This is a genomic window from Streptomyces sp. 71268 (assembly GCF_029392895.1).
GTDB lineage: Bacteria > Actinomycetota > Actinomycetes > Streptomycetales > Streptomycetaceae > Streptomyces.
The window spans coordinates 4,771,844-4,827,398 of sequence record NZ_CP114200.1 but is presented as its reverse complement, the minus strand read 5'-3'; the positions used below and the strand labels follow the sequence as shown (position 1 = coordinate 4,827,398).

The 55,555-nt window shown below is 73.4% G+C and carries 55 protein-coding genes, 1 pseudogene and 1 riboswitch (2 of these 57 cut by a window edge); of the genes and pseudogenes, 31 read left to right on the top strand and 25 right to left on the bottom strand.

The annotated features are described in order from the left end of the window. Positions 1-278, bottom strand: the 5' portion of a protein-coding gene (locus OYE22_RS18965; RefSeq protein WP_277321512.1) for an ATP-binding protein. Its footprint begins 169 nt before the window's first position; only the first 278 of its 447 coding nucleotides appear in the window; it begins with the start codon at positions 276-278; its stop codon lies off the left edge, out of view. A 191-nt stretch (positions 279-469) separates the two neighbouring features. On the opposite strand from OYE22_RS18965, the gene OYE22_RS18960 reads away from it, so the two are divergent. From OYE22_RS18960 to OYE22_RS18950, 3 genes are all read left to right on the top strand, one after another. Then, positions 470-1,357 (top strand): helix-turn-helix transcriptional regulator, encoded by an 888-nt coding sequence (locus OYE22_RS18960; RefSeq protein ID WP_277321511.1) that lies wholly within the window; start codon positions 470-472, stop codon positions 1,355-1,357. A gap of 11 nt (positions 1,358-1,368) precedes the next feature. Then, complete coding sequence (locus OYE22_RS18955; protein WP_277321510.1) at positions 1,369-1,563, top strand: DUF397 domain-containing protein; 195 nt, start codon at positions 1,369-1,371, stop codon at positions 1,561-1,563. Between the two features lie 353 nt (positions 1,564-1,916). Then, on the top strand, positions 1,917-3,089 hold the full coding sequence (locus tag OYE22_RS18950) for a methyltransferase domain-containing protein (RefSeq protein WP_277321508.1): 1,173 nt from the start codon (positions 1,917-1,919) through the stop codon (positions 3,087-3,089). A 107-nt stretch (positions 3,090-3,196) separates the two neighbouring features. Here the strand turns inward: OYE22_RS18950 and OYE22_RS18945 are convergent, their stop codons facing one another. From OYE22_RS18945 to OYE22_RS18920, 6 genes are all read right to left on the bottom strand, one after another. After that, positions 3,197-4,219: a LacI family DNA-binding transcriptional regulator gene (locus OYE22_RS18945; protein WP_277321507.1), complete on the bottom strand. Its 1,023-nt coding sequence runs from the start codon at positions 4,217-4,219 to the stop codon at positions 3,197-3,199. Between the two features lie 24 nt (positions 4,220-4,243). Then, positions 4,244-5,119, bottom strand: a complete 876-nt coding sequence (locus tag OYE22_RS18940; protein WP_277321506.1) for a response regulator transcription factor — start codon at positions 5,117-5,119, stop codon at positions 4,244-4,246. Between the two features lie 650 nt (positions 5,120-5,769). Beyond that, the gene (locus tag OYE22_RS18935; RefSeq protein WP_277321505.1) at positions 5,770-6,138 is read right to left on the bottom strand and encodes a thioredoxin domain-containing protein; all 369 of its coding nucleotides are present in this window, start codon (positions 6,136-6,138) and stop codon (positions 5,770-5,772) included. 80 nt (positions 6,139-6,218) lie between these two features. Then, positions 6,219-6,611, bottom strand: coding sequence for a MerR family transcriptional regulator (locus tag OYE22_RS18930; RefSeq protein WP_277321504.1), 393 nt, complete (start codon positions 6,609-6,611; stop codon positions 6,219-6,221). A 99-nt stretch (positions 6,612-6,710) separates the two neighbouring features. Continuing rightward, positions 6,711-8,855 (bottom strand): ABC transporter transmembrane domain-containing protein, encoded by a 2,145-nt coding sequence (locus OYE22_RS18925; RefSeq protein ID WP_277324203.1) that lies wholly within the window; start codon positions 8,853-8,855, stop codon positions 6,711-6,713. A 155-nt stretch (positions 8,856-9,010) separates the two neighbouring features. Further along, positions 9,011-10,753 carry an ABC transporter ATP-binding protein gene (locus OYE22_RS18920; RefSeq protein ID WP_277321503.1) on the bottom strand — a complete coding sequence of 581 codons (1,743 nt, stop codon included), beginning with the start codon at positions 10,751-10,753 and terminating at the stop codon, positions 9,011-9,013. Between the two features lie 283 nt (positions 10,754-11,036). Between OYE22_RS18920 and OYE22_RS18915 the strand changes: the two genes are divergently transcribed. The 6 genes from OYE22_RS18915 to OYE22_RS18890 all read left to right on the top strand — a co-directional run bounded on the left by OYE22_RS18915 (position 11,037) and on the right by OYE22_RS18890 (position 16,688). Further along, a complete protein-coding gene (locus OYE22_RS18915) occupies positions 11,037-11,321 on the top strand; it encodes a MoaD/ThiS family protein (protein WP_176162374.1) in 285 nt (94 codons plus the stop codon). Positions 11,322-11,331: 10 nt separating this feature from the next. Then, positions 11,332-13,125, top strand: a complete 1,794-nt coding sequence (locus OYE22_RS18910) for a hypothetical protein (protein WP_277321502.1) — start codon at positions 11,332-11,334, stop codon at positions 13,123-13,125. 217 nt (positions 13,126-13,342) lie between these two features. After that, entirely contained in the window at positions 13,343-14,224 is an 882-nt protein-coding gene (locus tag OYE22_RS18905; protein WP_348652224.1) for a DUF2993 domain-containing protein, read from the top strand. 564 nt (positions 14,225-14,788) lie between these two features. After that, entirely contained in the window at positions 14,789-15,628 is an 840-nt protein-coding gene (locus OYE22_RS18900) for a sulfurtransferase (protein ID WP_187064271.1), read from the top strand. A gap of 92 nt (positions 15,629-15,720) precedes the next feature. Next, complete coding sequence (locus tag OYE22_RS18895; protein WP_277321501.1) at positions 15,721-16,008, top strand: DUF1416 domain-containing protein; 288 nt, start codon at positions 15,721-15,723, stop codon at positions 16,006-16,008. Positions 16,009-16,277: 269 nt separating this feature from the next. Continuing rightward, positions 16,278-16,688 (top strand): DUF3099 domain-containing protein, encoded by a 411-nt coding sequence (locus tag OYE22_RS18890; RefSeq protein WP_277321500.1) that lies wholly within the window; start codon positions 16,278-16,280, stop codon positions 16,686-16,688. A 78-nt stretch (positions 16,689-16,766) separates the two neighbouring features. On the opposite strand, the gene OYE22_RS18885 is transcribed toward OYE22_RS18890, so the two are convergent. Next, the gene (locus OYE22_RS18885) at positions 16,767-17,132 is read right to left on the bottom strand and encodes a DsrE family protein (RefSeq protein ID WP_176162380.1); all 366 of its coding nucleotides are present in this window, start codon (positions 17,130-17,132) and stop codon (positions 16,767-16,769) included. Positions 17,133-17,489: 357 nt separating this feature from the next. On the opposite strand from OYE22_RS18885, the gene OYE22_RS18880 reads away from it, so the two are divergent. The 6 genes from OYE22_RS18880 to OYE22_RS18855 all read left to right on the top strand — a co-directional run bounded on the left by OYE22_RS18880 (position 17,490) and on the right by OYE22_RS18855 (position 23,031). Beyond that, complete coding sequence (locus OYE22_RS18880; protein WP_176162381.1) at positions 17,490-18,053, top strand: FABP family protein; 564 nt, start codon at positions 17,490-17,492, stop codon at positions 18,051-18,053. A gap of 104 nt (positions 18,054-18,157) precedes the next feature. Next, a riboswitch (cobalamin riboswitch) is annotated at positions 18,158-18,249 on the top strand. A 202-nt stretch (positions 18,250-18,451) separates the two neighbouring features. Beyond that, the gene (locus OYE22_RS18875; RefSeq protein WP_277324201.1) at positions 18,452-19,480 is read left to right on the top strand and encodes an iron ABC transporter permease; all 1,029 of its coding nucleotides are present in this window, start codon (positions 18,452-18,454) and stop codon (positions 19,478-19,480) included. A 109-nt stretch (positions 19,481-19,589) separates the two neighbouring features. After that, positions 19,590-20,489: an ABC transporter ATP-binding protein gene (locus OYE22_RS18870; protein ID WP_277321499.1), complete on the top strand. Its 900-nt coding sequence runs from the start codon at positions 19,590-19,592 to the stop codon at positions 20,487-20,489. A 17-nt stretch (positions 20,490-20,506) separates the two neighbouring features. After that, positions 20,507-21,559: an ABC transporter substrate-binding protein gene (locus OYE22_RS18865; protein WP_277324200.1), complete on the top strand. Its 1,053-nt coding sequence runs from the start codon at positions 20,507-20,509 to the stop codon at positions 21,557-21,559. 29 nt (positions 21,560-21,588) lie between these two features. After that, entirely contained in the window at positions 21,589-22,041 is a 453-nt protein-coding gene (locus OYE22_RS18860; protein ID WP_277321498.1) for a Fur family transcriptional regulator, read from the top strand. Between the two features lie 9 nt (positions 22,042-22,050). Beyond that, complete coding sequence (locus tag OYE22_RS18855; RefSeq protein WP_176162385.1) at positions 22,051-23,031, top strand: folate-binding protein YgfZ; 981 nt, start codon at positions 22,051-22,053, stop codon at positions 23,029-23,031. 43 nt (positions 23,032-23,074) lie between these two features. On the opposite strand, the gene dtd is transcribed toward OYE22_RS18855, so the two are convergent. Beyond that, on the bottom strand, positions 23,075-23,500 hold the full coding sequence (gene dtd, locus OYE22_RS18850) for a D-aminoacyl-tRNA deacylase (RefSeq protein WP_187064263.1): 426 nt from the start codon (positions 23,498-23,500) through the stop codon (positions 23,075-23,077). A 146-nt stretch (positions 23,501-23,646) separates the two neighbouring features. On the opposite strand from dtd, the gene OYE22_RS18845 reads away from it, so the two are divergent. From OYE22_RS18845 to OYE22_RS18835, 3 genes are read left to right on the top strand one after another with little or no spacing between them, the layout of a single operon-like run. Continuing rightward, positions 23,647-24,363, top strand: coding sequence for an ABC transporter substrate-binding protein (locus tag OYE22_RS18845; RefSeq protein WP_277321497.1), 717 nt, complete (start codon positions 23,647-23,649; stop codon positions 24,361-24,363). 60 nt (positions 24,364-24,423) lie between these two features. Then, positions 24,424-25,419, top strand: coding sequence for an asparaginase (locus tag OYE22_RS18840; RefSeq protein WP_277321496.1), 996 nt, complete (start codon positions 24,424-24,426; stop codon positions 25,417-25,419). Between the two features lie 53 nt (positions 25,420-25,472). After that, positions 25,473-26,762, top strand: coding sequence for a GNAT family N-acetyltransferase (locus OYE22_RS18835; protein WP_277321495.1), 1,290 nt, complete (start codon positions 25,473-25,475; stop codon positions 26,760-26,762). Between the two features lie 330 nt (positions 26,763-27,092). Here the strand turns inward: OYE22_RS18835 and soxR are convergent. Then, a pseudogene (gene soxR / locus OYE22_RS18830) lies at positions 27,093-27,536 on the bottom strand (redox-sensitive transcriptional activator SoxR); the annotation flags it as partial. A 199-nt stretch (positions 27,537-27,735) separates the two neighbouring features. Here soxR and OYE22_RS18825 point away from each other — a divergent pair. Further along, positions 27,736-28,329 carry an NAD(P)H-dependent oxidoreductase gene (locus tag OYE22_RS18825; protein ID WP_277321493.1) on the top strand — a complete coding sequence of 198 codons (594 nt, stop codon included), beginning with the start codon at positions 27,736-27,738 and terminating at the stop codon, positions 28,327-28,329. A gap of 205 nt (positions 28,330-28,534) precedes the next feature. Here the strand turns inward: OYE22_RS18825 and OYE22_RS18820 are convergent, their stop codons facing one another. Continuing rightward, positions 28,535-29,470 carry an NAD(P)-binding domain-containing protein gene (locus OYE22_RS18820; protein ID WP_277321492.1) on the bottom strand — a complete coding sequence of 312 codons (936 nt, stop codon included), beginning with the start codon at positions 29,468-29,470 and terminating at the stop codon, positions 28,535-28,537. 149 nt (positions 29,471-29,619) lie between these two features. On the opposite strand from OYE22_RS18820, the gene OYE22_RS18815 reads away from it, so the two are divergent. After that, positions 29,620-29,997, top strand: coding sequence for a winged helix-turn-helix transcriptional regulator (locus OYE22_RS18815; protein WP_277321491.1), 378 nt, complete (start codon positions 29,620-29,622; stop codon positions 29,995-29,997). Positions 29,998-30,198: 201 nt separating this feature from the next. Here the strand turns inward: OYE22_RS18815 and OYE22_RS18810 are convergent, their stop codons facing one another. Continuing rightward, positions 30,199-31,428, bottom strand: a complete 1,230-nt coding sequence (locus OYE22_RS18810; RefSeq protein WP_277321490.1) for a WYL domain-containing protein — start codon at positions 31,426-31,428, stop codon at positions 30,199-30,201. 190 nt (positions 31,429-31,618) lie between these two features. On the opposite strand from OYE22_RS18810, the gene OYE22_RS18805 reads away from it, so the two are divergent. Beyond that, the gene (locus OYE22_RS18805; RefSeq protein WP_277321489.1) at positions 31,619-33,736 is read left to right on the top strand and encodes a TIGR03086 family metal-binding protein; all 2,118 of its coding nucleotides are present in this window, start codon (positions 31,619-31,621) and stop codon (positions 33,734-33,736) included. 68 nt (positions 33,737-33,804) lie between these two features. Here the strand turns inward: OYE22_RS18805 and ctaD are convergent, their stop codons facing one another. Further along, the gene (gene ctaD, locus OYE22_RS18800) at positions 33,805-35,523 is read right to left on the bottom strand and encodes a cytochrome c oxidase subunit I (RefSeq protein WP_277321488.1); all 1,719 of its coding nucleotides are present in this window, start codon (positions 35,521-35,523) and stop codon (positions 33,805-33,807) included. Positions 35,524-35,857: 334 nt separating this feature from the next. On the opposite strand from ctaD, the gene OYE22_RS18795 reads away from it, so the two are divergent. Beyond that, positions 35,858-36,370, top strand: coding sequence for a GNAT family N-acetyltransferase (locus tag OYE22_RS18795; protein ID WP_277321487.1), 513 nt, complete (start codon positions 35,858-35,860; stop codon positions 36,368-36,370). 181 nt (positions 36,371-36,551) lie between these two features. On the opposite strand, the gene OYE22_RS18790 is transcribed toward OYE22_RS18795, so the two are convergent. Beyond that, positions 36,552-38,048: a pyridoxal-phosphate dependent enzyme gene (locus OYE22_RS18790; protein WP_277321486.1), complete on the bottom strand. Its 1,497-nt coding sequence runs from the start codon at positions 38,046-38,048 to the stop codon at positions 36,552-36,554. Positions 38,049-38,217: 169 nt separating this feature from the next. Between OYE22_RS18790 and OYE22_RS18785 the strand changes: the two genes are divergently transcribed. Continuing rightward, positions 38,218-39,180, top strand: coding sequence for a LysR family transcriptional regulator (locus OYE22_RS18785; RefSeq protein WP_277321485.1), 963 nt, complete (start codon positions 38,218-38,220; stop codon positions 39,178-39,180). 42 nt (positions 39,181-39,222) lie between these two features. Here OYE22_RS18785 and OYE22_RS18780 read toward each other — a convergent pair whose 3' ends face one another. The 3 genes from OYE22_RS18780 to OYE22_RS18770 form a co-directional block, all read right to left on the bottom strand. Beyond that, the gene (locus tag OYE22_RS18780; RefSeq protein WP_277324199.1) at positions 39,223-39,915 is read right to left on the bottom strand and encodes an RraA family protein; all 693 of its coding nucleotides are present in this window, start codon (positions 39,913-39,915) and stop codon (positions 39,223-39,225) included. Positions 39,916-40,165: 250 nt separating this feature from the next. Continuing rightward, the gene (locus tag OYE22_RS18775; RefSeq protein ID WP_277324198.1) at positions 40,166-40,702 is read right to left on the bottom strand and encodes a GNAT family N-acetyltransferase; all 537 of its coding nucleotides are present in this window, start codon (positions 40,700-40,702) and stop codon (positions 40,166-40,168) included. A gap of 174 nt (positions 40,703-40,876) precedes the next feature. Further along, entirely contained in the window at positions 40,877-42,040 is a 1,164-nt protein-coding gene (locus OYE22_RS18770; protein ID WP_277321484.1) for an alkene reductase, read from the bottom strand. A 116-nt stretch (positions 42,041-42,156) separates the two neighbouring features. Here OYE22_RS18770 and OYE22_RS18765 point away from each other — a divergent pair, with 116 nt between their 5' ends. After that, positions 42,157-43,116 (top strand): sigma-70 family RNA polymerase sigma factor, encoded by a 960-nt coding sequence (locus OYE22_RS18765; RefSeq protein WP_277321483.1) that lies wholly within the window; start codon positions 42,157-42,159, stop codon positions 43,114-43,116. Positions 43,117-43,230: 114 nt separating this feature from the next. On the opposite strand, the gene OYE22_RS18760 is transcribed toward OYE22_RS18765, so the two are convergent. The 4 genes from OYE22_RS18760 to OYE22_RS18745 form a co-directional block, all read right to left on the bottom strand. After that, complete coding sequence (locus OYE22_RS18760) at positions 43,231-44,034, bottom strand: aminotransferase class IV family protein (protein WP_277321482.1); 804 nt, start codon at positions 44,032-44,034, stop codon at positions 43,231-43,233. Between the two features lie 168 nt (positions 44,035-44,202). Beyond that, complete coding sequence (locus tag OYE22_RS18755; protein ID WP_277321481.1) at positions 44,203-44,721, bottom strand: diadenosine tetraphosphate hydrolase; 519 nt, start codon at positions 44,719-44,721, stop codon at positions 44,203-44,205. A gap of 46 nt (positions 44,722-44,767) precedes the next feature. Beyond that, the gene (locus OYE22_RS18750; RefSeq protein WP_277321480.1) at positions 44,768-45,238 is read right to left on the bottom strand and encodes a VOC family protein; all 471 of its coding nucleotides are present in this window, start codon (positions 45,236-45,238) and stop codon (positions 44,768-44,770) included. A 374-nt stretch (positions 45,239-45,612) separates the two neighbouring features. After that, positions 45,613-46,563, bottom strand: coding sequence for a helix-turn-helix domain-containing protein (locus OYE22_RS18745; protein WP_277321479.1), 951 nt, complete (start codon positions 46,561-46,563; stop codon positions 45,613-45,615). Positions 46,564-46,634: 71 nt separating this feature from the next. On the opposite strand from OYE22_RS18745, the gene OYE22_RS18740 reads away from it, so the two are divergent. Continuing rightward, positions 46,635-46,982 carry a cupin domain-containing protein gene (locus OYE22_RS18740; protein WP_277321478.1) on the top strand — a complete coding sequence of 116 codons (348 nt, stop codon included), beginning with the start codon at positions 46,635-46,637 and terminating at the stop codon, positions 46,980-46,982. A gap of 80 nt (positions 46,983-47,062) precedes the next feature. Here the strand turns inward: OYE22_RS18740 and OYE22_RS18735 are convergent, their stop codons facing one another. Further along, positions 47,063-47,467 carry a hypothetical protein gene (locus tag OYE22_RS18735; RefSeq protein WP_277321477.1) on the bottom strand — a complete coding sequence of 135 codons (405 nt, stop codon included), beginning with the start codon at positions 47,465-47,467 and terminating at the stop codon, positions 47,063-47,065. A gap of 172 nt (positions 47,468-47,639) precedes the next feature. Beyond that, on the bottom strand, positions 47,640-48,875 hold the full coding sequence (locus OYE22_RS18730) for an MFS transporter (protein WP_277321476.1): 1,236 nt from the start codon (positions 48,873-48,875) through the stop codon (positions 47,640-47,642). A gap of 572 nt (positions 48,876-49,447) precedes the next feature. On the opposite strand from OYE22_RS18730, the gene OYE22_RS18725 reads away from it, so the two are divergent. Further along, positions 49,448-50,980: an FAD-dependent monooxygenase gene (locus tag OYE22_RS18725; RefSeq protein WP_277321475.1), complete on the top strand. Its 1,533-nt coding sequence runs from the start codon at positions 49,448-49,450 to the stop codon at positions 50,978-50,980. A gap of 30 nt (positions 50,981-51,010) precedes the next feature. Here OYE22_RS18725 and OYE22_RS18720 read toward each other — a convergent pair whose 3' ends face one another. Beyond that, complete coding sequence (locus OYE22_RS18720) at positions 51,011-51,523, bottom strand: hypothetical protein (RefSeq protein WP_277321474.1); 513 nt, start codon at positions 51,521-51,523, stop codon at positions 51,011-51,013. 272 nt (positions 51,524-51,795) lie between these two features. On the opposite strand from OYE22_RS18720, the gene OYE22_RS18715 reads away from it, so the two are divergent. Both OYE22_RS18715 and OYE22_RS18710 read left to right on the top strand, forming a co-directional pair. Next, positions 51,796-52,374: a carboxymuconolactone decarboxylase family protein gene (locus OYE22_RS18715; RefSeq protein ID WP_277321473.1), complete on the top strand. Its 579-nt coding sequence runs from the start codon at positions 51,796-51,798 to the stop codon at positions 52,372-52,374. After that, positions 52,371-53,237: an RNA polymerase sigma-70 factor gene (locus OYE22_RS18710; protein ID WP_277321472.1), complete on the top strand. Its 867-nt coding sequence runs from the start codon at positions 52,371-52,373 to the stop codon at positions 53,235-53,237. Before OYE22_RS18715 ends, OYE22_RS18710 begins: the two co-directional genes overlap by 4 nt. 38 nt (positions 53,238-53,275) lie before the next feature. Here the strand turns inward: OYE22_RS18710 and OYE22_RS18705 are convergent, their stop codons facing one another. Further along, on the bottom strand, positions 53,276-53,710 hold the full coding sequence (locus OYE22_RS18705; protein ID WP_277321471.1) for a VOC family protein: 435 nt from the start codon (positions 53,708-53,710) through the stop codon (positions 53,276-53,278). 302 nt (positions 53,711-54,012) lie between these two features. On the opposite strand from OYE22_RS18705, the gene OYE22_RS18700 reads away from it, so the two are divergent. The 3 genes in view from OYE22_RS18700 to OYE22_RS18690 are tightly spaced (each overlapping or abutting the next) and all read left to right on the top strand, a layout consistent with a single transcriptional unit that may run on beyond the window. Next, positions 54,013-54,699: a hypothetical protein gene (locus tag OYE22_RS18700; RefSeq protein ID WP_277321470.1), complete on the top strand. Its 687-nt coding sequence runs from the start codon at positions 54,013-54,015 to the stop codon at positions 54,697-54,699. Beyond that, entirely contained in the window at positions 54,696-55,310 is a 615-nt protein-coding gene (locus OYE22_RS18695) for a DUF488 domain-containing protein (RefSeq protein ID WP_277321469.1), read from the top strand. The genes OYE22_RS18700 and OYE22_RS18695 overlap by 4 nt, the downstream gene beginning before the upstream one ends. Then, positions 55,307-55,555, top strand: the 5' portion of a protein-coding gene (locus OYE22_RS18690; RefSeq protein WP_277321468.1) for a DUF488 domain-containing protein. It continues 189 nt past the right edge of the window; only the first 249 of its 438 coding nucleotides appear in the window; the start codon lies at positions 55,307-55,309; its stop codon lies off the right edge, out of view. The genes OYE22_RS18695 and OYE22_RS18690 overlap by 4 nt, the downstream gene beginning before the upstream one ends.

The window sequence follows — 55,555 nt, the reverse complement described above, 5'->3', positions numbered from 1 at the left end:
GGGTGTCGATCCCAAGCCTCGTCCCAGACGGCGACCCGTACGCGACCGGGGTGCAGCGTGACGTCGAGGTACACCAGTGACGTGTGGGTGTGGCGGTGCACGTTCGTGATGACCTCGCTCACGCATACGCGGGCGTCGTCGGCGACGATCCCGTGTCCGGTGGTGACCAGGAGCGTGGTGACGAGGTGGCGCAGGATCCTGGGCGCGAGGTCCGAGTTCGGCACCACGAATCGGGCCGTCGTCGCCGCCTTGAGCGGTGGTGGTGCGGTCTGGCTCATGTCGGTGTCTCCCAACGTGACGTGAGCGTCGGCTACTTCGCCGTCCGTGGCTCTGGCCATCCCCCGGGGCGCCCTCAACGGGCGTGCGGATGACTGCACTTCGGGTCTTCCCGGCGTGCCGCGCGGTGCTGTCAGGACCATAGAGCATGTGGGATCAATGTAGCTACCCGTCCGGAGCTACATTGATCCCAATGGACCCGCCCCACCACCGGATGCAGACTTGCGCCATGCCACCAAGGACAGTGACGACGGCGCGCCAGCGTCGACTGGGCGTCGAACTGCGCAAGATGCGAGAGGCCGCCGGCCTGAACGCTCGGGAAGCTGCGGCAATACTCGGACTCGACCACACCAAGGTCAGCCACATGGAAACGGCGCGCACCGGCGTCGGCTCCGATCGGCTTCGCGTGCTGGCGAATAGCTACGGCTGCACCGACGAGCCGTACTTGCAGGCCCTCATCGCGATGGCCACCGAGCGCGATCGCGGCTGGTGGGAGGAATATCGCGGCACGCTCCCCGCAGGGTTCCTCGACCTGTCGGAGCTTGAGGCGAAAGCAAAAAACCTGCGCACTTATCAGATCGCGCACCTTCCGGGTCTTGCGCAGACCGAAGATTACGCACGGGCGGTATTCAGGTTTACGTTCCCGCGCCTTGACGAGGATCACATCGAGGCAAGAATCGAGCACCGGATGAGGCGCGCGCACATCTTGGACCGCAGAGACGGGCCGCACTTCAGCGCCGTGATCCACGAGGCTGCCCTCCGCATGAGGTTCGGCGGAGCAGCGACAACGCGAGCGCAGCTTGAGCATCTCCTCACACTCTCCGAGCGCCCGAACTGCACGATTCGCGTGCTGACGTTCGATGTCGATGGCTTCGCAGGCTCAGGGCAGGCCGTCCTGCTGGCCACAGGCGACGTCCCTCAGCTCGACACTGTGCATCTCGACTTCGCGCACGGCGCGGCGTTTCTCGACGCCGCTGCGCAGCTCAGCGCCTACCGGGATCTCCTCGCCGAGATGGAATCCCGTAGCCTGGAAGTCGCAGAGTCGCGGGATCTCATTAGAGAAATCGCGCATAAGTTGTGAAGGGGCAAAAGATGCCAGAAAACGAATGGCAGCGCTCATCGTTTTGCGGCGGGGGCGGCAACAACTGCATTGAGACCCTGCCACAGAACGGCCTAATCCTGATGCGCGAGAGCCAAGACCCCGAGGCCATCATCAGCGTTACTCCGAAGCAGCTTGCCGCCTTCATCCAAGGCGCGAAGGCTGGCGAGTACGACCACCTGACCTAGCCCCTCCTCACACGGCAGCCCCCGAGCCCACGCGGCCGGGGGCTGCCGTGCGCGCATATGCCAACCCACCCTCACGTCAACATAGATACGGAAGCACTATTGATCCCAGCCTCTGTGTAGCGCTACGGTCGCTCAGCGTCGCCATATAGGGCTGCTCACCGGACTCTGCCAGCCCAACGGCGACGCAACCTCCCATGGGCACACGCCTGTTGGGAGGACGGCTGCCCTCACCCGCCTGCCCCGACGGGTGAGGGCAGTCCCCAAACCGCCGCCCTCGCGCCGAACGGTTGGCTCCCCCGGCGCGGGGGCGGCGCGCACGACCGCTCAGACTCACCCGGCGAGAGGACACCCCCGTGAGCCCCACCCCCTTCGACGCCGCCCGCCCGCACCTGCCCGCCCTGGTCGAGCGGCTACAGAAAGACGCGGCCATCCGCTCCGCGCGCTGGGCCGAGGCGTTCGCGGACGTACCCCGCCACGTGTTCGTACCGCACTGGTACGAGAGGGAGACCAACTCCCGAGGCATCACGGTCTGGCGAGCGCAACACACCATCGCGGCAAGCGAGTTGGCGAACATCTATCGGGACGCCACCCTCGTCACCGCGCTCGACCCGGCCACCGCCGAGCGGGTCGACACCGGCGCCTGGACCGGCGTCCCCACCTCCTCCAGCACCCAACCAAGCCTCATGGCAGGCATGTTGGAGGACCTGCACGTCCAGGACGGGCAGCGGGTGCTGGAGGTCGGTACCGGCACCGGCTACAACGCCGCGCTGCTCTGCGCCCGCCTCGGCGACCACCTCGTGCACTCCGTCGACATCGACCCCGATCTCGTCTGCATCGCCCGCGAACGCCTGGCCACCCTCGGCTTCGCGCCGGACCTCGTCGCGGGCGACGGCCGGGCCGGGCATCCCGCCGGCCGGCGGTTCGACCGCACCATCGCCACCTGCTCGGTGCGCCGCCACCTGCCGGCAGCGTGGATCGAGCAGAGCAATCCCGACGCGGTCATCGTCACCGACGTCGACCTGGGCATCGAGGGCGGGCTCGTACGCGTCGGCATCGATGCCGCCGGGCGGGCGTACGGCCACTTCACCGAGACCAGCGGGCGGTTCATGGCCGCCCGTGACCACGCCACCAGCTACCCCGCACCACAGCGACGCGCCCCGTACGCCACCGAGACCGTCACCCGCACCACCACGGTCGTCGCGGCCGACGTGCGCAACCACTACCCCTTCCGGCTGCTCCTCGCCCTCGAACTGCCGGAGGCCGAACTCGTCCACCACCGCGACGACGACGGGAACACCGCCCTCCAGCTCCAGACCCCGGACGGCACCTGGGTCCGCGCCCCGCTGACCGACGACGGCAGCGTCACGTACGCCGGCGAGCGCGACCTGTGGCGTACGGTCGAGGCCGCCTGGCGGTGGTGGCACGAGCAGGGGCGGCCGGGTCAGGACCGGTTCGGCTACGCCCGCGAGCCCGACGGGGCGACCCGCGTCTGGCACATCCTCACGGGGCGACGCTGGGACCTGTGAACCGACATCCCCGTCAGGGCGCGGCGGCCAACTCCCCACCACGCAGACCCTCTTCGGCGCCGCCGGGCGCCGAACCCGCTACCCGCTGCCCGCGACGCCGACCCCGGTCAGCCGCACCCGCAGGAGCGCCGCACCACCAGCGCCGACGGGAACTGCTTCAGCCGCTCGCGGCGTGAGCCCGCCACCCGGAGGCCGTCGTCCAACACCAGGTCGACCGCCGCGCGGGCCATCGCCGGGCGGTCGGAGCCGACGGTGGTCAGCGGCGGGTCGGTGAGGCCGGCCTCCTTGACGTTGTCGAAGCCGGCCACGGCCAGCTCGCCGGGGACGTCGATGCGCAGTTCGCGGGCGGCCCGCAGGACGCCGATGGCCTGGTCGTCGGTGGAGCAGAAGACCGCGGGCGGCCGGTTCGGGCCGGCCAGCAGGTCGAGCGCCACCTCGTACGCGTCGTAACGGTTGTAGGGGGCCTGGAAGAGGCGGCCCTCGGTGGAGCGGCCGGCCTCCAGCATCGCGCGGCGCCAGCCCTCGATGTGGTCGGTGACCGGGTCGCCGACCGACGGGGTCTCCTCCGTACCGCCTATGCAGGCCACGTACGGGTGGCCGTGCTCAAGGAGGTGGCGTACGGCGAGTTGGGCGCCGCCGACGTCGTCCAGGACGACGGCCACGTCGTCGATCGCCTCGGGCCGCTCGTGCATGAGCACCACGCGCGCGTCCCACGCCTCGATCTCGGCCGCCGCGTTCTCGCTCAGGCCCTGGCTGATGAGGATCAGCCCGGAGACCCGCATTCCGAGGAAGGCGCGCAGGTAGTGCACCTCGCGCTCGTCCAGGTAGTCGGAGTTGCCGACCAGGACCATCTTGCCGCGCTCGGCGGCGGCCTGTTCGACGGCGTGCGCCATCTCGCCGAAGAAGGGCTGCCGGGCGTCGGGGACGATGAGCCCTATGAGGTCGGTACGGCGGGACGCCATCGCCTGCGCGACGCGGTCCGGCCGGTACCCCAGCTCCTTGATCGCTGCGAGTACCCGCTCGCGCGTGGCCGGGGCGACCGGCCTTGGTCCGTTGTTGATGACATAGCTGACGACCGCGGTCGACGTTCCCGCAAGCCGTGCTACATCATCCCGCGTCACCTTGGCCACGCGCGGAAGTCTACGCGGGTCCCCCTAGCCGTTTACCCGGCGTGCGACCCCTGCTTTCGCTCCGTCCGCCGCGCGAGAGCGACCATCGACCGCGTCGCGGGGGTTTGTCCCCTTCGCACCGCGGGCACCGCCGGCACCGCCGACCCCATCCGTACCGTCCTGACCCGAGGCCGCCGCCTTCGTACCCTCCGAGGAACGCTCCGCGGCACGTTCCGCGGCCCGCTCGACCTTCTCCGGGACGACGAAGCGGTAGCCCACGTTGCGTACGGTGCCGATCAGCGACTCGTGCTCGGGGCCGAGCTTGGCGCGCAGCCGTCGTACGTGGACGTCCACGGTCCGGGTGCCGCCGAAGTAGTCGTAGCCCCACACCTCCTGGAGCAACTGGGCCCGCGTGAAGACCCGGCCCGGGTGCTGGGCCAGGTACTTGAGCAGCTCGAACTCCTTGAAGGTCAGGTCCAGGACCCGGCCCTTGAGCTTGGCGCTGTACGTCGCCTCGTCCACCGACAGGTCACCGTTGCGGATCTCCATCGGGCTGTCGTCGCTCACGATCTGCTGGCGGCCCATCGCCAGCCGCAGCCGCGCCTCGACCTCCGCCGGGCCCGCCGTGTCGAGCAGCACGTCGTCCACGCCCCAGTCGGCGGTGACGGCGGCCAGCCCGCCCTCGGTGACCACGAGCAGCAGCGGACAGCCGGGGCCGGTGGAGCGTAGGAGCTGGCACAGGCTGCGTACGTGGGGCAGGTCACGGCGGCCGTCGATGAGGATCACGTCGGCGCCCGGGGTGTCCACCAGGGCCGGGCCCTCGGCCGGCGCGACCCGTACGCCGTGCAGCAGCAGGCCGAGGGCGGGGAGCACCTCGGTTGAGGGCTGGAGCGCGTTGGTCAGCAGGAGCAGTGAGCTCATCCGCGACCACCTGCCCCGCTGCCGCCGGTCGTCACCCTGCACGCCCTGCCCGTGCCGTTGTGCTCGCTTGCCTTGCCCATGACGTCGGTTCCTCCTCGGTCCCTGCGTGGGGCACCACCCAGGAGCGGCCTGGGGGATTTCGCGGCCTTGCTTCGTACCGTGGCGATCAGCCGGGGGGTGCGTGGCTGAAAGCACAAAAGGACCTGGGGGCTGCTTTGCCCAGGTCCTCTGTCCAGCAGGATAGCCCAATCGCCGGCCCGGCCCGCGGCCGAATGTGCACCTTCCGTTGTTCCCTCGGTCACGCGGCGGCCCCCACAAGCGCCCGGCGGCGGGCCGTACGGGGGACATTTTCCGCGATTTACGGGCAAGATGCTCCGTCCGGCCCGGCCCTGGGCTCACCTCGCCAGCGGGCCCGTCGCGTACGCCGGGTCGCCGCGGCCCCCGGCGCCCGCGAGCAGGGCGGGCCCCGGTCGACCGATACGGGGGCGGGGTACCGCCCGGCCCGGCTACGCAGCGCGGTATGGGCCGTACGGGGCGTACGGACCGGGAGAGAAAACCAGCCGCCCCGGCGGGCTGAGGCACGAGGGGCGCGTCGTTGCGCACGGGCACTTTTCTGGGGCGCGGATCTTGCCATCGCCCGTACGGGTGCGCTAGGCGCCGGCTCGGGGCCCGGTGGGGCTACCGTCTCGCAGCGCCTCGGCCAGTTCCTGGAGCAGCCGTCGCTTGGGGCGGGCTCCCACCATCGACGTCAGGGGCTCGCCGTCCCGGAAGAGCATCAGCGTGGGCATCGCCAGCACGCCGTAGGCGGCGGTGGTCGCCGGGCTGGTGTCCACGTCGAGCTGGACCACCCTGATCCGGCCGGCCTCCTCGGCCGCGACCGCGCTCAGCACCGGCGCGATCTGCCGGCACGGCGGGCACCAGTCGGCGGTGAACTCCACCAGCACCGGCAGCGTCGCCGCCAGCACCTCGTCCGCGAACGTCGCGTCCGTCACCTCGTCCACACCCTCGGCCTTGATCATCGTCTTCTCCCTCGCGTCGTTTTCGCGTCCCCGCGTTGCCGCGTTCCCTGGTCTCGTCAGTCCGCCAGTCCGTCAGCCCGTCAGCCCATGAGTTCGCAGCGTGGCTCGGGGCCGTCCGGCAGCAGGGCCTCGGCCTGTGACAACTGCGCGGCGACCTGCTCGCGCACCGACCGCAACTGGGCCACGATCTGGTCGAGTTCGGCGAGCTTGCGCCGGTAGACGGCGAGCGAGGCGGGACACGCGTCGCCGGCCGGGTGCCCGGCGCGCAGGCACTCCACGAAGGGCCTGGTCTCCTCCAGGCCGAAGCCGAAGTCCTGGAGCGTGCGGATCTGCTCCACCAGCCGCAGGTCGTCGTCGCCGTACACGCGGTGGCCGTTGCCGCCGCGCCGGGCGGGCAGCAGCCCGCGGGTCTCGTAGTAGCGCAGCGTCCGGGTGCTCACGCCGGCCCGCTCCGCGAGTTCGCCGATGCGCATGGCCCTGACGCTAGATGTTGACGCCGGCGTCAAGGCAAGGGTCCCGGCGTGCCGACAGGACCGGCCGGCCGGGCGGTGTGCCCGGCCGGCCCGGTCGGGTCAGCCGCCGATGGCCGGCTGCGGCGCGCCGGAGGCGACATCCGTGGTCTCGACGGCCTCCTCGCCGGCGAACTGGGCCGCGTACAGCCGGGCGTACGCGCCCCGCGCCGCCAGCAGTGACGCGTGCGTGCCCTGCTCCACGATCGCGCCCGCCTCCATCACCAGGATCAGGTCCGCGTCCCGGATGGTGGAGAGGCGGTGCGCGATGACGAAGCTGGTGCGGCCGGTGCGCAGCGAGGCCATCGCCTGCTGGATCAGCACCTCGGTCCGGGTGTCGACGGAGCTGGTCGCCTCGTCCAGGACCAGGATCGCCGGCTCGGCCAGGAACGCGCGGGCGATGGTGATGAGCTGCTTCTCGCCGACGCTGACGCCCCCGCCCTCCTCGTCGATGACCGTGTCGTAGCCGTCCGGCAGGGTGCGCACGAAGCGGTCCACATGGGTGGCCCTGGCCGCCGCCACGATCTTCTCCATGGGCAGGCCCTCGGGCGCCCCGTAGGCGATGTTCTCCGCGATGGTGCCGCCGAACAGCCAGGTGTCCTGGAGCACCATGCCGATGTGCGAGCGCAGCTCCTCGCGCGGCAGGGTGGCGATGTCGACGCCGTCCAGGGTGATCCGCCCGCCGCTGACCTCGTAGAACCGCATCAGCAGGTTGACCAGCGTGGTCTTGCCGGCGCCGGTCGGGCCGACGATGGCGACCGTCTGGCCGGGCCGCACCGTCAGCGACAGGTCCTCGATCAGCGGGGTGTCGCTCGCGTAGCGGAAGCTGACCCGCTCGAAGGCGACCTCGCCGCGCACCGTGCGGGCCGCGCGCCGGGGGTGCCCCGCCCGCTCGGCCTCGGGTCGTACGGGCTGCCCCGCCTCCGGTCGTACGGGCTCGGCCCGTTCGGCTTCCGGGTGTACGGACCCGGGTCGTACGGGGTCCCCCGCCTCCCGTCGTACGGGCTCGGCTCCCGGGCGTACGGGCTCGGCCCGCTCGGCCTCCGGTCGTACGGGAGTGCCGGACTCCGGTCGTACGGGGGTGGCGTCGGGGCGCTCCTCGTCCGCGTCGAGGAGTTCGAAGACCCGCTCGGCGGAGGCGACGCCCGACTGCACCAGGTTGGCCATGCTCGCCACCTGCGTGAGCGGCTGGCTGAACTGCCGCGAGTACTGCACGAACGCCTGCACGTCACCGATCGACAACGAGCCGCTGGCCACCCGGAGCCCGCCGACGACGGCGACGAGCACGTAGTTCAGGTTGCCGATGAACATCATCGCGGGCTGGATGATCCCCGAGATGAACTGGGCCCGGAAGCTGGACGCGTACAGCCTCTCGTTCTGCTCGCGGAAGACCTCCGCCGACTCCCGCTGCCGGCCGAAGACCTTGACCAGGTCGTGCCCGGTGTACATCTCCTCCACGTGCGCGTTGAGGGTGCCGGTGGTCTTCCACTGCGCGACGAACTCCGGCTGCGCGCGCTTGCCGATCCGGGTCGCGACGACCACCGAGACCGGCACCGTGACCAGGGCCACGAGCGCGAGCAGCGGGGATATCCAGAACATCATCGCCAGCACGCCCACGATGGTCAGCAGCGAGGCGATGATCTGGCTGGACGTCTGCTGGAGGGTCTGCCCGACGTTGTCGATGTCGTTGGTGGCGCGGCTGAGCACCTCGCCGCGCGGCTGCCGGTCGAAGTAGCTCAGCGGCAGCCGGGCCAGCTTCTCCTCGACCTCGGTACGCAGCCGGAAGACCGTGCGCTGCACGACGTACGTGGCGATCCTGGCCTGCGCGAAGGCACAGACGCCGGCCAGCACGTAGATCGCCAGCACCCACAGCAACGTCACCCCGACCGCGTCGAAGTCGATGCCCTGGCCCGGGACCACGTCCATCGCGGCGACCACGTCGGCCACCGTGCCGTCACCGCCCTCGCGCAACCGCTGAACGGCCTCCGCCTTGGTCTGCCCCTCCTGGAGCTGCCGGCCGACGACGCCGGCGAAGATCAGGTCGGTGGCGTGGCCGAGGAGCTTGGGGCCGATGACGTACATCGCGATGCTCACCACGGCCAGCGACACGACCGCGACGATGCTCGGCTTCTCGGGCCGCAGCATGGCGAGCAGTCGGCGGCTGGAGCCGGTGAAGTCCATGGTGCGCTCGGTGGGCTGGCCGCCCATGAACCGCGCGACCCCGACGCCGGGTCCCGGCCCACGCGGCGCGGCCTTGGCCTTGGGAGCTGCCTGGTCGCCGGTGTCCTTGGTGTCCTTGGTGTCCTTCGAGAGGGCGGGGGCGGTCGGCGGCCGGGTCGGCTCCGGGTCGGACTCGGTGGGGCTCATGCCGCCTCCTGCTCGGTGAGCTGGGAGAGCACGATCTCCCGGTAGGTCTCGTTCGAGGCCATCAGCTCGGTGTGGGTTCCGGTGCCGACGATCCGGCCCTCGTCCAGGACGACGATCTGGTCGGCGTCCCGGATGGTGGCCACCCGCTGCGCGACGATGATCACCGTCGCGTCGGCGACCTCGCGGGCGAGCGCGGCGCGCAGCCGGGCGTCGGTGGCGTAGTCGAGCGCGGAGAACGAGTCGTCGAAGAGGTAGATGCGCGGCGCCCGCACCAGCGCCCGCGCGATGGCCAGCCGCTGCCGCTGCCCACCGGAGACGTTGCCGCCGCCCTGCGCGATGGGCGCGTCCAGGCCTCCGTCGAGCGCGGCGACGAAGTCGCGGGCCTGCGCAACCTCCAGGGCGTGCCACAACTGCTCGTCGGTGGCGTCCGGGTTGCCGTACCGCAGGTTGGAGGCGACGGTCCCGCTGAACAGGTACGGCTTCTGCGGTACGAGCCCGACCCGGGAGCCGGCCTGCTCCGGGTCGAGGTCGCGCACGTCCTGGCCGTCGATGAGCACGCTGCCGCCGGTCGCGTCGAACAGCCGTGGCACCAGGCCGATCAGCGTGGACTTGCCGCTGCCGGTGCTGCCGATGAGGGCGGTGGTGCGGCCGGGTCTGGCGGTGAGCGAGATGTCCCGCAGTACGGGTTCCTCAGCACCGGGGTAGCGGAACTCGACGCCGCGCAGCTCCAGCTCGCCGCGCTGGTCGAGCGGGGTGACGGGGTCGACCGGGTGCGCCGGGGGCACGACGCTGCTCTCGGTGCCCAGCACCTCCTGAATGCGCTCGGCGCACACTTCGGCCCGCGGGATCATCATGAGCATGAAGGTGCCCATCATCACGGCGGTCAGGATCTGCATCAGGTAGGAGAGGAAGGCCGTCAGGGCGCCGATCTGCATGCCGCCGTCGTCGATGCGCTGGCCGCCGAACCAGACCACGGCGACGCTGGAGACGTTGACGACCAGCAGCACCAGCGGGAACAGCAGCGACATCAGCCGGCCGGCGCGCAGCGAGACGTCCATCAGCTCGGTGTTGGCGCCGGCGAACCGCTCGCGCTCGTAGGTGTCGCGCACGAAGGCGCGGATGACGCGGACGCCGGCGATCTGCTCGCGCAGCACCCGGTTCACCCGGTCCACGCTCTTCTGCACGCCCCGGAAGACGAGCCGCAGCCGGCGCACGATCAGCGTGACGATCACACCCAGGACGGGCACGATGACCAGCAGCAGCGCGGAGAGCGGCACGTCCTGGTTGAGCGCCATCACGACGCCGCCGACGCACATGATGGGCACGGTCACCATCAGCGTGAACGTCATCAGGCACAGCGTCTGCACCTGCTGCACGTCGTTGGTGGTCCGGGTGATGAGCGAGGGCGCGCCGAAGTGCCCCAGCTCGCGGGCGGAGAAGGACTGCACGCGGTCGAAGACGGCGGCGCGTACGTCGCGGCCGAGCGCCATGGCGGTGCGGGCGCTGAAGTAGACGGCGCCGATCGCGCAGACCATCTGGAGGAGGGTCACGGCGAGCATGACGCCGCCCACGCGCAGGATGTGGTCCGTGTCCCCCTTCACGACACCGTTGTCAATGATGTCGGCGTTCAGGGTCGGCAAGTAGAGGGTGGCCAGGGTCTGGATGAACTGGAGCGCCACGATCGCGGCGATCGAACGCGTATGGGGCCGCAGATACGCCCGCAATAGTCGGACCAACACATCGCGCACCCTATGGGAGGGCCAGCCGGCCCGCTCCGGAGTTTCGGCCCGGGGCGAGGTGGGAGGGGGCAGGCGGGCCGCGTCGTGCGGGAGGGGGCAGGGCAGGCGGCGGGGGCCCCGGGCGGCCGGGCTGTGGGCGGGCGGCGGCGAGGGGGGCCGGGCGCGAGGCGTCATGATGGAGGGCGGCACGCGCCCGGCGCGCTGGCGGGCCCGGCCCGCGCGGGGGCGGGCGAGCGGCGACGACGAGCACGCCGCGAAGGACACGGACGAGAAGAGGAGTCCCATGGCGGCAACGGACACGGTGGCCCCGCCGACCGGGACCATCCGGTACTGGGCGGCGGCCAAGGCGGCGGCCGGCACCGCGGAGGAGCCGTACGCCGCGCACACGCTGGCCGACGCGCTCGCCGCGGCCCGCGACCGGCACCGCGCGGAGCCGGAGTTCGCCCGGGTGCTGCTGCGCTGCTCGTTCCTGATCGACGGCGACCCCGTCGGCACCCGCGACCACCACGCGGTCCAACTGGCGGACGGCGGCACGGTCGAGGTGCTCCCCCCGTTCGCGGGAGGGTGAGCCCCAGCCCATGAGCGACCAGCCACACGATCCCCAGCAGCCGTACGAGGGCGCCGGCTACCCGCCGCCGTACGAGGGCTACCAGCCGCACGCCCCCCAGCAGCCGTACCCGCCCTACGACCCCGCGCCCGCCGACCACGCGGACCAGCGGCACCCGACAACCCCCGACCCGTACGCCCAGCAGCCCGACTATGGGGCGCGCTCCGGCTACCCGGGGCAGCCGGGCTACGGCGGACACGACGCGCGGGCCGGCTACGGGGCGCAGGGCGACCACCCGGCGCAGCCCGGGCACAGCCACGACCACGGCCACGGCCACGGCCACGACCACGGCCACGGGCAGCAGGCCGGCTACGGGACGCAGCCCGGCTACGGTCACGGGCCGCAGGCCCAGACCGGCTACGGCGCCGGCGCCCCGCAGGGCGCGGGCGACTCCGGCCACGGCGGCTACGCGGCCTACCCGAACGAGCCGGTCTGGCCCAGCTACGACGACGAGGCCACCGCCTACCCGCCGCAGCAGCCGCACCCCACGCACCACCAGCCCACCCCCGGCGGCTACCCGGCCGGCGCCGGCTACCCGGACCCCGCCGCGTCCAACGGCCACCAACCCGCGCCGGGGCAACAGGAGTTGGGCGGTCCAGCGCAGGCATCGGCCGGCCAGCCGTGGCAGCAGCCCCACCCGGGCTACGGCGAACCGGCCCCGATCCACCCGGCCCACCCGTCGCAGCACGCGCCCTACGCGCCCGGGGCGGGCGCCCCGGCGCACGGGTACGGCGCCGACCCGTACGGCCAGGGCCAGCAGCCGTACGGCCAGGGCCAGCAGCCGTACGACCAGGGCTACCCGGACCACCAAGGGCACCAGGGACAGCAGGGGCACCAGGGGCAGCAGAGCTACCAGGACCCCGCCGCGTACGCCTCGTACGAGGGCGCCCCGCAGCACGCGGCCCCCGCGCCGGGCGGGCAGGGTGGCGACACGCCAGCCGAAGCACCGGCCGGCGCACCCGCCGACCCGACTCAAACCCCGGCCATCGATGCGCCCGCCGCCGCGCCGATGACCGCGGCGGAGAAGGCGCGGGCCGAGGGCCGGCCGCAGATCCTCGGGCCGGGGCTCCAGCCGGCGCTGCTGACCGCCGTGCTCGCCGGGTTGCTCGCGGTGGCCGCGCCGGTGGCGGAGCCGGCGCTCGCGGTGGCCGTGGTGTTGTTGCAGGCGGTGACGGCGGCGGGCTGGTTCCGGCTGAACGGCATGTGGCCCGCGCGGCAGGGCATCGCGCTGGCCTTCCTCGGCGGCGTCGCGGCCGACATCGGGTTGCTGACCACCGACCGGGACCAGGCGCCCACGGTGCTCATCGGCACCCTCGGCTGCTGGCTGCTGCTGGTGATCGTGCTCCAGTTGCGCAACCTCAGCCCGCCCGACGAGCGGCTGTACGGGCTGACCGCCACCGCCACATCGGCGGCGCTCGCCGTGGTCGCGGCCGGGTACCTGGCCACCGACGCGGACCCGGTCGTGATCGGCGCGGCCGGCGTGGGCGTCGCGGCGCTCGCCCGCGCGCTGCCGTTGCCGGGCGCCGTCTCCGTGCTCCTGGCGCTGGCCGCGTCCGGCGGCGCCGGCTTCGCCGTCGCGCGCGCCACCGACTTCGGCACGTCCGGGGCGGCCATCGGGCTGGCCGCCGGTGCGTGCGCGCTGGTCGGACTGCGGGTGGCCAGCTACGACTACCCGTCGCGGTTCGTGCACCTCACGGCCGGCGTCGCGCTGCCGCTCACGGCCGCGGCCCCGGCGGTCTACCTGCTCGGCCGGACCCTCGGCTGAACGCCTTACCCCCGAACCCGCCGGCCGGACATACGGGCCGGCGGGCCGGGGAACCCGGAGCGTCGGGCGGGCGAAAGCCACGCGTCGGGCGCGGAAACCGGCCGAACGTCGACAGGACGGCCCTCGGATACGAGCGAACGTTCGGCCGATTTCGGACGCGTACGGCTAGGCTCACAGCCTCAAGCACAGACCTGACCGAGACCCTGGGGGGCGAAGCATGTCGGACGCGGCGCATACGGACGCAGCGAACAGGGGCGGCCCGGGCGGCGCGCCGTACCACCAGGGGGCCGGTGGCTATGGCGGCGGCGGGTACGACGCCTACGGGCCCGGGCAGCCCGCGGGCGGCCACGGCGGTTACGACGACTACGACGACCGCGCGGCCCCGCCGCCGCGCCGCCGCCGACGCGGGCGCGGCCTGCGGGTCCTGCTGATCCTCCTGGTGATCCTGGGCGGGCTGTTCGTCGCCGCCGACCGGATCGCGGTCAACGTCGTGGAGTCCGAGGCGGCCAAGAAGATCAAGAGCAAGGAGAACCTGACCGGCACGCCCGAGGTGTCGATCAAGGGCTTCCCCTTCCTCACCCAGGTGGTCAGCAAGAAGTTCGACGAGATCGAGGTCACCTTCGACGGGCTGACCAGCGAGGAGAACGGCCGGGCCATCCGCATCACCGAGATGACGGCCACCATGCGCGACGTCAAGGTCTCCAACAACTTCTCCTCCGCCGTCGCCGACCACGCCACCGGACGGGCCCACGTCAGCTACGCGGACCTCTCCAAGGCCGCCGGCCCCGGCATCACCGTGGGCTACGCCGGCAAGGACGACACCGGCAAGAGCCGGGTGAAGATCAGCGGCGGACTGCTCGGCTTCAAGATCAGCGCGTACGGGACGGTGAGCGTGGTCAACGGCGACACCATCCGGCTGCGCGCCGACAAGATCCCCGCCGGCGCGGTGCCGGGCTGGGAGGACAAGGTCCGCGAGCGGACCGACATCGACCGCAAGGTGGACGGCCTGCCGGCCGGACTGGGGCTCAAGGCGATCGAGACCACCCCCGACGGCGTGGACATCGAGGCCGAGGGCCACGCGGTCGAACTGACGGGCTGACGCGCCGGCGCGGTGAGGCGCTGGCGGGCTGACCCGCTGGCAGGCTGACCGATCGCCGGGCCGACCGGGTGCCGGGCCGACCGCCTTCGGGCGCGGCCCGGCACCGGCCGTTCAGGCCCCGTCCACGCACTGAGACGGCTGGTTCCGCAGTACAGATACCGTCCGCGAGAAGCCTGTCCCGCCCCGGGCCCCGGGCCGTGCGCACTCGCGATCCGTCCCGCATCGCAGACATATTCGTCTCACCATACGACACGCCGGTGACACGCCCGCCCCCCGTCCTTACGATCGAACGCATGAAGCGACAGGCGGATCTCACGAAGCGGCGGGCAGTAGACCTGTGCCGCGTCGCCGCCATGCTCTGTCGCCCTGTCTGACCGAGGCCGCTTTTCCCTGGTTTGCCGGGCTCGTACCGCGCACATCCCGCGGGTTCGCCCCATCTCCCCGCAAGCCGGGCCCGGCTTCGTACCGCCCCCGTGCAGCGCCGCGCGCATCCCCGTCGCCGCCTGCCGGTACGCCAATCCGCGTCACCGTGCACCATCCGTATCTGCCCCGGAGGAGAACAGCATGAGCCGCAGCGACGTCCTGGTGGACGCCGAGTGGGTCCAGGCCCGTATCGATGACCCGAAGACGGTCATCGTCGAGGTCGACGAGGACACGTCGGCCTACGACAAGAACCACATCAAGAACGCCATCCGGATCGACTGGAAGAAGGACCTCCAGGACCCGGTGCGCCGCGACTTCGTGGACCAGGCCGGCTTCGAGAAGCTGCTCTCCGAGAAGGGCATCGCCAACGACGACACCGTCGTCCTCTACGGCGGCAACAACAACTGGTTCGCGTCGTACGCCTACTGGTACTTCAAGCTCTACGGGCACCAGGACGTCAAGCTGCTCGACGGTGGCCGCAAGAAGTGGGAGCTGGACTCGCGCGACCTGGTCGCCGAGGTCCCCACCCGCCCGGCCACGGAGTACAAGGCCAAGCCGCAGGACAGCTCGATCCGCGCCTTCCGCGACGACGTCGTGGCCGCCATCGGCTCGCTCAACCTGGTCGACGTGCGCTCCCCCGACGAGTTCTCCGGCAAGCTGCTCGCCCCGGCCCACCTCCCGCAGGAGCAGTCGCAGCGCCCCGGCCACGTGCCCAGCGCCCGCAACATCCCGTGGTCCAAGGCCGCGAACGACGACGGCACCTTCAAGTCGGACGACGAGCTGAAGGCGCTCTACGAGGGCGAGGGCGTGGACCTGTCCAAGGACACCATCGCCTACTGCCGCATCGGTGAGCGCTCCGCCCACACCTGGTTCGTGCTGCACGAGCTGCTCGGCCAGAGCAACGTGAAGAATTACGACGGTTCCTGGACCGAGTACGGCTCGCTGGTCGGCGTGCCGATCGAGGTCGGCTCGGGCTCCTGAGCCCCCGGGCTCCCGGTTCCCCGACCCGCTGCACCCTCCCCTCCTCCGGTCCCTCGCGACCTTCTTCCTCCCTGACGTAAGGACAGACACCCATGTGTGGAGCCCAGGCCGGCGGCCCCGACGCGGCGACCATCAAGCCCGGTGAGACCACCATCCAGGGCAGCGTGACCCGCGACGGCCAGCCCGTCACCGGCTACGTGCGCCTGCTGGACAGCACCGGCGAGTTCACCGCCGAGGTGCCCACCTCGGCCACCGGACAGTTCCGCTTCTACGCCGCCGAAGGCACCTGGACGCTGCGCGCCCTGGTGCCCGGCGCGACCGCCGACCGCACCGTCGTCGCCCAGCAGGGCGGCCTGGCGGAGGTCGCCATCACCGTCTGACGCTTTACGCGCCAGCGTGGCCGGAGGGCCGCACCCCAGGGGTTGGACGCCTTGTACTGGGGAGCGGCCCTCCGCGCGTGCGCGCACCGATGCGGTGTGCGCGCGCTGTGAGGCTTCGGCGCGCCCCGGTGGCGTCGTCGGGGCATCGCGCTGCCCGCACGGGGGCGGGCAGCGCGATGGGCAGGGCCGGTGCGGGGCGGGGAAGTGTCCCCACACCGTCCAGGCCACACACCAGGTGCGGGCCCGAGGTCCAGTCGTACGCTGGAGGCATGTACGCCCGGCGGCGACGTGGCTACTTCCTCATGATGGGTGCGTGCCTGACGCTCTTCGTGTCGGCATGGGCCGTGGTCCGGCTGTGGTCGGTTCCGGTGGCGGTCGGCATGTGCGTGGTGGCCATGGTGATCCCGCCGCTCGCGGCGATCGTGGCCAACCGGCGCGGCCCCGACGACCGGTGGTTCGACGAACCGCCCCCGCGACCACCGGGCCAGCGCACCGACCACGCGCCCGGCGCGGCCCCCGATCTGGGCCTGTGGCCCGACCCCGACCAGGACGCGGCCCCGCGACCGCCGCCCCCGCACCCCGGCGCGCGCGGCGGGTCCTCCGCCGAGCACGGCGCGCGCACCGGCGACCCGGAGTCCGACGCGTGGTGGGACGAGCTCGACGGCAAACACCACCCGTGAGGGCCGGGAGCGGCTATCCCCACGAGCCCGGACGAGCCCCGTACGGACCCCGCCCGGGCCCCGTACGGGCCGGCCGGATCAGTACACGAGCGCCTGCACGCCGTCCGGCATGACCTCGCTCACGAAGACCTGCGCGCCGGCGATGCGGGCGCCCGGGATGAGGTCGGACTCCTCGATGTCGCGACGGGCCGCGCACTGCGTGCAGACGGTCAGCGCGCCGCCGCCGCTCAGGATGCCGTCGATCAGGTCGGGCAGCGGCGCCGCGTGCGGCAGCTCGAACTCGGCCGCCCGGCCCGGCAGCGCGAACCAGGAGGACTCCCCGGTCAGCCACAGCGAGACCTCGACGCCGCTGGCCACGGCCACGGCCGCCACCGTGAACGCCTGCGAGCACCGCTCGGGCGCGTCCGCGCCCGCCGTCACCTTGATCACGAGCTTCTTCGCCATGGGCTCACTGTAGGCGCGCGCCCACCCCGCTCGCGCCGGCCGGGGGCGGGCGCGGCCGGGGCGGTGGACCTCACAGCGCCGGCCCTCGTGGCGCGGACTAGACTCGGGCTCGGTCCGTAACACCCCACACTGTGTCCGAGGAGCGCGCTCGTGCTTGAGACAGTCTTCACCCTGCTGCTGGTCTTGATGGCCGTGCTCATCGCCGCGTTCGCGGGGCTCACCCTGTTCAAGCTGTACCAGGGCCAGCGCTGACGGACCCCTCCGCGCTCGCGCCCCGGCGCGGGCCCCTGCGGCAGTGCCCGGCCCCGAGCGGGCCGACGCGCCGTCTCCCGTCCTCACTACAGATCGCCTGAACTCATGATCGAGATCCCGTCCGACCTTCACCCGGACCTCGTGCCCCTCGCCTTTCTCCTCGGTAACTGGGAGGGCGCGGGCGTCTTCGACTTCCCCGGCGCCGAGAAGTGCAACTTCGGGCAGGAGGCGACCTTCACGCACGACGGCCGCGACTTCATCGAGTACGTCTCGCACACCTGGGAGCTGGACTCCGAGGGCAAGAAGGTCCGCCCGCTGGAGACCGAGTCCGGTTACTGGCGGATCGACAAGGACCGCAAGGTCGAGGTCGTCATGATCCGCGACCAGGGCGTCGTGGAGATCTGGTACGGCGAGCTGGCCGACCAGAAGCCGCAGATCGACCTGGTCACCGACGCCGTCGCGCGCACCGCCGCCGCCGGCCCGTACACGGGCGGCAAGCGGCTGTACGGATACGTCAAGAGCGACCTGATGTGGGTCGGTGAGAAGGCCACCCCCGAGGTGCCGCTGCGGCCGTACATGTCGGCGCACCTGAAGAAGGTCGTCGACCCGCGCGAGTGGGCCAAGGACCTCAAGGACCTGCCCGACGACGGCATCGCCTTCTTCCGCTGAGCCTGGCAGTCTCTGTCGTAAGCCCGGCAGCACCTCACCCCGGTCGCGTGCGGACCAGACCGGCCGGGCGCGCGACCGCTCAACAACCGCATACGTGCCCCGCGGGGGAAGTCCGGTGAGAGTCCGGCGCTGACCCGCAACGGTAGGCGGAGCCCACGCATCCCCCGGGATGCGGGCACCGCGAGCCCGATCACCCGCGGCGGCGCATGTTCCAGGACTACTCGCCGCGGACTGCGAGGGGACGCACCCGGGGCGACGCCCCGGGCCACTCCTTCACCGTACGGTCGCGGCCCGAGGTGAAGGGGGAGCCCGCCGTGGCGACCACGACCGAGGACGCCGCCCCGCCGCGCGCGGGCCAGGGGCCCGGCGCGCCCGCGCCCCGGCGGCCCCCGCGCCGCCTGCCACTGCTTCCGCTGATCGTCGCGCTCGTCGTCGCGCTGCCCGTCTCGCTCGTGTGCGGCGTCGCCTTCGGCTCCGCCGGCCTTTCCTGGGGCGAGGTGCTGCGGTTCCTCGGCGCCGGGCTGACCGGCGGCACCATCGGGGCCGACGAGCGGGCGGCGTACACCATCGTCTGGGAGCTGCGGTTCCCGCGGGCGCTGCTGGCCGCCGTGGTCGGGGCGGGCCTGGCGGGGATCGGCGTGGCCGTGCAGGCCATGGTCCGCAACGCGCTGGCCGACCCGTTCGTGCTGGGCATCTCCTCGGGCGCGGCGGTCGGCGCCAACGCCGTGCTGCTGTTCGGGGCGCTCAGCGGGCTCGGCGTGTGGGCGCTGTCCACCGCCGCGTTCGGCTCGGCGCTGGTCTCGATGGCCCTGGTGTACGCGGCGGCCCGCACCCCGCAGGGGCTGACCCCGCTGCGCCTGGTGCTGACCGGCACGGCCATGTACTACGGCTTCTCGGCCGTCACCACCCTGATGGTCTTCAGCGCCGAGCACGGCGAGGCCGCGCGCTCGGCGATGATGTGGCTGCTCGGCAGCCTGGGCGGGGCCACCTGGGACTCGTTGCCGATCGCCGCCGTCGTGGTGGCCCTCGGCCTGGCCCACCTGATGTACTCCGCGCGCCGGCTGAACGCCATGGCCATGGGCGACGAGACGGCGGCGGCGCTCGGCGTGGACGCCCGCCGGCTGCGCGGCGAGCTGTTCCTGTCCACGGCGGCCGTCACCGGCGCCGTCGTCGCCGTCAGCGGCGCGATCGGATTCGTCGGCCTGATGGTGCCGCACTTCGCGCGGATGCTGGTCGGCGCCGACCACCGGCGGGTGCTCGCGGTCGCGCCGCTGCTCGGGGCGGTCCTCCTGGTGTGGGTGGACATCCTCTCGCGGGTGCTGCTCGCCCCCGTCGAACTGCCGGTCGGCGTGATCACCGCCGTGGTGGGCGTGCCCTGCTTCGTGCTGCTGATGCGGCGGCGCGGCTACACCTTCGGAGGCGTGTGATGCGCGCCGCCCCCGGGCCCGCGCCCCTCGGCACTCCGGCGCCCTTCGCCGTTCCCGCGTCCCCCGCCGCTCCCTCCCCCGCTCCGTACCCCTACCCCGGAGGCGCCTGATGCGCATCGACGTCGAGCACCTGTCGGTGCGGATAGGCGGCGCCGAACTGGTGGCCGAGGCCACCGTGCGGGCCGCCAGCGGGCAGGTGGTGGGGTTGGTCGGGCCGAACGGCAGCGGCAAGTCCACGCTGCTGCGCTGCGCGTACCGGGCGCTGCGGCCCAGCGCCGGCGCGGTGCTGGTGGACGGCGACGACCTGCACGCGCTGAGCCCGCGCGAGGGCGCGCGGCGGCTGGCGGCGCTGCCGCAGGAGTCGTCGAGCGAGTTCGACTTCACGGTCGGCGAGGTGGTGGCGATGGGCCGGATGCCGCACCAGAGCGCGACCGGGCGGGTCTCGGCGGCCGACGCGCGGGCCTGCACCGAGGCGCTGGCCACGGTCGGCGCGGGCCACCTGGTCGACCGGGGCTTCCTGACCCTGTCCGGCGGCGAGAAGCAGCGGGTGCTGATCGCCCGCGCGCTGGCCCAGCAGCCGCGCGTCCTGGTCCTGGACGAGCCGACCAACCACCTGGACATCGCCCAGCAGCTTGAGGTCCTGGCCCTGCTCCGGGCCGCGCCGGGAGCCACGGCCGGGCCGGGGTCGGAGGCCCAGCCAGGGACCGAGTCTGGTGCCGAGCCAGGGTCCGGGCCGGGGGGCGAGGCCGGCCCCACCGGCGGCCTGACCGTACTCACCGCGCTGCACGACCTGAACCTGGCGGCCCAACACTGCGACCTGCTGTACGTCATCGCGCACGGCCGCATCGTCGCCTCCGGCCCCCCGCACGAGGTGCTGACGCCCACGCTGCTCGCCGAGGTGTTCCAGGTCCGTGGCCACCAGGTGCGGCACCCGGTGAGCGGCGCGCTGCAACTCCTCTTCGACCGCCTCCCCCAACAGTCCGCCACCACCGTCCCCGCCACCCGCTGAGGAAGTGCCCCGTGCGCATCACCCGCCTCCGTACTCCCGCCACCATCGCCGCGTCCCTGGCCCTCGCCCTCACCGTCGCCGGCTGCGGCGCGAAGGTCTCCGACGACGGGGACGAGAAGGCCAAGGGTGGGAAGGCCGCCGCAGGCAAGGGCGGCCACTACCCGGTCACCATCACCAACTGCGGCACCCAGACGACGTACGACAAGGCCCCCGAGCGCGTGGTCACCAACGACGTCGGCATCACCGAGATCATGTTCGCGCTCGGCCTCGAGGACCGGATGGCCGGCTACGTCATGCCCGACGACAAGGGCGACCTGGACGCGGTGCCGTACAAGGACGCGTACGACAAGGTGCCCTGGCTCTCCAAGCGGGAGATCAACCGGGAACTGGTCCTCGACGCCAGGGCGGACCTGGTCTTCGCCGGGTGGAACTACGGGTTCCGCGAGTCGGAGGGGTTCACGCCGGGCGCGCTCAAGAAGCTCGGCGTCGGCTCGTACCTGCTCACCGAGTCCTGTCGGAACGGCGTGGGCAAGGCGCGCGGCGTGATGTCCCCGCTCGACGCGCTCTACACCGACCTGCGCACCCTGGGGAAGATCTTCGACGTGGAGGAGCGGGCCGAGAAGCTGGTGCGCGACTACCAGCGACAGATCGCCGACGCGGCGGCCAGGGCACCGAAGGACCGGCCGACGGTCTTCCTGTACGACGACGGGCGGGACAAGCCGTTCACCTCGGGCAGGTACGCCGGGCCGCACGACATCATCACCAAGGCGGGCGGCGACCACGTCATGAAGGACCTCAAGGACAGCTGGGTCACGGTCGGATGGGAGACCGTCGTCGAGCGCGACCCCGAGGTGATCGTGATCAACAACTACGGGGACACCAGCGCCGAGCAGAAGAAGAGGTTCCTGCTCGACTACCCGCCGCTGCGGAACGTCTCGGCGATCAAGAACAAGCGCGTCTTCACCCTCGACTACGCGGACCTCGTGGAGAGCCCGCGCAACGCGGCGGCCGTCACCGCGCTCGGCGACTACCTGCGCGAGATACGACGCGACGGAAACCGTCCAAGGTAAGGGAGACCTAAGTCACTTACACTGGCGGCGTGGCGACCACCGACTGGAAGAGCAACCTGCGGGCGCGCGGCTACCGACTGACCCCACAGCGCCAGCTCGTGCTGGAGGCCGTGGACACCCTGGAGCACGCCACCCCCGACGACATCCTCACCGAGGTGCGCCGGACGGCGAGCGGGGTGAACATCTCCACGGTCTACCGCACCCTGGACCTCCTTGAGGAGCTGGGCCTGATCAGCCACGCCCACCTGGGGCACGGCTCGCCGACGTACCACGTGGCGGAGCGCCACCACCACCTGCACCTGGTGTGCCGGGACTGCACGGACGTGCTGGAGGCCGACCAGGCCATCGCCGAGCCGTTCACCCGCCAGTTGCGGGAGAGCTTCGGCTTCGACACCGACCTGAAGCACTTCGCGATCTTCGGACGGTGTGCGAAGTGCGCCGGCGGCGGGGAGGCCGGCGAGGAGCCGACGGCGGCGCCGTAGGCTGGGGGCATGCTGCGACAATCACCCGCCAGTCCGCTGCTGTCGCTCCCCGGCGCCGTACCGGCGGAGGGTCCGGACGAAGGGGTCGCCGGTCACTACGGCGACCTGTTCCGCGAACAGCGCACCCTCGCCGACGGCTCCGGCTTCGTCGACCTCTCCCACCGGGGCGTGGTCACCGTCACCGGCGACGATCGGCTGAGCTGGCTGCACCTGCTGCTCACCCAACACGTGAGCGAACTGCCCGTCGGGCACGCCACCGAGTCGCTGATCCTGTCCGCGAACGGCCACATCGAGCACGCGCTGTACCTGGTGGACGACGGCACGACGGTCTGGGCCCACGTGGAGCCCGGCACCCAGACCGAGCTGATCGCCTACCTGGAGAGCATGAAGTTCTTCTACCGGGTGGAAGTGAGCGACCGCACCGAGGAGTTCGCCGTCGTCCACCTGCCCGCCGGCTCGATCGCCGACGTCCCGGACGGCGCGGCGGTACGCGAGACCGCGCACGGCCGCGACGTGTTCCTGCCCCGTGGCGAGCTGGCCTCCTTCGCGGACGCGCACGGCCCGGCGATCGGCGTACTGGCCCACGAGGCACTGCGCGTGGAGGCCCACCGCCCGCGCCTCGGCCTGGAGACCGACCACCGGACGATCCCGCACGAGCTGGGCTGGATCGGCACGGCGGTGCACCTGCAGAAGGGCTGCTACCGAGGCCAGGAAACCGTCGCCCGCGTCCACAACCTGGGCAAGCCTCCGCGCCGCCTGGTCTTCCTGCACCTGGACGGCAGCGAGGTCCACCTCCCCCCGCACGGCACCCCGATCCGCCTCGCCTCCGACGGCCCCGACGGCCGCCAACTCGGCTTCATCACCACCTCGGCCCGCCACCACGAACTGGGCCCCATCGCCCTGGCCCTGGTCAAGCGCAACGTCCCCGTGGACGCCACCCTGCTGGCCGGCACGACGGCGGCGGCACAGGAGGTGGTGGTCGAGCCGTAGCCCCTGGCGGGGGGGGTGGGTGGGGGTGGGGCCCCAGCGCCCCTCAGACCTCCACCAGCACCGTGAACGGCCCGTCGTTCGTCAGGGAGACCTTCATGTCGGCGCCGAAGCGGCCCGTCTCGACGTGGGCGCCCAACTGGCGCAGGGCCGCGACGACCTCGTCGACCAGGGGTTCGGCCAGTTCGCCGGGGGCGGCGGCGTTCCAGGTGGGGCGGCGGCCCTTGCGGGCGTCGCCGTAGAGGGTGAACTGGCTGATGACCAGGAGCGGGGCGCCCGTGTCCGAGCAGGACTTCTCGCCGTCCAGGATGCGCACCGACCAGAGCTTGCGGGCCAGTTGCGCGGCCTTGGCCGGGGTGTCGTCGTGGGTGACGCCGACCAGGACGCACAGCCCCTCGCCGACGATCTCCCCCACCGTCTCGCCACCCACGGTGACGCTGGCCCCGTCGACCCTCTGTATCACAGCACGCATGTGCACCATGATGCCCTGCGGCCATCTGGGCTGTTCGGGTGTTCCACCGGTGCGGACGGACCGCACAGAGTGGCACGATGCGTGCAGGCGGTGCGTTATGTGGACAACGCGACCAGCTCGCGCACCGTTTGAGGGGACGGAAACGCATGATTACACCCGGCGCCGGGCAGTCTCCCGGCTCCGTACCAACCGCTCGGTCGTCGTCCGCGGCGAGTCCGGGGAGCCCCGGGTATCCGCCGCGGCCGGCACGTGCCGTGGCGGAGCCGGTGCGGGACGCGTGGTTCGGCGGGGCGGTCGACGTGCCGCACACGCGCTCGCCCGGCGGGCGACCCGGGCACCTCGCGGAGGCGACCGCGACCGTGTTGGCCCTGGACGGGTTGCGCCTGGCCGAACTGCGCGCGCTGCGCCGCAGCTCGCAGGCGGAGGAGGCGGACCTGAGCTACGTACGCCGGCTGCTCCAGGGGCGGATCGACATCATCCGCGCCGAGCTGGCGCACCGCGCGGCGCCCAGCGCGCCGGCTCCGGTGGCCGACCCGCCGCGCACGGTCGTGGACCGGCTCTCGGAGATCCTGACCGACGGGCCGACCCGGCACCGTTCGTCGGCCCGGCACGTGACGCTGGGCACGCCGCGCAACGGCCCGTACCGGCAACTGGCCGAGGAGATGCTGGCCGAGGTGGAGCTGTCGGACCTGCAGGCCAGGACGGACGAGGAGCTGGACCGGGCGATGGGCCGGCTCACCGCCTACGAGCAGCGGGTCTCCGGGCGGCGGCAGCAGTTGCAGCGGACGGCGGACGATTGCGGGGCCGAGATCACCCGCAGGTACCGTGAGGGGGAAGCCCAAGTCGACGACCTGCTCCCGTGAGTGCCCGGGGAGGTCGCACCCCCCGCCCGCACCACCGACCAGGAAGCAGGAAGGCCGACGATGTCCTCCGCCACCTCCTCTCCCTCCGCCGCCGCTGACCCCGCTCAGCCGGCCGACATACCCCCGGTCCTCGCCGAGGTCGTACGCTCCGGCTTCGTCGAGGGCCGACACCGAGGCTCCCTCGTGGTGCTCGACGCCGACGGCGGCGTGGACTGGGCGCTCGGGACGGTGGACGCGCCGGTCTTCCCTCGGTCGACCAACAAGCCGATGCAGGCGGCGGCCGTGTTGCGGGCCGGCCTCGACCTGGCCGGCGAGCGGCTGGCGCTCGCGGCGGCCAGCCACTCGGGCGAGGGCTTCCACCTGGACCTGGTGCGCCGGATGATGGCCGAGGCCGAGTTGCCGCCGGGCGCCCTGCGTACCCCGCCGGACCTGCCGCTCGACCCGGTCGAGGCGGAGGCGTACCTGGCCTCGGGGCAGGTCAGGGACCGCGTCACGATGAACTGCTCGGGCAAGCACACGGCCATGCTCGCGGCCTGCGCGATCAACGGCTGGCCGCTGGAGACCTACCTCGAGCCCGAGCACCCGCTCCAGCGCCTGGTGCGGCAGGTGGTGGAGGAGACCAGCGGCGAGCCGGTGACGCGGGAGGGTGTCGACGGGTGTGGGGCCCCGCTGCTCGCGATCTCGCTGACCGGCCTGGCCCGCGCGTTCCGCGCGTTCGTGCGCGCGGAGCCCGGGACGCCGGAGCGGCGGGTCGCGGACGCGATGCGGGCGCACCCGGAGTACGTGGCGGGTACCCGCCGCGCGGACACCTGGCTGATGCGTGAGGTGCCCGGCACGCTGGCCAAGATGGGTGCCGAGGCGGTGCAGGCGGTGGCGCTGCCGGACGGGCGGGCGCTGGCGTTCAAGCTCGACGACGGCGGCACCCGGGCCCTTGGTCCCGTGCTGGCGCGGGTGCTGACCCGGATGGGCGTGGACGCGCCGGTCGTCGCCCGGATCGCGGACGCCCCGCTGCTCGGTGGCGGCGAGCGGGTCGGTGAGGTACGAGCGGCCTTCTGAGGCGCTTGAGAAATATGGTGCACCTGGGGCCACGGGTTACCTAGCGTGCTCCCATGGCCCTAGACATTCGCACCATCACCGACGCCGAAGTAGCCGACTGGCTCCGCGCCTGCAACACCGGTTTCCTCCTCGACCCCGTGATCAGCGAGGAGGAGGTGGAACTGCGCCGTCCCGGCCTGAACCTGGACCGTACGCAGGGCGCCTTCGACGACGGCCGGTGCGTGGGCTGCTTCCGCAGCTTCGCCCAGGAGCTGACCTCGGTGGGCGGCGCCCCGGTGCCGGCCACCGCGGTCACCAACGTCAGCATCGTCCCCACGCACCGCCGCCGCGGCCTGCTGACCGAGATGATGGGCCGCGACCTGCGCGCCGCCAAGGAGCGCGGCGACGCGGTGGCCACGCTGTTGGCGGCGGAGTACCCGATCTACGGGCGGTACGGGTTCGGCCCGGCCACCTGGACCACCCGGTGGACGGTGGACATCGCCCGGGCCGGCCTGAACGCGGGCTACGCGAGGCCCGGGGACGCCCCGCTGCTCTCGGCCAAGGGGCGGGCCGCGCGGATCGCGGATCCGGGCGGGCGCGTGGACTTCGTCGACGCGGCGGAGATGCTGGTCGAGGGGCCGGCCCTGCACGACCGGCTGCGGGCCGAGCGGCACGGCATGGTCAGCCGCGGTGAGCGGGTGTGGCGCCTGGAGACCGGTGAGCTGCGCTACCCGAGCACCAAGTGGACGGAGCCGTTCCACGCGCTGTACCGGGGGCCCGACGGCACCGTCGAGGGCCTGCTCACGTACACGATCGAGCAGCACTGGGCCGCGAAGATGCCGGAGAACACGGCCCGGGTGCGCTCGCTGCTGGCCACCACGCCGGCGGCGGAGAGCGCGCTGTGGTACTTCCTGTTCTCGGTGGACTGGGTGGTCCGGGTCGACACCTGGTACCGGGCGCCGGATGACGTGCTGCCGCTGCTGCTCGGCGACCCTCGGGCGGCCGTGCCGCAGGCCCAGGCGGACTGGGTGTGGATACGCCCGCTGGACGTGCCCCACCTCCTCCAGGCCCGCACCTACCCGGTCGAGGGCTCGCTCGTGCTCGACTTGCACGACGCGGCGGGCCTGGCCGGCGGGCGCTTCGCGCTGGAGGCCGGCCCCGACGGCGCGAGCTGCGTGCCGACCAGCCGCGACGCGGACCTGAGCATGGACATCGGCGAACTCGGGACGCTGTGGCTCGGCGACGAGTCGACCACCCGGCTGGTTGGCCTCGGCCGCGTCGAGGAGCACCACGCGGGCGCCGCCGCGCGGGCCGACGCGCTGCTGCGGGCCGGGCGCCGCCCGTGGTGCCCGGACTCGTTCTGAGCGACCTTCGCCGGGGGCCCTGGGCCGGGGCCCCCGGACGGGCCGGGGTCGCCCGTCACAGTGGCGCCCCCGGTCCCGCGTACGCGCCGCCGTCGGGCTGTGTTGCCGTCAGACCGCGTCGTCGCAGCTCGCGCAGCACTCGTACTCCTGCGCGGCGGCGGCCGGCACGGTGGCGGTGGCCGGCACGGTGGCGGTCCGCGCGCCGGTGGTCTGCTCCGCGGCGACCGTACGCCGGGGCGCGGCCCGCCGTCCCCGCGCGCCGGCAGCCGACCCGCGAGCGGGCGCGGTGGTTCCGGTGTCCGTGGCGCCCTCCTCGGGCCCGTCGGTCAGCAGCCGGCGCGGGCCGTTGCCCTCGGCACCGAGCTGGTCGTACGGGTTGGCCAGCGCGCAGCGGTCGATGGACAGGCAGCCGCAGCCGATGCAGTCGGTGAGGTGGTCGCGGAGCTTCTCCAGTTGCCGGATGCGCGCGTTGAGGTCCGCCTGCCAGCACTGGGACACCTTCGCCCAGTCGTCGCGGTCGGGCGTGCGCTCCTCGGGGAGCAGCCCGAGCACGTCGCGGATGGTCGCGAGCGGGATGCCGACGCGCTGCGAGACCCGTACGAAGGCGACCCGGCGCAACGTGTCCCGGGCGAACCGGCGCTGGTTGCCGCTGGTACGCCGGCTCTGGATGAGCCCCTGTCGCTCGTAGAAGCGCAGCGCGGACGCGGGCACGCCGCTGCGCTCGGACAGCTCGCCGACGGTGAGTTCGTAGCGGTTCTTGGAAAGTTGCGTCATGTCACCCACCGTAGCTTGACTTCAACCATTGTTTAAGTCAGAGGCTCTGTGTATCGGCACCGAGGCGGGCGGTTCACCCTCCGCCCCGGACCGAGCACGGCCGCGGAAGTCGGGGCCGTGCGGCTGCCGTCACCCCGTACGGCCCGCACCGCGACCGGCCGTGCGCCACCCGCGCGTTCACCTCCGAAGGAGAGCCTCCATGTCCGCTACGACCCTCCGCCTCGCCATCATCGTCGGCAGCAACCGAGGTGGCCGTTTCGCTCCGGTCGTCGCCAGGTGGATCACCGAACAGGCCCGCCAGCACGGCGGCCTGGAGGTCGATGTCATCGACCTCGCCGACATCGCGCTGCCCACCTCGATGCCCGCGTACGGACAGGGGCCCGACCCGGAGACGGCCGCCGAGTTGGCGAAGCTGACGCCCGGCCTCGCCGCGGCGGACGCGTTCCTCGTGGTGACCCCGGAGTACAACCACAGCTACCCCGCCTCGCTGAAGAACGCCATCGACTGGCACCACGCCGAATGGCAGGCCAAGCCGGTCGGGTTCGTCAGCTACGGCGGGGTCTCCGGCGGGTTGCGGGCCGTGGAGCACCTGCGCGGCGTCTTCGCCGAGGTGCACTCGGTCACCGTGCGCGAGACCGTCAGCTTCACCATGGCCGGTGAACTCTTCGACAGCGAAGGCGAGTTGAAGGACTCGGAGCTGCCCAACGCCGCCGCCAAGCGCCTGCTCGACCAGCTCGTCTGGTGGGGCCGCGCGCTGCGCAACGCGAAGGAGGAGTTTCCGTACGGGGCGTGACGGGCGCCCGGGCACCCGACCGGGCGGACGGGCCCGCGCCCGAACCCCCTCCCCGGGGGCGCCCCTTCCGGGGAGCGGCGCGGGCCCACGTCGGCGTGCGGGACCGGCTGCTACGGCGCGGCCCGACACGCCCACCGGCCGACGCGCCGGCGGGCCGCGTCTTCCACGAGCCGACGCGCCCGCGGGCCGGTACTCCTGCGAACCGTCACGCCGCCGGGCGGCCGAGTACCTCGGCCAGCCGCTCGATGCCGTCGGTGCCGTGTCCCTCGTCGATGGCCCGCTGCGCCACCGCCCGCGCGGCCCGCAGCACCCCGGTGTCCATGCCCCGGTCGTCGGCCGCGTGGATGACGTGCTCGATGCCGGCCGCCACCGAGATGATGTGCGAGTCCTCGCCCGGGTAGACGCCGTCGTCCACGTTGCCCGCGAGCTGGTCCATGATGGGCGGCAGGAGGTCCAGGATTCCACGGGCGAACGGCGCGAGGTCGCGGGCCGCGATGTCCTCCTTCCTGGCCAGCGCGAACGCGTGCATCAGCCCGCTCACCGAGGTCCAGAAGAAGTCGAGCAGAGCGACGTCGTACGCCGCCGCGCGGCCGTGGTCCGCGCCCTGGTAGGTGGCCGAGCCGCCGAGGCTGGAGAACGTCGCGCGGTGCCTCTCGTACAGCGCCTCCGGGCCGCTGAACAGGAAGACGGCGGACGGCGTGCCGATGGAGACGGTCGGGGTGAGGATCGTGCCGTCGAGGTAGTCGGCGCCCCGTTCGGCGGCCCAGGTGGCGGCGGTGCGGGCCCGGTCGGGTGAGTCGGCGGTGAGGTTCACCAGCGTACGGCCCTTGATGGCGTCGCCCGCCGCCTCCAGGATGCTGTCCGAGGCGGCGTAGTCGATCACGCAGATGACCACCAGCTCGCTCGCCGCGACCGCCTCGGCGGGCGTGCTCGCGGCCGTCGCGCCCTGGGCGACCAGCTCGTCGGCCTTGCCCGGGGTGCGGTTCCACACCGTGGTCGGGTGGCCGGCCGCGACGAACGCCGAGGCCAGCGCCCGCCCCATCGGCCCGAGCCCGAGCACGGTGACGGGGGCGGGGGTGGCGTCGGTGGTCGCGGCGTCGGCAGCGTCGGTGGCGGCGGGTGTCTCGGGCGATGCGGACATGGCGGCGCTCCTTGGGTGGGTGCGGGGTTGGTTGGTACGGAGGCTGGTTGGTACGGGGGTTGGTTTGTGGGCGGGCGATGCGGGGCGTGGGGTGGAACAGGTCGGCGTCGTGGAGCGTTGGGCAGGAGATGGGCCACGGCGAGGTGGGTATGAGCGAAGAACTGCTGACCAAGAAGAACCGGCCGTACGTGTGCGGCCTCGACGCCGCCGTCGATGTCATCGACGGCAAGTGGAAGGTCCTGATCCTGTGGGCCCTCCACGACCAGCCGCGCCGCTTCGGCGAGACCAAGCGGCTGCTGCCGGGCATCAGCGAGAAGGTGCTGGCCCAGCAGCTCAGGGAGTTGGAGGCGGACGGCGTCGTGCACCGCGAGGTGTACGACGAGGTGCCCCCGAAGGTGGAGTACTCCCTCACCGACTCGGGCCTGGCGCTCACCGCGGCACTCGGTCCGCTCGGCGCCTGGGGCACGCGCCGAATGATGGAGCTGGGCATCCCCTATCCCACGCCCTCACACCAGGCGACGTGCTGACGTTCCGTCAGGGACGTGATAACGCGGGACGGTTGACGGGTGGGGCTCGGGTTACGGGGCTGAGTGACGAGGTGGGTTGGTGGGGTGGACTGGTGGGTGGGCCAGCCGGACGTGGCGGCGGTTCCTCACTCGCGGTGGCCCGGCCATCTCAGCCTCTCCCGGCCGCTCGGAAGTGACAAGTACGTACAAAAAGGTGGGTGATTACCTTGGAGTCACCGAGGGTCGCACTCCCCCCGCGAGGTCGTTCCCAGGGGTGTCGTCGCCGTACAGGTCGGTGATCCGCGCGGCGGTCGCGGCCAGCACGGCGCGGACCTCGGGCGGGTCGAGCACCTCCACATCCGTGCCGAACTGGAGGAGTTGGCGGGCCGCGCTCGCCACGGTGTACCCGATCTCGACCGTGACCCACTCGTCGTACGCGTCCTCCACGTCGCCCGCCTCACCCGCCTCACCCGCGTTACCCACGCGATACGCGTCACCCGCCTCACCCGCCGGGGCCTCGTCCGCCGGGCCGGTCCGCTCCGCGTCGGCGCCCACGTGGACGTCCGTCCGGGCGTCCACGCGGGCGTCCGCGACCTGGTCATCGGCCAGTTCCGACCCCTGCCCCCGGCCCGGTTGGCCCGCGTCCGGTTCGGGCAGCACCTCGACGCGCGTGGCCAGGAGTGAGCCGACGATGCGGACGAGCATGTCGAGGCGCGACCTGCGCACCCGGGCCCGGACGCGGACCGCCACCGGGCGTTCCTCCACCTCGCGGCGCAGGGACTCCCAGGCGTCGGCCAGTTCCACGCCCGGCCTGCGGCGCGCGGGGGCGTCGGTGACGGTCGCGGTGACGATGCGGTCGGCGCGGAAGAGGCGCGGGGCGCCGCCACGGTCGGCCACCAGGTACCAGGTGCCGGCCTTGGCGACGAGCCCGTACGGGTCGACGGTGTAGGTGTGCGAGCGCGTCGCGCCGCTGTGCCGGTAGCGCAGCCGCAGTCGGCGGTCGGTGAACACGGCCGTCTCCAGCGCGTTCAGGTCGACGGGCGGGCGGGGCCCGGACATCCAGCGGTCGGGGTCGATGAGGATGCGGCGGCTGGCGAGTTCGGCGGTGGGGCGGTGCGGCGCGGGCAGCGCGACCATCACCTTGCGCAGCGCGGACCTGAGCGCGCCGTCCAGGCCCAGCGCGCTGTGGCTGCCCGGCGCGGTGAGCGCGAACAGCGCCCTGGCCTCGTGCGAGGTGAGGCCGGTGACGTCGGTGCGGTAGCCGGGGAGCAGCGAGATGCCGCCGTGCCGCCCGCGCTCGGCGTAGACCGGGACGCCGGCGGCGGACAGCGACTCGACGTCGCGGTAGATGGTGCGCACCGACACCTCGAGTCGCTCGGCCAGTTCGGCCGCCGGGACCCGGGCCCGGGTCTGGAGCAGCAGCAGGATCGACAGCAGGCGGTCCGACTTCATGCGCCGAGTTTCGCAGGCCGGCCGGGAAAACCTGACGGCACCTGTCAGGTGAGTGCGCCAGCCTCCGTCAGGAGATCGGCGGTGTGCGCGACGGGCCGGCCGTGGCGCGGTTCGCCGCGCCCGCCCGGCCGCGCGCCCGGCGCCGCCGGTCCCGCGACGACCGTGGTGACACCGAACGGAGAGAGCCCCCGTGAGCCAGCAGAACGCAGTGCCCGACCCGCGCGTCCAGTACGAGCGCGCCGCCGACCAGATGGCCGCCCTGATCGACGCCGCGCGCCCGGACCGGTTGGGCGCCCCGACGCCGTGCGCCGAGTTCGACGTGCGGGCGCTCCTCGGGCACGTGGTGCGCGGCACCCACGGCGCGGCGGAGCTGGGTGGAGCGGCGGCCGAGGCCGGGGCGGCCGGCGCGCCCGCGGGGCTGTCCGCCGGGCCGTCCGAGGGGCCGGACGCCGTGGCCGACGTGCCGGACGACGGCTGGGCCAAGGCGTACGCGCGGGCGCGGGCCGAACTCGCCGCGGCCTGGGCCGATGACGCCGCGCTCGTGGCCCCGGTGCGGATGCCGTGGGGCGAGGTGCCGGGGCGGCAGGTGTTGGCGGCGCACGTTCTGGACGTCGTCGCCCACGCGTGGGACCTGGCCCGGGCGCTGGGCGACCCCCGCCCGCTCGACCACGAGTTGGCGCGGGCCGCGCTGGCCGGTGCGCGGCAGATGCTGCCGGCGGAGCGGCGGGGCGGGCCGGTGCCGTTCGGACCCGTGCGGCCGGCGCCCGAAGGCGCGGACGCGTACGAGGAGTTGGCGGCGTGGCTCGGCCGCGACGCTTGGTGGGTCGCCCCGGGCGTCCGGACGGCCGCCGACGCGGCGGCGGCAGCGGGCGAGGAGACGCTGGACGCCGCCGTCGACGCGCTGGCCGCGCTGGTCCGGGGGCCCGTCCTGCGGCCGGGCGACGCGGCGTACGACGCGGAGCGCGCCACCTTCAACAGTGCCGTGGCGCACCGGCCCGCCGTGCTCGCCGGGGTGGCGGACGCCGCCGACGTGAGCGCCGTGGTGGCCTTCGCCGGGGCCCGTGGGCTGCCGGTGGCCGTGCAGTCGACCGGGCACGGCCAGGCGCTCGCCAGCGCCGACGGCGTGCTGATCACCACCCGCCGGCTGCGCGGCGTCCACGTGGACCCGAGCGCGGCGACGGCCTGGATCGGCGCGGGTGAGCGCTGGGGCGCGGTGGTGGCCGCCGCGGCGGAGCACGGCCTGGCGCCGCTGAACGGCTCGGCCCCGCACGTCGGCGTCGTCGGCTACCTCCTCGGCGGCGGCGTCAGCCTGCTCGCCCGCAGCCACGGCTTCGCCGCCGACCGGGTGCGCGCCATCGAGGTGGTCACGCCCGACGCGGTGCTGCGCCGGGTCACCGCGACGAGCGAGCCCGACCTGTACTGGGCGCTGCTCGGCGGCCGGGACAACTTCGGCGTCGTGACCCGGGTGCAGGTCGAACTCGTCCCGGTGACCCGGCTGTACGGCGGCGGGTTGTACTTCGACGGGTCCACCCACGGCGAGGCCGTGCTGCGCGCCTACCGGGACTGGTCGGCCGGCCTGCCCGAGGCGCTGACCTCGTCCATCGCGTTCTTTCCGGCCCCCGACGCGCCCACCGTGCCCGAGCCGCTGCGCGGCCGGCTCGTGGCGCACGTACGGGTGGTACACACCGGGTCCGCCGAGGAGGGCGAGCGACTGGTGGAGCCGATGCGCGCGGTCGGGCCGCGACTGATCGACACCGTGGCCGAGATGCCGTACGCCGCCTGTGCCAGCATCTTCAACGAGCCGGCCGACCCGATGCCGTACGACGGGGACACCGTGCTGCTCGGCGAGTTGTCCCCGCGGACCCTGGAGGCGATTCTCGACGTGACCCGGCCGGGCGGGGTGCCGTGCATCGTGGAGGTGCGCCACCTGGGCGGGGCGCTGGCCCGCCGTGGCGAGGCCGCCAACGCGATCGGCCTGCGCGACGCCGCGTACCTGCTCGGCGTGCTCTCGCCGCTGCGCGGGCCGCTGACCCGCGACGTCGTGCGCCCGGTGCACGAGCGCCTGCTCACGGCGGCGGCGCCGGTCACCGTCGGCCGCTCGCTGCCGTTCATGGGCCCGAGCGGCGAACGCGCGCCGGGCGCGAGCCCGGAGGCGGCCGGGGCGGTCGGGGAGACAGCGGCGGACACGGCGGACGAGGTGGTGCGTAGCGCGTACGAGGCGGCGGACCACGCGCGGTTGCGCGCCCTCAAGGCGACGTACGACCCGCACAACCTGTTCCGCCACAACCACAACATCCGCCCGGCGTAGCGGGGTTGGCGGGTCGGCGGCCGGGGCCCTCCTCGGGGGAGGTTCCCGGCCGCCGGCCCGGCCGCGCGTCAGGACCGGTCGCCCTTGTGTCCGCCTGGGTCCAGGATGTCGCGCTGCCCGGTGGTCTCCGCCTGGTCCAGCTTGGCCACGCCGGGGTGGTGCAGGTCGAAGGCGGGGGACTCGGAGCGGATCCTGGGCAGGGTGACGAAGTTGTGCCGGGGCGGCGGGCAGGAGGTGGCCCACTCCAGCGAGCGCCCGTACCCCCACGGGTCGTCGACCCGCACCCGCTCCCCCTTCCTGGCGGTCTTCCACACGTTGTAGAGGAACGGCAGCGTGGACAGGCCCAGGAGGAAGGCACCGATCGAGGAGACGGTGTTCAGGGCGGTGAAACCGTCCGCCGCCAGGTAGTCGGCGTACCGGCGCGGCATGCCCTCGGCGCCGAGCCAGTGCTGGACGAGGAACGTGCAGTGGAAGCCGGTGAACAGCGTCCAGAAGTGCACCTTCTCCAGCCGGGTGTCGAGCATGGTGCCCGTCATCTTCGGCCACCAGAAGCTGAACCCGCCGAACATGGCGAAGACGATCGTGCCGAAGAGGACGTAGTGGAAGTGCGCGATGACGAAGTAGCTGTCCGTCACGTGGAAGTCCATCGGCGGCGAGGCCAGGATGACCCCCGTCAGGCCGCCGAAGAGGAAGGTGACGAGGAAGCCGACCGCCCACAGCATCGGTGGCTCGAACGACAGCGAGCCCTTCCACATGGTGCCGATCCAGTTGAAGAACTTCACGCCCGTCGGGACGGCGATGAGGAAGCTCATGAAGGAGAAGAACGGCAGCAGCACGGCACCCGTCGCGAACATGTGGTGGGCCCACACGGTGACGGACAGCCCGGTGATGGCGATGGTGGCGCCGATCAGGCCCATGTAACCGAAGATCGGCTTGCGCGCGAACACCGGGATGATCTCGCTGATCACCCCGAAGAACGGCAGGGCCAGGATGTAGACCTCGGGGTGGCCGAAGAACCAGAACAGGTGCTGCCACAACAGCGACCCGCCGTTCGCGGGGTCGAACACGTGGGACCCGAAGCGCCGGTCGGCCTCAAGCACCAGCAGGGCGGCCGCGAGCACCGGGAAGGCCAGCAACACCAGGATCGAGGTGAGCAGCACGTTCCAGGTGAAGATCGGCATCCGGAACATCGTCATGCCCGGCGCGCGCATGCAGACGATGGTGGTGATGAAGTTGACCGCGCCGAGGATGGTGCCGAACCCCGACAGCGCCAACCCCATGATCCACAGGTCGCCCCCGACGTAGGGGGTCCGCACGGGCCCGCTCAACGGCGTGTAGGCCGTCCAGCCGAAGTCGGCGGCGCCCTGCGGCGTGAGGAAGCTGCTCAGGACGATCAGCCCACCGAAGAGGAACAGCCAGTACGACAGCATGTTCAGCCGGGGGAAGGCGACGTCGGGCGAGCCGATCTGCAACGGCATGATCGCGTTGGCGAAGCCGGCGAAGGTGGGGGTGGCGAACAGCAGCAGCATGAGCGTCCCGTGCATGGTGAACGCCTGGTTGTACTGCTCGGTGGACATGATCTGCAGGCCCGGCCTGGCCAGCTCCGCGCGGATCGCCATGGCCAGCGCCCCGGCGATGACGAAGAAGACGAACGAGGTGATCAGGTAGAGGTGGCCGATCTTCTTGTGATCGGTCGTGCTGAGCCACGAGACGATCACCTGCCCTGTGCCGCGCCGCCCCTCCGCCGCCGGGACGGGAGAGACGGGTTCGGTCGTACGTGTCGTCATCGAGATCCTCAATCTCCAGCACGTGAGAGCCACGGGGTGCGCCGACGGCCCCTGAGGGGCTGCCGGGCCACGTGTAGCCAGCCGCGGGGAAACTAGTCCGTCCTGCCGCGCTTTCCGCGCCCATCCCGCGCACCTCGCGGAGAAGGGGCCCGGACGAGTGACGCGCCTTCTCCCCTCTGGCCGCATCGGGGGTGCGCGGACGAGCGGTGGGCGCCGCCTGGGCCGGCGGGGTCCACCGCCGCGCGGGGCCACTGTCAGTGGTGGGTGCGAGGCTGAGCCGTGGAAGTCAGCGGTGGGCGCGGTGACCCACCGACCGGCACGAGGGAGACCGACGATGACCAGCACGCACACCTCTCAGGACGGCAGCGGAGGGGCCTCGGCCCGGGCCACGGACGTGCGGCTGCGCGACGTGGAGCGGGCGGACCTGGAGCTGTTCTTCGCCTTCGAGCAGGACCCGGAGGCGGCGCGGCGGGCGGTCTTCCCGTCCCGGGAGCGGGAGCGGTTCATGACGCACTGGGAGAACCGGGTGCTGAACAACCCGACGGTGCACCCCCAGACGGTGCTGGCGGACGGCGAGGTCGCGGGCAACTTCGTGTGCTGGGAGGACGAGGGCCGGCATCTGGTCGGCTACTGGCTCGGCCGGCCCTTCTGGGGCCGTGGCATCGGCGGCCGCGCCCTGACCCAGTTCCTCGACCTGGTGGAGCACCGCCCGCTGTACGCCGACCCGTTCGCCAGCAACGAGGCGTCGGTCCGCCTCCTGGAGCGCTGCGGCTTCCACCGCGTACCCGACCCCGGCCCCGAGCACCCGTTGGAGCCGGGCCAGGTGCTGCTGGTGCTGGAGCGGTAGGACGGGGCGAGCGGGGGGCGGGGCGACGGGCTCGGGGGTGGGTGTGGGCTGGGTGCGGGGCGCGGTGGAGCGGGCGTGGGGCGGGTGCGGGGGCGCGCTGGAGCGGGCGTGGGGTGGGTGCGGGTCGGGGCCCTCGCTCGGCCCGTCATCCACCACGCACCCGCCCCGCCGTGCGGGCTCGTCACGCCTCCGGGTGGGTGCCCGGCCCGTACGGGTGGGTGTCCGGCTCGTGCGGGTGGGTCTCCGGCTCGTACGCGGCGGGGGCCTGGCCGTGCGGGTCGGTGGTGTCCTGGCCGTGCGGGTTGGCGGCGGTGCCCTCGGTGCTCAGCAGGACGAGGGTGGCCTCGGGGCCGAGGCCCAGGGCCGCGCGGCGGTCGGCCGCGCCCTCGCCGGTGAGCGCGGCCCGTACGCCGGCGAGCGAGGCCGCGCCGCACGGCCCGGACGATACGCCGAGCGCGGCCAGGTCCCGTACCGCCCGCGCACCCTGCTCCTCGGACACGGCCACCGCCGCGTCGAGCCCCGCGCGCAGGGCGGGCCAGGCGAGGCTGGAGGGGGTGCCGCAGTTGAGGCCCGCCATGGCCGTGTCGCCGGTGGCGATGCTGACCCGCTCGCCACGGCGCAGGCTCTCCAGCACGCACGCGGCGACCTCGGGTTCGACGGCGAGCAACGCGGGGCCGGCACCGGCACCGCCGTCCGGGCCCGGCGCGCGGTAGTGGGTGACGGCGGCCTGCGCGAGCGAGCCCACGCCCACCGGGACGGCGACGAGGTCCGGCGCGCCGGCGCCCGCCGCCGCCAGTTGGGCGTCGACCTCGGCGAACAGGGTGGCGTAGCCCTCGACGATCCACCCGGGAATCCGCTCGTACCCGGGCCGCCCGCTGTCCTGCACCAGGACGGTCGGCGACGCCCCCGGGTCCGGCCCGCCGCCCGTATCCGCCCCGCTTCCGGCCTCCCCCGTGGCTGCCGTGTCTCCCGTGGCTGCCGCGCCTCCCGCGTCCTCCGCCGCCCGGGCCGCCTCGCGCACGGCCAGGTCGTACGGCCCGGCCACCCGGGTCACGCGGGCGCCCTCGCCCTCGATGGCGGCCACGGCCGTGGGGTGTACGCCGCGCGAGACGAAGACGTGGGCACGCTGGCCGAGCAACCTGGCGACGCGGGCGACGGCCCGGCCGTGGTTGCCGTCGGTGGCGGTGACGAACGTGACCGGCCCGGCCGCCCCGGCGGGCCCTACCGTCGCTCCGGCCCTCGCTCCGGCAGGATCGGGCCCGAGCCCGGCGGGCTCGCCCGCGCCGACCCCCTCGACCGCCGGCCCGGCCGCCCCGCCCGCGCCGCCCGCCGCCCCGCCCCCGCGCTCGGCCAGGACGCGGTGCAGCGCCCAGGAGGCGCCGAGGGCCTTGAACGCCGGGAGCCCGAACCGCTCCGACTCGTCCTTGACGAAGACCCGGCCGACGCCCAACTCGGCCGCCAGGGTCGGAAGCTCCACCAGGGGGGTGGGGGCGTAGTCGGGCAGCGCGGCGTGGAACGCGTGCGCGGCGGCCGGCGCGGGCGGGGCGGTCCAGCGCCGCGCGGCGGGCCGGGCGTACCACGCGGCCGGTGCGAGCGGGCGCCGCCCGCCGTCCTTGTGGGCCGTCACCGGCGGCGGCGTCTGGGTGCTGACCGCGCCGGAGGGGGAGATCTTGTTCATGCCTCCAGCCTGCGCTGACCTGCTCTTTCCGGTCCAGCTCAGGTTTTCGACCTATATTCGTCAGGAAAACTGACGTAAGGCCGAGGCGGGCCCGGGAGCGCCACGCAGGAAGGTGTGCCGGCCGCGAGTGCCGCAGCCGGGACCGACCGAGGGGCGCGGGAGAGGCGCGATGTTCGATCTCCACCGGCTGCGGCTGTTGCGCGAGCTGAAGCACCGGGGCACGCTCGCCGCCGTCGCCGCCGCCCTGTCGTACAGCCCCTCCGCCATCTCGCAGCAGCTCGCCCAGTTGGAGGCGGAGGTCGGGGTGCCGCTGCTTGAGCCGGTCGGGCGGCGGGTGCGCCTGACGGAACAGGCCGAGATCCTGGTCGGGCACGCCGAGGCGGTCCTGGAGCGCCTGGAGCGCGCCGAGGCGGACATCGCGACCTCGCTCACGGACCTCACGGGCACGCTGCGGGTCGCGGCGTTCCAGACCGCGGCGCTCGCCCTGGTGCCGGCCGCGCTGACACTGCTGCGCGCCGCGCACCCCCGGCTTCGCCTGCACGTCACCCAGCGCGAACCGGAGCGGGCGCTGCCGGCGCTGCTGGCCCGCGACTTCGACGTGGTGGTGGCCGAGGAGTACCCGGGCAACCCCAACCCGCGCCCGGACGGCGTGGAGCAGGAGGACCTGTGCGCCGATCCGCTGCGCCTGGCCCTGCCGCCCGGCATCGCCGGGGCCACGGCCGACGCGCCGCCCCGGGCGGCGCTGCGCGCGCTGGCGGAGCACCCGTGGGTGATGGAGCCGGCCGACACGGCGGCCCGGCACTGGGCCCTGACCCTGTGCCGGACCGCCGGTTTCGAGCCCGACGTGCGGTACGAGTCCACCGATCTCCTGCTCCACCTGCGCCTGGTGGAACAGGGCCACGCCGCGGCGCTCCTGCCCGACCTGGTCTGGAGCGGCCGGGAACCGAGCGTTCCGGTACGCGAGTTGCCGCGCGGGCAGCGGGCGCGCCGGCTGTTCACCGCCGTGCGCCGCGGCAGCAGCCACCACCCGGCCGTACGCGCCTGCCGGCAGGCGCTCCGCCAGGCCGTGGCCGGCACGCCAAGCCTCAGGGAGGGCGCCAACTCCGGCGCCCAGCGAGACCAGTTGACGTAACACCGGGACGCTTCCCCGCGCCCTCCGATCGGTCCGCCGGCGTCACTCCTCGATCGCGCCGCCGACGGCCCGCAGGTGGTCGCGGAAGGTCAGGGTCGGCGTCTCGCGGCGCTTGGCCAGGTACGCGTCGAATCCCACCTGGGCGCGGAGCGTGTGGCCGGCCCTGATCCGCTCGGCCTGGCGCCGTTCGGTGTCGCGGATCGTCTCGGCGAGGGTGAGGAGTTCGTCAGCCCGGTCGGCGGGGGCGAAGAGCACGCCGTCGTCGTCGGCGAACACCAGGTCGGCCGCGCTCACCGTCCAGTCGCCGACGGTGGCGGAGGTCAGCGCGTCGGCCGGGCGCTCGCGCAGGCTCAGCGGCCCGGTGGGGAGCGCGCCGGTGCTGAACACGGGCAGGCCGATGGCGCGGATGTCGGCCGTGTCGCGGTGCAGCCCCCAGATCACCACCCCGGCGACCCCGGCGGCCTGGGCCTCAAGGACCGCGAGGTCGCCCACGCACGCCTCGTCGAGCCGTCCGCCGTTGTCCACCACCAGTACGTCGTCGGGGCGCGCGGTCTCGTACGCCTCAAGGAAGACGTCCACGCTGCCCACGTGCCGCGCCGGCAGCACCCGCCCGGCGACCCGGCTGCCCGGCGTCACGGCCCGCAGGGCCGAGGGCGCGCAGCGCACCGTCACCCCGGCGCGCACGCACGCGTCCGCCACGTGCGCCGTCGTCAGCGCCGCGAACCGCCGCGCCACACCGGCTCCGCCGCCCTCCGGGCCGCCCGACCTCCGCGGGCCGTCCGCGCCCTCCGGGCCGCCTGGCACGACAGCCCCACCGGCCCGCTCCCCCGGCTGTTCCCGCTCGCCCCGCTCATCCCGACCGTCCCGCTGGCTTCGCTCCCGCTGCGCCACGTGTGGCTCCTCGCCGTCCGGCTCCCCGCGCGGCCCGGTGCCGGGCCGCGCCCTTGGCCGCATTCTGCCGGGCCCGGGGCGGTGTTGGGCCCCGTCAGCGCGCGCCGGCCTCCGTCCGCAGGTCCCGTACGAAACGCAGCCCGGGCCGCCCGTCCAGCGTCGTCTCGCCGGCGACGACGAAGCCGGTACGGGTCAACACCGCGCGCGAGCCCGCGTTGTCGAGCGTGGTCTCGGCCTCCAGCGCGGTCAGCCTGTACTCCGTGGCGGCGCGGGCGCAGATCGCGCGGACCGCGGCCGTGGCCAGGCCGCGGCCGGCCGCGCGTTCGGCGACGCGGTAGCCGAGTTCGGCCGAACCGCCCGCCACGTCGACCAGGTTGACCCGGCCCAGCACCTCGCCGTCGGCCGCGACCAGCACGTGGAAATAGCAGACGCCCAGGGACTGTTCGTCCAGCAGGGCGCGGTGGCGGGCGGCGAACTGCGCGAAGTAGGCGTCGCCACGGTCGGGGATCGACGCGGCGAAGTAGGCGCGGTTCGCACGCTCGAAGGCGAGCACGGCCGGCGCGTGGTCGGCCCGCAGGAGTTGCAACTCGGCGGCGGGCTCGGAAGCGGAACCGGGCGCGAGGACGAGCACCGGCTCCGGGCCGGCGGGCGCGGGCCGTGGACCTGGGGCGGGGTGGGCGCGGGGGGTGGACTGTTGTTCGGGCACGAGCAGAAGCGTACGCAGTTCCGCCTTCCCGCGCGGCGGCATTTACGGCACCGCACCGCCGCCGCCCGCCCGCCCCGCCCGGGCCGGCCCGGCGCGCCATCAGGCCGGCGCCGCACCCCAGTTGCTCGCCGGGTAGTCGACGTACCCCTCGGCTCCGCCCGCGTAGTACGTGGCCGGGTCGCCGGGTGACAGCGCGCGGTCGAGGGCGAATCGGGCGACGAGGTCGGGGTTGGCGACGTAGTGCCTGGCGTACGAGACGGCGTCGGCGACGCCGGCCGCGAGGGCGGCGTTCCCCGTCGCGCGGTCGAAGCCGTTGTTCACGATCAGCGGCCCGGCGAACCGGCTCCGGTAGCGGGCGAACGCGGCGACGTCGAGGGCGGCGTCGGGCGCGATCGGGTCGCGACCGCGCAGGTGCAGGTAGGACACCGGCCGCTCGTCGAGTTCGGCCACCAGCGCGTCGTAGTCGGCGAGCAGCGGCTCGTCGGCGACGAACCGGTCGCCGTCGTGCCAGTAGGGCGCGAGGCGCACTCCCACGCACCCGTCCGGCCAGGTCCCGGCCACCGCGTCGACGACCTCCAGGAGCAGCCGCCGCCGGCCGACCCGGTCGGTGCCGTACGCGTCGTCGCGCTGGTTGAGCCGCGGGTTGAGGAACTGCGCGAGCAGGAACGTGCCGAGGGCGCCGATCTCGACGCCGTCGAACCCCGCGCGGCGCGCCCGCTCAGCCGCCGAGCGGAACTCGGCGACCGTGTCCGCGATGTCGGCGCGGGTCATCGCGCGCGGCACGACGGTGTCCCGGAACCCGCCGGGGGTGAAGGACCGCACCCGCGGGTTGATCGCGGACGGGCCGGCGGGCAGCGCACCCCCGAGGTGGTCGGGGTGCGAGGCGGCGCCCGTGTGCCAGAGCTGGAGCACGATGCGGCCGCCCAGCACGTGCACCGCGTCGGTGACCCGCCGCCACCCGGCGACCTGCTCCTCGCGGTAGACGCCGGGCACGTGGGTGAAGCCGATGGCCCGCTCGCTGATCCAGGTCCCCTCGGTGATGATCAGGCCCGCGCTGGCGCGCTGGGCGTAGTAGGCGGCGTGCATCGCGGCCGGCGCCAGCGTCGCGCCCGCCGCGCGGGCCCGGGTCATCGGGGCCATCACCACCCGGTTGGGCAGCGTGAGCCCGCCGACGTCCAGCGGGCGCAGCAGTGGCTGCGCGCCCCCGGCGGCGGTCGACGGGGCGTGTGTGGTGACATCCGTGGTCGTCAGAGTCTCGGTCATGGCGTGTCCCTCCTTCGCTGCGGGCCGACCCCGCCCGCCTGCGGCAGGCTCGGGGTCACCTCGGCCCGGTGGTGTACGTCATGAGGGGGACGGGGCCGGGCGACGAAAGGTGACCGATGGAGACGCAAGACCGGTTGGCGGAGCGGTTCGAGCCGCACCGCGGCCGCCTGCGGGCGGTCGCCTACCGGATGCTCGGCTCGGGCAGCGACGCGGACGACGCCGTGCAGGAGACCTGGCTGCGGCTGAGCCGGGCCGACACCAGCGAGGTCGCCAACCTGTCCGGCTGGCTGACGACGGTCGTCTCCCGGATCTGCCTCGACATGCTGCGCACCCGCTCCGCCCGCCGCGAGGAGCTGGTCGGCGCGCGGCTGCCCGACCGCTGGGACGGCGTCGGTGCCGGCGCCGACGGTGGTACGGGGCAGGGCGCGGGCCACGGCCCGGGCGAGGGGCCCGGCTCCGACCGGCCGCGCCCCGGCACGGACCCGGAGCACGAGGCGCTGCTCGCCGACTCGGTGGGCCGGGCGCTGCTCGTCGTCCTGGACACGCTGACCCCGGCCGAGCGGGTCGCGTTCGTCCTGCACGACCTGTTCGCCGTGCCGTTCCAGCAGCTCGCGCCGATCGTGGAGCGCTCGCCCGTGGCCGCGAAGAAGCTCGCCAGCCGGGCCCGGCACAAGGTGCGCGGCACCCCGGCCGTGGACGCTGCCGAGCTGGCCCGCCACCGCGACGTCGTGGAGGCCTTCCTCGCCGCCGCGCGCGACGGCGACATGGCCGGCCTGCTCGCCGTCCTCGCCCCCGACGTCGTACGCCGGGCCGACCCCGCCGCGCTGCCCCCGGGCGCGCCGACGACGCTGCGCGGCGCCCGCGCGGTCGCCGAGCAGACCATGGTCTTCGGCCGCGGGGCGCGCCGCGCGGAGCCCCTCCTGATCGACGGGCGCGTCGGCATCGCCGTGGCCCCGCGCGGCCGGCTGCGCCTGGCCATCACCGTCACGGTGCGGGACGACCGGATCGCCGGGTACGAGGTGATCGCCGACCCGGCCCGGCTCCACCAGCTCGACCTGGCCGTCCTCGGCCGCTGACCTGGGTCGTTCGGGCGAGGGCGGGGGTGCCCGCACGGCGGCGCGCCCGCGTCGGCGAGGTGCGTACGGGCGTCGGGTACGGGTCGGCCGATCCCGCTCGCGCGTGCGGGGCGGTCACGGGGCGGTCGGCGGCTCGGCCTCGTGGGCACGGTGCAGCAGTTCGACGAAGTCGGGGGCCGGGGGCAGCGCGACGGAGCCCAGTTGGCGCACCGGCACGCCGGGCGTCCACGAGTTCATGACCACGGCGCCGGACAGGCCCGGCAGGTCGGCGAGCCTGACCTCCCGGACGTGCTGCGCCACCCCGAGCCGCTCCAGTTGCCGGCTGACGACGCCCATCATGGTGCCGCGCAACATCTCGGCCCTGGGCCACACCACCGCGGAACCGTCCCAGAAGGCCAGGTTCCAGATGGTCCCCTCGCTGATGCGGCCCTGCCGGTCGAGGAAGGCCGCGTCGTCGAAGCCCTGCTCGACGGCGCGCTTGAGGTGGTACGTCTTCGCCACCTCCCCGACGTGCTTGATGCCCGGCAGGTCCCGCTCGTGGTCGACCGCCGCCAGCGCCAGCGGGCCGGCCGGGCCCGAGGACGGCGGGCCGGTGCGGACCAGGACGTTGGGCTCCACGTCGGCGCGCGGCGCGGCGAACTCGCCGGCGTGCGAGTACACCGTGGCCAGCAGCGAGACGTCGGCCGGCCCGGCCGCGATCGCCGCGCGCAGGTACTCCCGTATCCGCTCGTCGGGCAGCGCCCGCCCGAACATCTCGACCGACGCCCCGCGCAGCCGTGCCAGGTGCAGGTCGAGGCCGCGCAACCGGCCGTCCCTGACCTGGGCGGCGGTGAAGTGGGCGTAGCCCGCGAAGGCGAGCGGGGTCAGCTCGTCGGCGGTGGCCGGCCGGCCGTTGAGTTGGACGACGGAGGACGTCATGGGTGGCTCCTGGAAGGGGTGGGCGGGAGGCCGAACCGGACCGATCCGGTCCGGTCTCCCGCGACGGCGCGCCAGACGCACCGCGGCCCGCCGCCGTCGGGGCGGCCGGCCACGGGTGCGAAAGGCCAGGTCACGCCATGACGCTAAAGCCTGACACCAGTGCCAGGGTCAAGATCGATCGGCGCCGGGGCAGTCGTCGGGGCGCTCTCCGGGGTCGGCCCCGAGCCGGTCCAGCTCCGCGCCGATCGCCGCGCGCAGGGGCGCGTGCCGTGGGCCCAGCGCGTGCCGCGCGTCGCTCCACCGCTCGGCCGGGTACCGCCACACCGGCTTGCGCAGCAGTTCGGCCGGCTCCCACGCGTACCGGGGCCACACGTGCGCGTGCAGGAACGGGTCGGTGTTGCCCAGGATCTCCAGGTTGACCCGCCGGAAGGCCGGGTCCAGCCGCCGGCACGCGCGCTCGACGGCCTCGCCCAGCCGGTCCATGTCGGCCAGGAACTCCATCCGCCTGCCGCGCGGCAGCTCCGAAAACCGCTGGACCCCGGGGTCGTCCCCGAGCAGCACGGCGTACCCGGGCAGGAACTGCACGTCCCCGATCACCGCGAACCCCGCGCTCAACCTGCGCAGCACCGTGGGGTTCTCGCCCCGCAACGCGCTGCCGATCCGGTCGCGCCGCCAGTCATCCGTCATGCCCGGCGACCCTACCCGCGCCCGCCGAACGGCCCCGGGGGCGCCGTCACGGCCTGGCGTACGGCCGCGTCATGATCTCCAGGTTGTGGCCGTCCGGGTCGTCGAAGTACACCCCGCGCCCGCCGAAGAGACGGTTGATCCGGCCGGGTTCGGTGTGCCGGGGATCGGCGTAGTACGTGACCCCCGCCGACTCCAGGCGGGCCACCATCGCGTCGAACTCCGCGTCGGGCACGAGGAACGCGTAGTGCTGCGACTGGATCGGCTCGTCGCGCGTCTCGTAGTAGTCGAGGGTGACGCCGTTGCCCAGGTCCACGGGGAGGAACGGCCCGAACGGGGCGCCCACCGTGAGGCCGAGGATCATCGCGAGGAACTCGGCCGAGGCCCGCCGGTCCCGGGCGTAGACGGCGGTGTGGTTCAGGAACGCCCCGGTGATGGGGAGTTCGGCGGCGGGCTGCTGATGCTGCTGCTGGGGCGCCTGGGGCTGTCGAGCGGAATCGTGCTGCTGGTCGGGTGACATGTGAGGCGATGCTCCGTTGTGTCGTACGTCGAGAAGGGGACACGCCGCGGGTCGCCGCCGGCCGAGCGAATGGGGCCGACGAGCGGTGTGCGGTGGGGGCGAGCGGTACGGAGCGGGATAGGCGGGGCTCTGGCCCGCCTCGCGCTCACGCCGAGGCCGGGCGCCTCACTCGTGCGTGGCCCATGGCCGACCCGGCAGTCACCCGGCCGACCCTAGCCCGCGCCCCGCCCCCGAGCAAGATCGTCCACCGGCCTGTCCGACCCCGGCCCACGCCCGCCCGGCCCGGCCCACGCCCGGCCGGCCCCTCCGTCAGCCCCGGCTTCCCCGACTCCCCGGGCGCGCCCAACTCCCCTCCACTCCCCCGGAGCGTCCCGTCAGCTCGACGTCGAGCGGAACGCCCGGCGGTAGGCGCCGGGCGTCGTGCCGAGGGCGCCGAGGAAGCGCCGGCGGAGGTTGGTCGCCGAGGAGAGCCCGACCCGGCGGGCCACGGCGTCCAACGGCAGGTCGGAGCCCTCCAACAACTCCCGGGCCGCGCCGATCCGCTGCGCGAGCAGCCACTGCCCAGGGCTGGTCCCGAGCTGGTCGGCGAACCGGCGGGCGAGGGTACGCGTCGAGAGGCCCGCGCGCGCCGCCAGGTCCGCGGTGGTCACGGGCTCGCCGAGGCGGCCGGTCGCCCACTCCAGGAGCGGCGCGAGCGTGCCGTCGAACTGCTCGGGGTGCGGCGGCGCCGCGTACTGCAACTGCCCGCCCTCGCGGTGCGGCGGCATGACCATGCTCCGCGCGACCTGGGCGGCGTACCGGGCCCCCTGGTCGCCACGGACCAGGTGCAGGCACAGGTCGATGCCGGCGCCGGCGCCGGCGCTGGTGGCCACGTCGCCGTGGTCCACGTACAGCACGTCCGGGTCGACCCGGACGGTGGGGAATCGGTCGGCGAAGGCCCGCGCGTGCCCCCAGTGCGTGGTGGCCTGCCGCCCGTCGAGCAGCCCGGCGTGCGCCAGCGCGAAGACGCCGGAGCAGATGCTGACCACGCGCGCCCCGCGGGCGTGCGCCCGGCGCAGGGCCCGGACCACGGCGGGTGACGGCGGCTCGTCGATTGGCAACCACCCCGGGACGACGACGGTGTCCGCCCGGTCGAGCGCGTCCAACCCGTCGGCCACGAGCATGTCGTACCCGGCACGCGTCACCACGGGCCCGGGCGTCTCGGTGCACACGCCGAACGCGTACCGCGTCGGGAGCCCCGGGCGCTCGACCCCGAACACCTCGGCCGCACAGGAGAGTTCGAAGGTCGACTGCGGGGGCCGGACCAGCGCCACGATCCGATGCATGGCAGGAAAGTACCGCATGATGTCTTGGTTGACACTCGGCGCCCGTCGCCCCCACCCGCCAGGCTGGCCGCATGACGACAGAGCAGCACCCGACCACCCAGCAGCCGCCCGCGTACGTCTGGGCCACCGCGCAGGACGCCCCGGCCCGCGAACTCTTCCCGGGCATCCGCCTGCGCTCGCTGTGGACCGGGGAGAACGGCGCGACCGCCCACGTCCTGGAGATGGACCCGAACTCGTGTTGGGAGGGGATCGACGTGCACGAGCCGGGCCCCGAGGAGGTGTTCGTGGTCTCCGGCACCTTCAACGACGGCGTCCGCGACTACCCCGCCGGCTCCTTCATCCACGCCGCCGCCGGCACCTCCCACGTCCCCCAGACGAAGACGGGCTGCACGTTGTTCGTCTTCTACCCGGAGGGCTGAGCCCCGCTCTTTTTCACGTTTTTTACGTGGCCCCGGGGACATCCCCCCGGGGCCCGCCGACAGCCGCCACCCGGCCCCCCTTACGCCGGCAACTGCCCCAGGGCCACGACCACCACGAACAGCGACCACTGCGCGCCCAGGCCGAAACCGCCCACCCTGCCCGGGCGGCGGGAGGCGACCATGCCGGCCAGCGTGACGAAGGTGGCGAGGGGCACGCCGTACCGCGCCACGGCGATCAGCGCGTCGCCGTAGGCGAGCGTGCTGTGGACGCCGTCCTCGCACGTGTCGCAGGCGATGGCGAAGAACGGTCCGAAGAACGTGATGAACACCCCGCTCACCAGGACCGCCGCCACGAGCACGGCCAGCCCGAGACCACGGGCGGCGGCACGGGTGACGGCACGGGCGCGCTGGTCGCCGCCGCCGGCCGGCTCGGTGGCGGACGCGGATACGGATGCGGATGCGGGAGCGGTGCCGGTGTTCTCCATGCGAGGGACGCTATGCGGCCCGAACTGCCGTACGGTATCCGCTCCCGTACTCAGCGTGGCGCTCCCGCGCGATAGGTACCACGCGCGTCACCGCGCGAGGCGCGGGACCGGTTCGCGCGCGTGCCCCACCTCGCGCCCCGCCCCTGGCCGGCCGCGCTCCGGCCGTACGCCGTCATGCCGCACGCTCCCGCCGCGGCGCCAGGGAGTCGCGGGCCGAGCGGGCGAGCAGCAGGGGGACGGCGCAGGCCAGGCCGGCCGCGCCCAGGGCGGCGGCGGCCGGTCGCGGGCCGAGCCAGGCCAGTACGGCGCCGCAGCCGAGGACGCCGGCGGCACGTACGGCCGCGTTGACCAGCCCGGTGGCGGCGGTGAGCCGGCCGAGATACGCGGCCGGGGTGAGCACCTGGCGCGCGGAGCCGGCCGTGACGAAGGCGAAGGCGGAACACGCGTCCACGCACAGGACCGCGCAGAACGCGTCCGCGAAGCCCCGCGCCACGGACAGCCACAGGAAGGACGCCGCGAGCCCGCCCAGCGCCACCCCGAGCAGCGGCCCCCACGGCAGGTGCTCGACGAACCGCACCACCAGCAGCGTCACCAGCAGCCCACCCACGCCCGCCGCGGAGAGGACCAGCCCGACACGGGTGGGACCGAGGTGCAGCGCCTGTACGGACAGCGCGACGACAACCAGCACGGCGGCCCCCGCGCTCACGTGCAGGTACAGGTAGGCCAGTTGCAGCACCCGCTGGACGCGTTCCGTCGCCAGCAGCCGGAAGCCCGCGAGCACGTCGCGCCGGCCCCCCGCCCACGTCCCGGCGTGCCCCTCCGGGCCGGGTTCGGCGGCGGGCCGCGCGGGCGCCGCCGGCAGGCGGGCAAGGAGGGCGGCCGAGACGGCGAAGGAGCCGGCGTTGACCGCGAGGGCCACCGGGTGCGGGAGGCGCGCGACGAGGAACCCGGCGAGCGCGGGCCCGGTGAGGGTGGCCGCCGCGTCCCCCGCCTCCACCGCCGCGTTGGCGCGCATGATGCGCGCGGACGGCACGAGGGCGGGCAGGTAGGCGTGGGCCGACACGGAGAACAACACGTCGCCGCAGCCCATCAGGAAGGTCAGGCCGACCAGCAGGACCACGGACGGCTCCGGCGCGGCCAACGCCCACACCAGAGCCAGCCCCCACGCCGCCCGCCACACATCCGCGCCGACCATCAGCCGCCGGCGTTCGCGGGTGTCGGCCAGGTGCCCGACCGGAAGCGAAAGCAGCAGGGTGGGCAGGATGTTGGCGGCGGTGACGAGGCCGGCGACCATCGGATCGTCCGTCACCAACAACAGCACGATCGGCAATGCCGCCTCCGCGGCACGGTCACCGAGCAGGGAAAGCGTGCGCGCCGCGACAAAGCGTCGAAGATGAGCGGTCCGCATACAGACGCCTCCCCCAACGGCCGCCCAAACGCGACACCGCGCCACCACCAACAGTTTCCGACCAGCACCGGCCGCCCGCCCCGAAGCACGTTATCCGAACGCGTGGTTGGCCGATCCAACGGCAGCGCGCCACCCCGTACGGCCGTGGAACCAACGGCCCGGCGGTCGACGAGAGGGCCGGTAAGGCGCGGCGTACGAGCACGGCTACGGCGCTGCCGACCAGCGGCGACCCATCAGGGCAGTAGGACAACGAAGCGGCGGCAAACGGCGGCAAAACGGCGAGCGAGCGTACGAGCAAGTCGCGAGAGGAGTCGCGGGACGCACCGGGAAAAGAATGCCGAGGGAATATCGAGCGGGCCAAAAGGCCAGCGGTCCGGACTGTCGGTCGCGGAATGGGCGGTTATTCGCTCTCCGCCACTCTCAACGTATAGCGCACCGGGGGCCTTGCGGCAAGACCCGGGTCGTACCGCAAGATGTCCGCCGCGGCCAGAACCTAAGGAATTCGGCGATTCGCGACGTACGCGTTTCCGCCCGTTGTGGTCCGCTGCGCTTTTCGTTCCCTGGGGGATTTCTTGTTTGACGTCATCGTGGTGGGCGCCGGGCCGACCGGTCTGCTGCTCTCGGCCGAACTGCGCCTGCACGGCGTGCGCGTGGTCGTGGTGGAGCGGGAGCCGGCGTCGACCGGGCAGGCCCGCGCGCTCGGGCTGCACGCGCGCAGCGTCGAGGTGCTGGACCAGCGCGGGCTGCTGGAGCGCTTCCTTTCGCTCGGCCAGAAGTTCGCGGTCGGCGGCTTCTTCGCCGGCATCGACAAGCCGTGGCCCGAGCGGCTCGACACCGCGCACCCGTACGTCCTCGGCATCCCGCAGGACGTCACCGAACGCCTGCTGGCCGAGCGCGCCACCGAACTCGGCGTGGAGTTCCGGCGCGGCCTGGAAGTCGTCGGCCTGCGCCAGGACGCGGCGGGCGTGAGCGTCGAGATGACGCCGACCGGCACGCGTACGCCAGGGGCGGGGTCGGCCAGCGCGGGTCCGGCCAGCGGAGTCCCGGCCGGCGCGGGCCCCGTCGGCGACGGGACGTCGCTGCGCGCCCGGTACGTCGTCGGCTGCGACGGCGGCCGCAGCACGGTGCGCAAGCTGCTCGGCGTCGGCTTCCCGGGCGAGCCCGCCCGGACCGAGACGCTGCTGGGCGAGGTGCGGGTCGCCGTCGCCCCGGAGGAGTTGGCGGCCGTGGTGAGCGAGGCCCGCAAGTCCTGCGTACGGTTCGGCACGATGCCCCTCGGGGACGGGATGTACCGGCTCATCGTGCCGGCCGACGGGTTGGCCGCCGACCGCTCGACGCCGCCCACCCTCGACGAGCTGAAGCAGCGGGTACGGGCGATCGCCGGCACCGACTTCGGCGCGCACTCGCCGCGCTGGCTCTCCCGCTTCGGCGACGCCACCCGGCTGGTCGAGCGCTACCGGACCGGTCGCGTACTGCTGGCCGGCGACGCGGCGCACATCCACCCGCCAACCGGCGGAATGGGCCTCAACCTGGGCCTCCAGGACGCGTTCAACCTGGGCTGGAAGCTGGCCGCCGAGGTGACCGGCTGGGCCCCGGACGGCCTGCTGGACAGCTACCACGCCGAGCGGCACCCGGTGGCCGCCGCCGTCCTCGACAACACCCGCGCCCAGACCGAACTGCTCTCCTCCGAGCCGGGCGCCCGGGCGGTGCGCCGGCTCGTGGCGGAGCTGATGGACTTCGACGAGGTGAACCGGTATCTGATCGAGAAGATCACCGCGCTCCAGGTCCGCTACGACTTCGGCGCCGGCCACCCGCTGCTCGGCAGCCGGATGCGCGACATCGGCCTGAAGCGGGGCCGCCTCTACGCGCTGCTGCACGCCGGTCGCGGCCTCCTGCTCGACCAGACGGGCCGGCTCTCGGTGGCCGGGTGGGCCGACCGGGTCGACCACGTGGCCGACCACAGCGAGGAGTTGCCCGCACCCGCCGTACTGCTGCGCCCCGACGGCCACGTGGCCTGGGCCGGCGACGACCAGGCGGACCTGCGCGCCCACCTGCCCCGCTGGTTCGGGGCACCCGTACCCGCCACCACCGCCACGCCGGTGTAGGACCACGTCAGGGCGCTGTCCCTCGGCCCGCTACGTCATCGGCCCCTTGGTTCCTCGCGAAACCCTTGGCCTCTCCTGCTTTCCCGGTGGTGAGGCCGGGGGGCGCCGCGCGGCGGCGCGGCGGGGCGCCGTGCGCCAGACGGCGAGCGCGCCGAGCGCGAAGCCGATGCCGATGGCCCACCACACGCCCGGGCGCTCCTCCACCCACATGCGCTGGCCCTCCGGCAGCGCGAGGGCACCGGTGAGGCGGCCAGTACGCCCCGGGGGAAGGCAGGCCAGGGCGAGGAACGCCACGCACCACAGGGCCGCCGCGCCGACGCCGCGTACCCACCGACGCTGCCGCAGCGCGGCCGAGGCCAGCACCCAACAACAGAGGATGCCGCTGCCGCAGAACGCGCCGAAGGCGTAGCCGGCGCCAGGTCCGAGGCCGGCCACCGCACGCCACAGGCAATCCCCCACGACGACCGAGGTGACCCCGCCGACGAGCGCGACCCACACGATCGTGGCGATGTGCCGTTCGGACATCTTGGCTATGAAGGACATTCCGCCGAGCTTACGGCACGAGGGCGCCGCCCCCGCCTCGCGGGAGGGGCGTTCGCGCTGCTCACCGAGGTGCGAGCGGGCGCGGGCGGACGCGGGCGGGTCGGGAGCACCGGCCGGGACGGGCCGCGGGGGTGGTGTCACATTCGCGCCCCCCGCGGTGTCTCCATGTGCGACCGGCCGACGAGCCGACGGGCACCCCGCCCGCCAGCCAGCCAGCCAGGCACCGGCCACCCGGCCACCCGGCCACCCGGCCACCGGACAAGGAGACCAGCATGACCCCGCGTATCCCGAAGGCGGAGATCCCCACCGAGTTGAAGGAGAACCTGATCAGGCAGTTCGGTTCGGCGCCCGAACCGGTCGAGGTGGCGTTCAACCACCCCGGCGCGGCCGCCGCGTCCCTGGACTTCGCGGGCCGGATGAGCACGTGGGACGCGGTGGACGCGGGCCTGAAGACGTACGCGCACATGGCGGTCGCGGCCCAGGTCGGGTGTAGCTGGTGCCTGGACGTCAACTACTTCGCCGCGCTGAACCAGAACCTGGACCCGGCCAAGGCGAGCCAGGTGCCGCGCTGGCGCGAGTCGGAGGTGTTCACGCCGCTGGAACGAGAGGTGATGGAGTACGCCGAGGCCATGACCACCACCCCCACGACCGTCACCGACGAGCTGTCCGCGAGCCTGCTCGACCAGCTCGGGCCGGCGGGCGTGGTCGAGCTGACCGTGTTCATCGGCTTCGCCAACCTGTCGACCAGGGTGAACACGGCGCACGGCGTGACGTCACAGGGTTACTCCGACGCATGCGCGATCCCGCTGGCCACCCGCCCCGAGCAGCCCCGGGTAGCGTCGCCGGCATGACCGGTGATCCCTTCGTCGACCACCGTGGCCTGCTGTTCACGGTCGCCTACGAGATGCTCGGCTCGGCGGCGGACGCGGAGGACGTACTCCAGGAGTCCTGGCTGCGCTGGGCCGACGTGGACCACGCGCGGGTACGCGACCCGCGCGCCTACCTCGTACGCGTCGTCACCCGACAGGCCCTCAACCGGCTGCGCGCGCTGTCCCGCAGCCGCGAGGACTACGTCGGCGAGTGGTTGCCCGAACCGCTGCTGACCAGCCCCGACGTCGCCGAGGACGTCGAACTCGCGGAGAGCGTGTCGATCGCGATGCTCACCGTCCTGGAGACCCTCGGGCCGACGGAGCGGGCGGTGTTCGTGCTCCGCGAGGTCTTCGAGCTGCCGTACGGGGAGATCGCCGAGGCCGTCGGGAAGTCCGCGGCCACGGTACGGCAGATCGGGCGGCGGGCCCGCGCGCACGTGGCGGCCCGGCGTCCGCGGACGCGGGTGAGCGGGGCCGAGCAGCGGGCCGTGGTGGAACGGTTCCTGGCCGCGCTGCGTACCGGGCGGTTGCAGGAGCTGATGGAGGTCATGGCGCCGGACGTGGTCCTGGTCGCGGACGGCGGCGGGCTGGCGACCGCCGCGCTGGCTCCGCTGCACGGGGCCGCGCTGGTGGCGCGGGTGCTCGCGCGCGCCAACCAGGCGGTTGCCCCGTTCCCGACGACGACCGTGTGGCTCAACGGCGCGCCAGCGGTCCGCTTCGAGGTCGACGGCGAGCCGACGGCGGTGAGCGTCGTGGTGGAGGACGACCGGGTCACCCGCGTCTACCTGATGCGCAACCCGCACAAGCTCACCCGCCTCGACCAACCGGCTCCCCTGGCCCGGTAGTCGGCCCGACGGCGTGGCGGGCCCGAGGGCCCGCCACGTCAGTCGAGGCAGAACTCGTTGCCCTCGACGTCCTGCATCACGATGCACGACTCGTTGACGCCGTCGGCGACCAGCAGCCGTACGCGTACCGCGCCGAGCGCGACCAGCCGCGCGCACTCCGCCTCCAGCGCGGCCAGCCGCTCGGCACCCACGAGCCCGGTGCCGACCCGCACGTCGAGGTGGACCCGGTTCTTGACGACCTTTCCCTCGGGAACCCGCTGGAAGAACAACCGCGGGCCCTCGCCCGAGGGATCGACACAGGCGAACGCCGAGTCCTGCCGCTCGGGCGGCAACGAACGAACGAAGTCGTCCCAGCTGGCGAACCCCTCCGGCGGCGGCGGTACCGCATACCCCAACACCTCACACCAGAAGCGCGCGACGCGCTCGGGTTCGGCACAGTCGAAGGTGACTTGGAACTTCCTGATCACGGCCATCGGGCCACCTTAATGGGGCGCACTGACACGCGTCGGGCCCACTGACGCGTGTTGGGCACCACGGCACCGGCCACCGCCCCGGCCTGGGCCTGGACCCGAGGTGGAACAGGCGCGCGCTGCGAGCCGCCGCACGGCGAGGCAGGGGATGCGCCACAGTCCGGCCGCCCGGTTTCGGACACCGGGAAGGGACCCGATCGACAACTGGGGCAGTGGGCTGTCCCAACTTCGTTACCCCTTCGCGTAGTTGAGTCCCCCTATTACCCTGAACGCGTCTGAGTGGGGCGCGTACGGAGGGGGCCGGCGTGGCGACGACGAGGAAGTTGGTCTGTTTGGCCAATTCCCGCAAACACCGCGAGCGATGTGTCGCGGGCATCGATCTGCATGCGCGTTCCTGGGTCCGCCCGGTCAGCAACCGCCCAGGTCGTGGGGTGTCCGCCAGCGAGCGGCAATTTCCGAGTGGAGTCGAACCGCGCCCGCTCGACATCATCTCCGTCCGGCTCGTCGAACCCAGGCCCATCTCCTTCCACCGGGAGAACTGGCTCATTGACTCGAACGTCCGCTGGCAACGGCGGGGGCGGATCGGGTGGGACGAACTCTGCCTCCTGGAAGACCGGGGCACGGGCTTATGGCGGAACGGCTTCCACACCAAAGCCGGCAACAACGACCGCGTGCCGGTCGACCAGGAAGGCGCGGTGTCGGACTCGCTCAAGCTCATACGGGTCGAAGGCGCGACGATACAAGTGGACCGCCCATGGGGCCAGGACGAGCCGGCCGTGCGGGTCCAGTTCCAACACGCCGGGTCCGACTACACTCTGAAAGTGACCGACCCGGTGTGCGAAGAGAAGTTCCGAGGGCGGGGTGTCGGGCAACATCCGCTCGGCCATACCTTCCTCACGATAAGTCTCAGCGAAGAGTTCAATGGTCACCTCTACAAGTTGGTGGCGGCCGTCATTGAACGATCCCAAGTGGAGCCACGTGGCAGGCGATGACATCCAGCACGATGCTGACCATCGGTCACTCCAACCACGAGTTCCCGACCCTGATCGAACTGCTCCGGCAGAACGAGGTCACGGCAGTCGCCGATGTCCGCTCCGCCCCTGCCAGTCGGTTCGCGCCCCAGTTCAACCGAGTCCCGCTGGAGCGCGGCTTGCACGAGGCGGGCATCAAGTACGTGTTCCTGGGCAAGGAGCTCGGAGCGCGCACCACGGACACCACCTGCTACGTCGACGGGCAGGTGCAGTACGGCCGCCTGGCGCAGACACCTACGTTCATCAGCGGAATCGAGCGCGTGACGAAAGGCGTCCAAACCCAGCGGATCGCCATGCTGTGCGCCGAGGGTGAGCCCCTGGACTGCCACCGCACGGTACTCGTGTCACAGGTGCTCACCGAGAACGGCTTGTCGATCGGCCACATCCACGGCGACGGGCACGTGGAAAGCCACGCCGCGGCGATGGAACGCCTCATGGCCAGGTTCGGACTGGCGGAGGACGAACTGTTCCGGAGCCCCGCCGAGCGCCTCAAGGAGGCGCTGATGCGCCAGGAACACCGGATCGCGTACGTCAGTGACGACTTGCGCGCCGACAAGGCGGCGGGGTCATGAACATCTACACCATCGGGTTCACGAAGAAATCTGCCGAGAAGTTCTTCGGCCTGTTGCAGACGTCGGGCGCGACGACGCTGATCGACGTCCGCCTCAACAACGTCTCCCAATTGGCAGGCTTCGCCAAACGGGACGACCTGAAGTTCTTCCTCGGCAAGCTCTGCGGCATGGCCTACGTCCACCGCCCCGACCTGGCACCGACACAGCCCATGCTCGATGACTACAAGAAGCGGGTCATCGACTGG

Coding starts and splice junctions, on each gene's coding strand:
- OYE22_RS18955 (WP_277321510.1), top strand. CDS start 1,369: ATGCCAGAAAACGAATGGCAGCGCTCATCGTTTTGCGGCGGGGGCGGC.
- OYE22_RS18820 (WP_277321492.1), bottom strand. CDS start 29,470: ATGTCCGCATCGCCCGAGACACCCGCCGCCACCGACGCTGCCGACGCC.
- OYE22_RS18815 (WP_277321491.1), top strand. CDS start 29,620: ATGAGCGAAGAACTGCTGACCAAGAAGAACCGGCCGTACGTGTGCGGC.
- OYE22_RS18760 (WP_277321482.1), bottom strand. CDS start 44,034: ATGACGTCCTCCGTCGTCCAACTCAACGGCCGGCCGGCCACCGCCGAC.
- OYE22_RS18825 (WP_277321493.1), top strand. CDS start 27,736: ATGTCCGCTACGACCCTCCGCCTCGCCATCATCGTCGGCAGCAACCGA.
- OYE22_RS18755 (WP_277321481.1), bottom strand. CDS start 44,721: ATGACGGATGACTGGCGGCGCGACCGGATCGGCAGCGCGTTGCGGGGC.
- OYE22_RS18925 (WP_277324203.1), bottom strand. CDS start 8,855: ATGGGCGGCCAGCCCACCGAGCGCACCATGGACTTCACCGGCTCCAGC.
- OYE22_RS18915 (WP_176162374.1), top strand. CDS start 11,037: ATGGCGGCAACGGACACGGTGGCCCCGCCGACCGGGACCATCCGGTAC.
- OYE22_RS18840 (WP_277321496.1), top strand. CDS start 24,424: ATGTCCTCCGCCACCTCCTCTCCCTCCGCCGCCGCTGACCCCGCTCAG.
- OYE22_RS18715 (WP_277321473.1), top strand. CDS start 51,796: ATGACCCCGCGTATCCCGAAGGCGGAGATCCCCACCGAGTTGAAGGAG.
- OYE22_RS18810 (WP_277321490.1), bottom strand. CDS start 31,428: ATGAAGTCGGACCGCCTGCTGTCGATCCTGCTGCTGCTCCAGACCCGG.
- OYE22_RS18935 (WP_277321505.1), bottom strand. CDS start 6,138: ATGATCAAGGCCGAGGGTGTGGACGAGGTGACGGACGCGACGTTCGCG.
- OYE22_RS18895 (WP_277321501.1), top strand. CDS start 15,721: ATGTGTGGAGCCCAGGCCGGCGGCCCCGACGCGGCGACCATCAAGCCC.
- OYE22_RS18835 (WP_277321495.1), top strand. CDS start 25,473: ATGGCCCTAGACATTCGCACCATCACCGACGCCGAAGTAGCCGACTGG.
- OYE22_RS18910 (WP_277321502.1), top strand. CDS start 11,332: ATGAGCGACCAGCCACACGATCCCCAGCAGCCGTACGAGGGCGCCGGC.
- OYE22_RS18930 (WP_277321504.1), bottom strand. CDS start 6,611: ATGCGCATCGGCGAACTCGCGGAGCGGGCCGGCGTGAGCACCCGGACG.
- dtd (WP_187064263.1), bottom strand. CDS start 23,500: ATGCGTGCTGTGATACAGAGGGTCGACGGGGCCAGCGTCACCGTGGGT.
- OYE22_RS18735 (WP_277321477.1), bottom strand. CDS start 47,467: ATGGAGAACACCGGCACCGCTCCCGCATCCGCATCCGTATCCGCGTCC.
- OYE22_RS18905 (WP_348652224.1), top strand. CDS start 13,343: ATGTCGGACGCGGCGCATACGGACGCAGCGAACAGGGGCGGCCCGGGC.
- OYE22_RS18720 (WP_277321474.1), bottom strand. CDS start 51,523: ATGTCCTTCATAGCCAAGATGTCCGAACGGCACATCGCCACGATCGTG.
- OYE22_RS18765 (WP_277321483.1), top strand. CDS start 42,157: ATGGAGACGCAAGACCGGTTGGCGGAGCGGTTCGAGCCGCACCGCGGC.
- OYE22_RS18770 (WP_277321484.1), bottom strand. CDS start 42,040: ATGACCGAGACTCTGACGACCACGGATGTCACCACACACGCCCCGTCG.
- OYE22_RS18900 (WP_187064271.1), top strand. CDS start 14,789: ATGAGCCGCAGCGACGTCCTGGTGGACGCCGAGTGGGTCCAGGCCCGT.
- ctaD (WP_277321488.1), bottom strand. CDS start 35,523: ATGACGACACGTACGACCGAACCCGTCTCTCCCGTCCCGGCGGCGGAG.
- OYE22_RS18890 (WP_277321500.1), top strand. CDS start 16,278: ATGTACGCCCGGCGGCGACGTGGCTACTTCCTCATGATGGGTGCGTGC.
- OYE22_RS18940 (WP_277321506.1), bottom strand. CDS start 5,119: ATGAGCTCACTGCTCCTGCTGACCAACGCGCTCCAGCCCTCAACCGAG.
- OYE22_RS18855 (WP_176162385.1), top strand. CDS start 22,051: ATGCTGCGACAATCACCCGCCAGTCCGCTGCTGTCGCTCCCCGGCGCC.
- OYE22_RS18745 (WP_277321479.1), bottom strand. CDS start 46,563: ATGCATCGGATCGTGGCGCTGGTCCGGCCCCCGCAGTCGACCTTCGAA.
- OYE22_RS18845 (WP_277321497.1), top strand. CDS start 23,647: ATGATTACACCCGGCGCCGGGCAGTCTCCCGGCTCCGTACCAACCGCT.
- OYE22_RS18885 (WP_176162380.1), bottom strand. CDS start 17,132: ATGGCGAAGAAGCTCGTGATCAAGGTGACGGCGGGCGCGGACGCGCCC.
- OYE22_RS18880 (WP_176162381.1), top strand. CDS start 17,490: ATGATCGAGATCCCGTCCGACCTTCACCCGGACCTCGTGCCCCTCGCC.
- OYE22_RS18795 (WP_277321487.1), top strand. CDS start 35,858: ATGACCAGCACGCACACCTCTCAGGACGGCAGCGGAGGGGCCTCGGCC.
- OYE22_RS18750 (WP_277321480.1), bottom strand. CDS start 45,238: ATGTCACCCGACCAGCAGCACGATTCCGCTCGACAGCCCCAGGCGCCC.
- OYE22_RS18695 (WP_277321469.1), top strand. CDS start 54,696: ATGACATCCAGCACGATGCTGACCATCGGTCACTCCAACCACGAGTTC.
- OYE22_RS18790 (WP_277321486.1), bottom strand. CDS start 38,048: ATGAACAAGATCTCCCCCTCCGGCGCGGTCAGCACCCAGACGCCGCCG.
- OYE22_RS18870 (WP_277321499.1), top strand. CDS start 19,590: ATGCGCATCGACGTCGAGCACCTGTCGGTGCGGATAGGCGGCGCCGAA.
- OYE22_RS18960 (WP_277321511.1), top strand. CDS start 470: ATGGACCCGCCCCACCACCGGATGCAGACTTGCGCCATGCCACCAAGG.
- OYE22_RS18740 (WP_277321478.1), top strand. CDS start 46,635: ATGACGACAGAGCAGCACCCGACCACCCAGCAGCCGCCCGCGTACGTC.
- OYE22_RS18785 (WP_277321485.1), top strand. CDS start 38,218: ATGTTCGATCTCCACCGGCTGCGGCTGTTGCGCGAGCTGAAGCACCGG.
- OYE22_RS18730 (WP_277321476.1), bottom strand. CDS start 48,875: ATGCGGACCGCTCATCTTCGACGCTTTGTCGCGGCGCGCACGCTTTCC.
- OYE22_RS18710 (WP_277321472.1), top strand. CDS start 52,371: ATGACCGGTGATCCCTTCGTCGACCACCGTGGCCTGCTGTTCACGGTC.
- OYE22_RS18705 (WP_277321471.1), bottom strand. CDS start 53,710: ATGGCCGTGATCAGGAAGTTCCAAGTCACCTTCGACTGTGCCGAACCC.